The organism is Xanthomonas sp. 3075, assembly GCF_014197275.1.
Taxonomy (GTDB): Bacteria; Pseudomonadota; Gammaproteobacteria; order Xanthomonadales; family Xanthomonadaceae; genus Xanthomonas; species Xanthomonas campestris_B.
Window position 1 is genome coordinate 115,344 of the sequence record NZ_JACIFI010000009.1, and the last position, 57,671, is coordinate 173,014.

The following is a 57,671-nucleotide window of genomic DNA, read 5'->3' on the forward strand; positions in this document are numbered from 1 at the left end:
GCGCGGTGATCAGCGCGTGCAGCAGCGGCGCATCGTCGGGCGTGGCGGCGCGGATCCGCAGCGCGGGCGCACTCATCGCACCGCAGCCACCGCTGCACGCATCTGCGCGATCACCTGCGCATAGTCGGGCGCGTTGAAGATCGCCGACCCGGCAACGAAGGTGTCGGCGCCGGCTGCGGCAATCGCGCCGATGTTGTCGGCTTTGACCCCGCCATCGATCTCCAACCGGATCGGCTTGCCCAGGGCGTCGATCTTGCTGCGGATGGCGCGCAGCTTGTCTAGCGCCGAGGGAATGAAGGCCTGCCCGCCAAAACCGGGATTGACCGACATCACCAGCACCAGATCCAGCTCGGGCAGCACCCAGTCCAGGATGTCCACCGGCGTGGCCGGATTGAGCACCAGCCCGGCCTGGCAACCGTGCGACTTGATCAGCTGGATCGTGCGGTGCACGTGGCGGCTGGCTTCGGGATGGAAGCTGATGAGGGTGGCGCCTGCCTCGGCAAAATCCGGCACGATGCGGTCCACCGGCTCGACCATCAGGTGCACGTCGATCGGCGCGGTGATGCCGTGCTTGCGCAGCGCCTGGCACACCATCGGGCCGATGGTGAGGTTGGGCACGTAGTGGTTGTCCATCACGTCGAAATGCACCCAGTCGGCGCCGGCTTTCAGGACGTTGTTCACTTCTTCGCCCAGACGGGCGAAATCGGCGGACAGGATGGACGGGGCGATCGCCGTCGGTTGCATGGGTAGCTCGTCAAGGAACAGGAACCGCATTGTCGCAGGCACGCAAAGCCAGTGCATCCGTTGCGACCCGGCCTGCGTATGCACCTGACCGGCGCACAGCGCCCTTTTGCGAAGGACACTGCATGAAGACCACCCCGCTCGCCTCCGCTGCACTGGCTTTGCTGGCCCTTGCCCCGTCCGCCTGGGCGCAAACCGGCCCAGCCGACTGGTCCGGTGTCTCGATCGGTGCCACGGTCGGCGGCGCCGATGTCAGCGGCGTCTCCGGTGGGCGCTTCGGCTTCGACACCGATCTGGACGGCCGCGACGGCGACCAGGTCAGCACCGCCACCGGTGCCAACGCATTTTCGCCCGGGTTCTGCGGCGGCGCGGCGGCCGGAAGCAGGCCGGCCAGCGGCTGTAGCAAAGACAAGGGCGGCACCGAATACGGCGCGCGGCTGGGTTATGACTGGCAGGCCGGCAACTGGGTCTATGGCGTGGTGGCCGAGTACACCCGCAACGACCTGCGCGACAGCGTCAGCGCCTTCAGCACGACGCCGGCGTTCTATACCTTCACCCGCCAGCTCAACCGCACCGCCGCGCTGCGCGGCCGGATCGGCTATGCGTTCGGCGCGCAAGACGACTTCCTGGCTTATTTCACCGCCGGCGTGGCACGTGGCGAGTTCGACCACAGCTTCTCCAGCAGCAACACCGCCAACAGCTTCACCGGCAGCGGCGGCGACAGCGCCGACGGTTATCAGGCCGGCCTCGGTCTGCAGCGGCGTTTGAGCGACAACGTCTCGGTGGGCGTGGAATACCTGTTCACCCGCCTGCAGGACGAAGACACCCGCGTGCGCGTGGGGCCGGGCACCGCACCGGCGACCAACCCGTTCCTGCGCGTCAATCCGGCCGGCACCGATCTGCGTCGCACCGACACCGACTTTTCGTCGAATGCAGTGCGTCTGACTGCGACGTATCGCTTCTGAGGTCTTGATGCCTGAGTGACCAAGACGCCTGACCGGTGACCCGGCCAGGCGTCTTGGTGCTGGCGCCGACTCCGATCCTGCTGCAGATAGCCACCTCCCCTGGCGCCGCCACCGGATGCCCGGCACGCCATCAGCGTTTGCGCAAGCGCTGAATCCGGTCGTAGGCGGCGTTGATCTGGCTGGCTTTCTTCTCGGCCTGGCGACGCGCTTCCGGCTCGGCGTTGGCCACCTTGTCCGGGTGGTAGCGCGACATCAGCCGGCGATAGGCCAGGTCGATCTCGGCGGTGGTGGCGTCCGGCTCCAGCCCCAACGCTTCGTAAGGGTTCTCGGCGCGACGCTTGAACCAGCCGGCGTCCACCGCATGGCCGATCGCCAGGCCAATCAGCAGGCCCATCACCGGTGCCCCGCGAAACAGCAAGGCGCCGGCCAGTGCGCCGAGCAGTTTTCCGTACCAGGACATGGGCAATCGGGGCGGGAGGCGGGCTGGCGATCTTACCCGAACCTCCACCCGGCCTGGCTGACATGCCCTGCACGGCGCCCGCCCGGCGGCGGCCAATAAATCCTGCGGGCCGCAACGAAGCGCCGTACACTACGCGGCCCGCTGCCCACCCGCGGGCCCGCCGGGTCCCGGGGACAGCGTCATTGCGACGTCCTTAGGAGTGCCTGTGTCGACCACGCTGTTGCAATCCGATCTACCCGGCCTGCCGTTGCGTCACCGTGGCAAGGTGCGCGATGTCTTCGACATTCCCCGCGACCGCCTGCCCGCCGATGCGCCGCCCGGCGATTATCTGTTGATGGTGGCGACCGACCGCCTGTCCGCGTTCGACGTGGTGCTGCCCGACCCGATTCCCGGCAAGGGCGAGATGCTCTGCCAGGTCTCCAACTTCTGGTTCCACAAGACCGAACACCTGATGCCCAACCATCTGGTGAACATCACGGTGGAACAGGTGCTGCCCGAGGGCGTGGACCCGGCCTTGTACGCCAGGCGCGCAGTGGTCACCCGCAAGCTCAAGCCGGTACCGGTGGAAGCCATCGCACGTGGCTATCTGATCGGCAGCGGTTGGAAGGACTACCAGCGCACCGGCAAGGTCAGCGGCATCGAGTTGCCCGACGGCCTGCGCCAGGCCGAGAAACTACCCGAGCCGATCTTTACCCCCTCGACCAAGGCCGCCGTTGGCGACCATGACGAAAACATCGACTTCGACGCGATGGTCAAGACCGTCGGCGCGGAACTGGCCGAGCGCGTGCGCGATGCGACCTTGCGCATCTACCGCTTCGCCGCGGACTTTGCCGCCGAACGCGGCATTTTGCTGGCCGACACCAAGTTCGAATTCGGCACCGACGCCGATGGCCGGCTGTACATCATGGACGAGATGCTGACCCCGGACTCGTCGCGTTACTGGCCGGCCGACCAGTACGAGCTCGGCACCAGCCCGCCCAGCTACGACAAGCAGTTCGTGCGCGATTATCTGGAAACCCTGGAGTGGGGCAAGACCGCCCCCGGCCCGCAGCTGCCGGCCGAAGTGATCGACCGCACCCGCGCCAAATATGCCGAAGCGCTGCAGCGGCTGGCGGGCATTTCGGTTGATTGATCTTCAACGCCCCGGGCTCGGGGCTTTGCGGCTTCACTAAAGCAACAATCGCTGGCAGCGCTCTTTTTATTGAGCGCTGAAAGACGCACCGGGCGCGGTCCATTGCCCAACGAGGTCGCCATGGCTCTCTCACATTTTTCTTTCCGCAGATTACCCGCGTTTCGCAGCGCAATGCTTCCCGGCCTGCTTGCAGTAAGTGCCTGCAGTCCCGGCGGATCAGCACCACCTGCCGCGGCGCCAGCCACATCGACGGTATCGACGTCTGCAGCAACGCATGCACCGGCTTCTGCTACCGCTTCCATCGATGACGGGCTCGCGACATTGATACAGGCAAGCGGCGTGCAGTGTACCGATGCCAAGATGGCAACAGGCTGCACCGCAGGAAATGTGGATGCCGGCGATTTTTACGATGTGGAACTTTCGCCTGTGTGTGGCGATGCGGGCTTCTTTGCAGGCGTAGCGCAAGCAGACGGGGTGGATGTACTTGATGCCGTGCCAACCACTGGCAGCCGCGCATTCGCCAGAGCCAAGCTGGCCCAGGGCCAGCTCGTCTGTATTCAAGGTATCGGCCGCGCGGGACAGAACCCACTTTATTACTATGTCGTCGCGATTCCCGCAGACAGTGTTGCCAAATGCAAGAACGACCCGGCATGCGGAACGTATGGAGACAGGCGGATTCAACGCTCAACGCCCGCCGCCAGCAAGAGCTGCCATGCCGCCGCACCGGGCCACTATGTCGGTGACTGCGCACAGGGATGGGTGGGTGCGGATGCACTCGATGTTTTTTCGAACGGCATCTAGTCGTTCGCGAGAAACTGCATCAATCCCAGGAAAACGTGTCACCCGATTATTATGGTCCCGGTGAGTGATCGATTCGGGATAGCCCAGCGTGTATTGGCGGCAATCGCTGGCAGTGGAATCAACCGAACGCCGAGCACTGGGACCGCAGTCAGGCTGGCTTCCCTCCCAGGGTAATGGTCTGCGACATGCCGACCCGTTTTCGTCACCCTCGGCTCGGCAAGTCTTCACGCATTTGCACGTAACGCGCGTATAAGATTCCGGCCGCGCTCACGTCGCCCGCTACGATCAGGAGGATCCGTTGGCCTTTGTCCGAACTTCCCTGCACACGCTCGCACTCAGCCTGGCGCTGGTTGCCTGCAAACCGCAAGCAGAGCCGGCTGGCGCTGCGCCCCCTGCTGCAGATGCTGCACCTGCAGTCTCAACACCTGCTGACACATCGGGCGCACCTGCTTCGGCAGCACGTTGTCCCACCGCCGACTTCTCTGCATTTCTGAAAAGCTTCAGCGCCGACATTGCGGTACAGGAAAAGGCAACGGCCGATCCGCTGACGATGATCCAACTCGACCCGGACGCACAGCCCGAGCCCACCCCGGTCACCCGCGCCGTTCCGCTGGCCGAGGTCGAATGGCCCGTCATCCCGAACCTGGAGGCAGCCCGCAACGGCGGCCGCGAGGTCACAATTTCTGAAGAAGCCGATGGCCGCCAGGTGCTGGTCCGCACACCCGACACCGGCGATCAGCAGGTCTACCACTTCGCCCAGCGCCCCTGCTGGATGCTGGTCAAAGTGGACGACCAATCGTTGTAACGTCGGTGGGCAGCTGGAAGTAGGTTCTGCCGGCTTGGGTATCCGCACCTGCACCTTCAAACCGCCAAAGAGGCGACCTGATGCGACGCTTCATTCCTGTCCTAGCTGCTTTCGCTGTCACCCTGGTGCTTGCCGCATGTGGTGACAAGCCGGGTACCGCCAATGCCGCTACCAGCGCACCCGGTGCGCCACCCGCCAATACCCCATCCCCAGCTTCGACAGAAGCAGATAGACAAGGACGGAACGACATGATCAAGGAATGCTCCGGCATGCGCCTGCACCTGAGCGCGTTGCCATCCGGGACCGACGGCTCCACCAAAACCCACCTGGAAATGGAGCGCGATGGCCAGCGCCAGGAAGTGTCAGCGCCTCCAGAGATGGCCGACTACACGGCAGTGGGCCTGGGTTGCGCGGAAGACGCCAAAGGAAGCAGCTATTTCGTCGTCCAGTACGGCGAGCTTCCTTACGGCTGCGAATTTTGCGAATGGTTCTTCCTGTATGACATCAAGGGTCAGTTGCTGAATCACGCGACACCGCCGCTTCATACGCAGGATGGCCAGCAGAGCCCGAATAACGATGAATACGAACACAAGCTCGAAGCGTTGGGGCTGAAGCACCCGGAACTGTTGCCTTTCCAGCCCTGAGCAAAGGATGCCTATGCGCCGATGGCGGTGCATAGCCAAAGCAGTACGCAGTACATGGAGCGGTACCCGTTACAAGGAAGAATCTGTCTCATAGAAAGGAACGCACGACATGACCGACACGATTTATACCGACATGCTTCAGCCACGCGGTGCTGCATACAGCAGCGACCGGATCAAGCCCTGGAGCCATTATCGCGAGCCCATCGACAGCGGAGATGGCCGACTGCATGGCGACTCGCGTCGCTGGGGCGATGCCAGCCCACATACCCAATCACGGGTGATCGATAGCCTTATCGACGCCTCGCGGGATGCTGGGCTTTCATCGCGCGAGACCGCTTACGTTCTTGCCATCGCCCGAGTCGAATCGGGCTTCAATCCCGATGCAGCTGCGGGCACAACGTCCGCTTCGGGCCTGGGTCAATTCATTGACCGCACTGGTGCGCATTACGGCGTCAATACGTCCAACCGCTTCGACGTGCAAACGCAGTCGCAGGCATTGGTGCAACATTTCATCGATAACCGCGACCTCGCACGCAGCCGGGGCCAGGACGAGGATTACATCTACAAGTATCACCACGACGGTCCGACGAAAGACTATGGTGGCCTTGCTCTGTCGCGGCGCGAGATTGCCCCTCATCTGGACAACTACACCCAGTTTGTCGAACAGCGTCTTGCCCAGACGCAGGGGACTGCAGTGGACCGCCCTGCGCCAGCGGCGCACCCGGCCGAAACCAGCCATGGCACTCGCAGCAACTTCCAACAGACGATGGAGCGTATGCTGCCCGGCCAAGGTAGTGCCGATCCGCATATCACTGGTCACTATGGCGAGCACCGTGGCAGCCACGGGCCGCATGGCGGCACAGATTTCAATTATGAAGGTGGCCAGACAGGCCGCAACCTGCAGCATCCGACGGTGCATTCGCCGGTCTCAGGAACCGTGACGTTTGCGGGCGGCAACTACGGCACTGTCAAGATTCGCGATGCACAGGGTAACTCGCACGAGATCCTGCACCTGGACGCACTCAAGGTGAAAGAAGGTCAGACGCTGTCCGCGGGCGATGCGATCGGCACGATGGGTGGACGCGGCCCGAACGGTAACAGCCAGTACGCGCAGCATGTGCATTACCAACTGCGCGATGCCAACGGCAAGTTGACCAGTCCGGAGACGTTCTGGAATCAAGGCCATCAACAGGAGTCAGGCGCTCGCCAATCCCCGTCATCGACACCGGCCAGCCACGGCGCGCTGCGTCACGGCGATCAAAGCCCCGATGTCGGCAAGCTGCAGCAGGACCTCAACCGTCTCGGCGTGCGCGATGCACAGGGCAACCGGCTGGCCGAGGATGGCCGCTTCGGTGACAACACGCGCGAGGCAGTGCTTGCGTTCCAGAAGCAGCACGGGCTGCAGGCCGATGGCGTGGTGGGTCGCAATACGCAGGCGGCATTGTCCGCGCTTCCGGCACAGACCCAGAGCAGAGCAGGCGAAGCACCGGTCGCGGCGCCGAAGGGCCCGTCGCTGAACGATGCCTCGCATCCGGACCATGCGCTGCATAACGCGATCCGCAGCAAGCTGCCAAGCATGATTTCCAGCGATACCGCTGCCAACGTGACCTTGCAGGCAAAGCAGAACGGAATCGACAGCGCCGACAAGCTGCAGAGCGTCACCGTGCAGGACGGCAAGGCGTTCGTGATGGGGACCACGCCGGGTTTCCGCGCGGCGGTGGATCTGAATCAGCCTGCCCCGACGCTGGAACAGACCAGCGCGCAATTGCTGGCCGGCCAGTCGCAACAGCAACAGGTGCACGACGAGCAGCAGAAGGTCGCCATCGGCGGCCGCTGAGTTCAGCGACGCGCGACGCAGCCGGCCAGATTGTCTGGCCGGCTTTTTTGTACCCGCGCATCGCTAGGCAGATGGGGAGCACACGCGCAATGCGGTCTTCGTCGATCGGCGCGCGTGCACAATGAGCGCCTGCCACTCTACATACCGCAGTGCGGCGTATCGCGTGCCGATGCAACGTCTTGCGCGTGATAGCGGGTTGCGCAACGGCGGGGGCATGGTGTCCAGCGCGTAACGCAGCATCCGCATCTCTGCGATGCATTCCACAGCCCGAAGTGGCCGGGCGCACAGAATCAAACACATCCGTAAATTTTACTTATTGCACGACCACCGACTGTGCAAGCGTGTCTGCCGGGACTTCGGAACGGCCAACAAAACGTAGCGAGCAGTCGTCAGATGGGGGCGGACGGCACGCCCGGAATCGGAGTGCACCAGGGGCACATGCAGACTCCGCGCATCGGTCGCGCATGCCTGGCGGATGTGCAGTCGTTTGGTTAATCGCTCTGAAGTTGCCACTCGCGATCTGCTGCGACCTTCGTCGCCGCCGGTCTTTGCATTGCACGTTTTCTGGAGAGAGTCGTCATGCAATTCCACGTCTTGGGCGCGGCGATCTGCTGCGCGCTATCAGTCTGTGCTGTCGCCAATGCTGCGGATCTTTCCGCAGAGGCAGCCGTTTCGCGTGCGCAATCGTTGTTGGTAAATAACGCGTCAGCGATGGCCAATCGTGCGCCGGCCGATGCCTTCATCGCGCGCGACAGCATCGTCGATGCCGATGGCACCGAACATGTCCGTTTCGATCGTACCTATCAGGGCCTGCCGGTGATCGGCGGCGATGTGGTGGTGCATTCGCGGCGCGGGGTGATGCGGCAGCTGAGCCAGACCATGGACACCAGCGTGCGTCCGAACCTGCTGCCGGGCATCGATGCCGACACTGCACTGCGTGTGGCCGGTGCGCAGTTCGATGTGGCGCCCGATGCCGCGCCGCGTGCCAGCCTGGCACTGTATGCACGGCAGGGCGCACCGCGGCTGGTCTATGACGTGATCTACAGCGGCATCAAACCCGATCAAACGCCAACCGAGATGCATTACATCGTCGATGCGGTCAATCAACGCATTCTCGAATCCTGGGATACCGTGCATACGGTCTGCAGCGGCGGCACCAGCGCAGCCGGCAGCGGGCGTTCGCTTTATGCCGGCAACGTTGCCTTGTCCGCAACGCGCTGCAGCAGCGGCTATGAATTGACCGATATGAGCCGCGGCGGCGGTGCCACCTACACCATGCGCAACGGCACCTCCGGTAGCGGCACGCTGGTCACCGATGCCGACAATGCCTGGGGCAACGGTGCCAACAGCGATGCGGCCACCGTGGCGGTGGATGCGCATTACGGCGTGGCGTTGACCTGGGACTATTTCCGCACGACGCATGCGCGCAGCGGCATCGCCAACGACGGGGCGGGTGCGCGTAGCCGCGTGCATTACGGCAACGGCTACAACAATGCCTTCTGGCAGGACAGCTGCTTCTGCATGACGTTCGGCGATGGCGACGGCAGCATGTTCACGCCCTTGGTGCCGGTGGATGTGGCCGGGCATGAGATGACCCATGGCGTGACCAGCCGGACCGCACGCCTGGTGTACTCGGGCGAGTCCGGTGGTTTGAACGAAGCCACCTCCGACATCATGGGTGCGATGGTGGAGTACTCCGCCAACAACAGCGCGCAGCCGGGCAATTATCTGATCGGCGAGAAGATCGTGCCCGGCAACAGCACCGGTACGCTGGCGTTGCGCTACATGTTCAAGCCCAGCCTGGACGGCGATTCGCCGGACTGCTACAGCAGCAGCCTGGGCTCGCTCAACGTGCACTACAGCTCGGGCGTTGCCAACCATTTCTACTATCTGCTCGCCGAGGGTGCGGTGGTGCCGAGCGGTTTCGGTGCCGGCACCAGCTGGAACGTGACCCCGGCCGGGCTGGTGTGCAACGGCAATACCGCGTTGAGCGCGATCGGCCGGGCCGCAGCCAGCCGTATCTGGTACCGCGCCCTGACGGTCTACATGACGTCCTCGACCAACTACGCGGCCGCACGTCGGGCCACCTTGAGTGCTGCCACCGACCTGTATGGCAGTACCTCCACGCAGTACCGCGCGGTGGCTGCGGCGTGGAGCGCGGTGTCGGTCAACTAAGAGCGGCTAACAAAACGACTTCGCGTCAGCCTACTGCAGGCCGGCTATCTGCGGCTTGGCTGCAGGGCCCTTGCCCGCCCAGCGTCGCGGGACACGCTGCAAGTACGTCCTTGTAAGCTCTTACGCGGCATCCATGCCGCGTAAGGTCCCACGACGCTGGACGGGCAAGGACCAGTCGAGAGTGTCGGTGTGCATGGCTTTAAAAAAGCCACCGACTAACTCTCTGGTGCGGTGTCCTCGCCGCTGGCGGGACCGTGTGGCGGCATGGATGCCGCCACCGAGCCTCCAGGGATGGATTCACGGCGTGTCCCGCCAGCGGTGAGGGCACCGCGCATTCGACCCACTCAGTGTTTGATCTGGACTTCTGACTGCATCCACCAAGATACGACCGACAAACCACTGCACTCACTGACAGGCGCTCGCTCGCCAGGTTTTGTTAGCTGCTCTAAGGTGTTGCCGGCCCTTGCCGCGCGATCGACGCGTGGCAAGGGCCCGGCTGTCACTGCGGCCGTCCGCGCGCGTATGCTTGGGTCATTCCTGGGAGGGAACATGACCGACAGCATCACCACCGCGCGCCCGATCGAGCGCTATTTCGCCAGTTATTCCGACGATCATCAAAACGCCACCAACCAGCAGATCCATGTCCTGGCGGTGCCGGCGATCCTGTGGTCGGTGGTGGCCTTGCTGTGGTGCATTCCGGTCGGCGGCACCTGGTTCAATAGCGGGGTATGGGCGGCGCTGGCGATGTTCGCAGCGTGGTGCTACTACAACCGACTGTCGCGCCCACTGGGGCTGGGCATGTTGGCGATGTTCTTTTTCTTCGGCTGCCTGTGCCGGTTGATCGAGCACAAGGTCGGGCTGGGTGGCGTCTTCACGCTGGGGGCGGCGGTATTCGTGCTGGCGTGGATCGCACAATTCGTCGGCCACAAGATCGAGGGCCGCAAGCCGAGCTTTCTGACCGACCTGACCTACCTGTTGATCGGTCCGATCTGGGTGCTGGCCAAGCTGTATCGTCAGTTGGGTTGGCGCTACTGAGTGCAATTGGCCAGCAACGGTCAGTCAGGCAAGTCGCCTGGCACGTGGCACTGACAGGCTCCTTCCAAGCGTCGCTCGCATCCGGATCTCCCAATGCGCAGGGCCCTGGTTAAAACGGCGGCCAATCGACGTCGATCATCGAGCATTCGACGCCTGACGTTTCACCCTCGACAAACCGTAGGCGTGCTCACCGCGCCTCACTCACCGATGCCGAGTTCTTCCGGTAACGGACGGAACGCGCGCGGCGCATAACCAAAATCGCGGCGTGCAGGCTCCAGGTCGAACACCAGGTCATCGCGCATGCGCTGCAACGCGGCCGCATTCATCCCGCCCAGGCGCCCCAGCCGCTGCGCAGCGCTGACGGCAAGCCCAAACAGGCCTGGCGGCACCTGATACAACCGCGCCGGTCGTGGCAACGCCGCCAGCACGCGTTCCACCATCTGCGTATAGGCCAGCACTTCGCCACCGCCGACGGCGTAACTGCGCTGCTGCGTCGCCGGCTGGGCCAGCACCGCCAATGCGGCGCTGGCCAGATCGTCCACATGCACCGGCTGCCGCAGGCCAGTGGCGTTGGCCGGCAGCACGAAGGCGCCCGTGCGTTGGGCCAGCCCGGCGATCTGGGTGAGCGTGCGGTCGCGCCCGGCACCATAGACCAGGGTCGGACGCAGCACCGTCGCGGTCGCGCCACGCGCCTGGGCTGCGGAAAACAGCGTTTGTTCGGCATGTGCGAGCCGCTGGGCCACATCGCGCTCAGCTGCGTCGGTCGAATGTTCCTTGACGTCCACGCTGGTTGAACCGAACGCCACAATGCGCGGAGCGCGCACCGGATTTTCGGCGTACCAGCGGGCGAAGTGATCCAGCGGGCCGCAGCTGAAGATCACCTCGCATGCCTCGCCCGTTGCGGCTGGCGCGGTCAGATCGCCTTGCCGCCAGATCAACCCGGAACGCGCGGCACGCGGCTGGCGCGACCATGCCGTCACCTGCCAGCCGCGACTCAGCAGGCGCGTCAGCAGGCGTTCGCCGATCTGCCCACTGCCGCCGAAAACCAGGGCGCGTGGCGCAGATACAGCAGTGGACGGATCAGGATGGGGAACAGTCACGGGGCACGGATGCAGTCTGGATGGACGCAGCATACCGAGTGCGACGCCGGGGCGCGAAGCCGCCGCTGCAGCCATTTGCTCACGTCGGTAGCGGCGACGTTGACACGGACGTCAGTCAAGGGTTTGTTAAGCTCTCTGGCCTGCTCGCGAATCTTGTGTTCCCTGCATGCCTTTCTCGCTGGAAATCCTGCTCGCGCTGCCATTTGCAATGGCGGCCGCCATTGCGCTGCGCTGGCGCACAGCTCGTTCGATCACTGCGTGGTTGGCTGCGGCCGCGCCGTTGGCCGGCTTGGTCATTCTGGCGATGCTCACACCGGCAGTGATGCGCGGTGAGGTGATCCGCAGCGAGCATGCGTGGTTGCCGCAGATCGGCTTGATGTTCTCGCTGCGACTCGATGGCCTGGCGTGGATGTTTGCATTGCTGGTGCTGGGCATCGGTGCGTTGGTGGTGATGTATGCGCATTACTACCTGAGCGCACGCGACAGCGCCTCGCGCTTCTTTGCCTACCTCATGCTGTTCATGGGCGCGATGCTTGGCATGGTGCTGTCGGGCAATCTGCTGTTGCTGATGGTGTTCTGGGAGCTCACCAGCATCAGTTCGTTCCTGTTGATCGGCTTCTGGTCGCATCGCAAGGATGCGCGCGAAGGCGCCCGCATGGCGTTCGTGCTGACCGCTGGCGGCGGCCTGGCCTTGCTGGGCGGCGTGCTGATGATCGGCCGCATCGTGGGCAGCTTTCAGCTGGATGCGGTGCTGGCCGCCGGCGATCTCATCCGCGCCAGCCCGCTGTATCCGTATGCCCTGAGCCTGGTATTGCTGGGCATCTTTACCAAGAGCGCACAGTTTCCGTTCCATTTCTGGCTGCCGCACGCGATGGCTGCGCCCACGCCGGTGTCGGCATATCTGCATTCGGCCACGATGGTGAAGGCCGGCGTGTTCCTGCTGGCGCGCCTGCATCCGGCATTGGCCGGCACCGATTTCTTCTTCTACACCGTCACCAGCATCGGTGCGATCACCTTGTTGCTGGGCGCCTGGCACGCGATCTTCCAGCATGATCTCAAAGGCGTGCTGGCCTACTCCACCATCTCGCATCTAGGCCTGATCACGATGTTGTTCGGGCTGTCCACGCCGATGGCGGTGGTGGCCGGTGTGTTCCATATCCTCAACCACGCAGTGTTCAAGGCCTCGCTGTTCATGGCCGCCGGCATCATCGACCACGAGACCGGCACGCGCGACATGCGCAAGCTCGGCAACCTGCGTCGTTTGATGCCGATGACCAGTGCGTTGGCGATCATCGCCTCGCTGGCAATGGCCGGTATTCCGCTGCTCAACGGCTTCCTGTCCAAGGAAATGTTCTTCGCCGTGGCATTGGAAACCGACGCGCCGCAGACGATGCGGGTGCTGGCCAGCATTGCCGCGTTGCTGGCCGGCCTGCTCGGGGTGGCCTATAGCCTGCGTTTCGTGCACGACACCTTCTTCGGCGAGGGTCCGCGCGATCTGGACACCACTGCGCACGAACCACCGCGCTGGATGAAGATCCCGGTGGAAGTGCTGGTACTGATGTGCGTGGCAGTCGGCATCGTGCCGGCATGGACGATTGCGCCGGTGCTGCGTGCCGGTGCAAGCGCCATCCTCGGCGAGCGCTTGCCCGACTATAGCCTGGCGCTGTGGCATGGCTTCAACTGGCCGCTGGCCATGAGCATCGCCGGCATGGTGGGTGGCACGCTGTTGTACATGACGCTGCGCCGCACCTTGGATATGTACGCGATCCAGAACCGCTCGCCAGGCAAGGCGCTGTTCCACTGGAACCTGCGCGCGCTGTTCGCTGCAACCGCGCGCATGACCGATGCCGTCACCAACGGCAATCTGCAACGCATGCTGATGTTGCTGGTGCTCAGTGCCGTGGTCGTCGCACTGGTGCCGTTTGTGCAAGGCGGCGTCCTGCCGGCCTGGCCTGCGCCCACTCCGATGCCGCTGCTGGGCTGGATTGTGTGGTTGCTGATGATCGCCTGCGCACTGGGCAGCCTGTTTCTGTACAAGCAGCGTCTGCTGGCAGTGCTGGTGCTGGGCGGCACCGGCCTGGCGGTCAGCATGACCTTCGTGTTCCTGTCGGCGCCGGATCTTGCATTGACCCAGCTGTTGGTGGAGATGGTGACGTTGGTGCTGATGCTGCTGGCGATGAATTACCTGCCGGAGCGCTCGCTGCCCGAGCCTGCACGGCTGCGCAAGATGCGCGATGCCACCATCGCCGTGATTGGCGGCGCCGGGCTTGCCGCATTGACCTATACGTTGATGACCCAGCCCAGCCACACCGTGGCCGGCGAGCTGCTGCAACGTGCGCTGCCGGAAGCCTACGGGCGCAACGTGGTCAACGTGATCCTGGTGGATTTCCGCGGCTTCGATACCTTTGGCGAGATCACCGTGTTCGCGATCGCCGGGCTGGTGGTGCATGCACTGCTGCGACGCTCGCGCATGGCGCCGGAGCGCACCATGCCCGGCCCGCCGATCAAGTTGCCGGTGCCGGCCGATCTGGCGCAGATCATGTTCCCGCTGACGTTGACGGTGTCGTTGTTCCTCTTTTTGCGTGGCCACAACGCGCCCGGTGGCGGCTTCATCGCCGGCCTGGTGCTGGCGGTGCCGTTGCTGATGCAGTACGTGATCCAGGGCACCGCCTCGGTGGAATCGCGCTTCGGCTTCGACTACATCCGCCTGATCGGCATCGGCCTGCTGTGCGCGCTGGTCAGTGGCGCCGGGTCGCTGCTGTTCGGCCTGCCGTTCTTGACCAGCGGGCATCTGGAAATTCCGCTGCCGCTGCTGGGCGAGCTGGAACTGGCCAGCGCGCTGGGCTTCGATATCGGCGTGTATCTGGTGGTGTTCGGTGCGGCGATGCTGATGCTGTCGATGATGGGCACGATCAAACCCTCGCGTACGCGCAGCTCGCAGCGCGGCGAGATCGACCCCACCCAACGTTCGACACGCACTGCGGAGCAGTATTGATGGAATTGGCAGTGGCAAGCGCGGTCGGCGTCCTCACCGCATTGGCGATCTACCTGTTGCTGCGCGCACGCAGCTTCGATGTGATCCTGGGGATGACCTTCCTGTCCTACGCGACCAACCTGCTGATCTTCGCCGGCGGACGGCTGCGTAGCGGACAGGCGCCGGTGCTGCGCGAGGGCACACCGGTCGATCTGATGCACTACACCGACCCGTTACCGCAGGCGCTGGTGCTGACCGCGATCGTGATCGCCTTCGCGATGACCGCAGTGAGCCTGGTGCTGGCGATCCGCAGCCGCAGCGACAACGGCAGCGATCACGTGGATGCGCATGAAGATGCCGCGACCGGCGTGGACACGCGCGAGGCGCGGCGATGAATCATCTGCTGATCCTGCCGATCCTGATCCCGATGCTGGGCGCGTCGGCATCATTGTTCGTCGAACACCGCCGCTATGGCCCGCGCGTGCAGCGCAGCGTGGCGTGGGTGAGCATGCTGCTGCTGGCGGCGGCGGTGATTGCACTGTTTGCGCGTGCGGCCGAAGGCACGGTGCTGGTGTATCTGCTGGGCGACTGGCCGGCGCGCATCGGCATCGTGCTGATGGGAGACCGCCTGTCGGCGTGGATGCTGTTGACCACCTTGATCCTGGGCGCGGCCTGCCTGCTGCATGCGTGCGCGGGCTGGGACCGACGCGTACCCCACTTCCACGCCCTGTTCCAGTTCCAGTTGATGGGCTTGAACGGTGCATTTCTGACCGGCGACATCTTCAACCTGTTCGTGTTCTTCGAAGTGATGCTGATCGCCTCCTACGGCCTGCTGCTCAGCGGCGGGCGTGGGCTGCAGATGCGCGTGGGCCTGCATTACGTGGTGTTCAACGTGTGTGCGTCGACCTTGTTCTTGATCGCACTGGGCCTGCTGTTCGGCGTGTTCGGCACCTTGAACATGGCAGAGCTGTCGCAACGCATCGCCGCATTGCCGGCCCAGGACGTCCCGCTGGCCAAGGCCAGCCTGGGCCTGTTGCTGCTGGTGTTCTGCAGCAAGGCCGCGTTGCTGCCGCTGTATCTGTGGTTGCCGGAAACCTACTCGCGCGCGCCGGCAGCGGTGGCGGCGTTGTTTGCGATCATGACCAAGGTGGGGCTGTACGCGACACTGCGGGTGTCCGCGCTCTGGTTCGGCGCCGGTGCCGGCGCGCTGCAGGGCTTCGGTCGCCACGCGCTGCTGTGGCTGGGCATCGCCACGCTGTTGATGGCCGCGTTCGGGGTGATGGCCGCATCGCGGCTACGGGTGATGGTGTCGTATCTGGTGGTGTTTTCGGCGGCGACCTTGTTCATCGCCTTCTCGCTGGACGATGCCGGCGCGTTGGGCGCTGGCCTTTATTACCTGCCGCATAGCAGTTTCGTGGCCGCCGCCTTGTTCATGGTGTCGGACCTGATCCGGCGTCGGCGCGGCAGCGCCAGCGATCGCAAGGAAGTGGTCGCGCCATTGCCGCGCCGTGGGGTGCCTGGCGCGATGTTCATGGTCGCTGCGGTCGCCGTCGCCGGCCTGCCGCCGTTGTCCGGCTTCCTGGCCAAGGCCGCGTTGTTGCAGCACGTGCCCGAGGGGTTGGTCGGGCCGGTGTGGGGCGCCATCCTCGGCAGCAGCCTGCTGGTGGTGATCGGCCTGACCCGAGCCGGCGTGCGCTTGTTCTGGCGCGTGCCCGAGGCGGTGCAGGATGTCCCCGAGCTGCAACCGCAACGTCGTGGCCGCATGCGGCCGGTGGAAACCGCCGCAACGCTGCTGTTGCTCAGTGGCCTGGTGGCGATGACGGTGGGCGCAGGACCGTTGATGCACTACACCGATGCGGCCGGTGCCCAGCTGCGCGATCCCGCTGCGTATGTGGATCAGGTGCGCGCCACCACGCCGCAACGGAGGCAGCCATGAGCGCCCGCATGCCACTGCGACGCCGGCTATTGCCCTCGCCCTCGTTGAGCGTGACGGTGTTTATCTTCTGGCTGCTGCTCAGCGACAGCTTCGGGCCGCAGCAGTGGGTGCTGGGCGCGCTGCTGGGCGTGGTGGTGCCGATCTTCGCCGCACGGCTGGACCGCGAGTTCGCACGCATCGGCTCGCTGCGTTCGGTGCCGCGCATGTTGCTGGTGGCCGCCGGCGATATCGTGCGCTCCAACATCAAGGTGGCCGGCCAGGTGCTCGGCCCGGAGTCGCGCATCCATCCCGGTTTCATCTGGGTGCCGCTGGATATCGCCAACATCCACGGTATCGCCGCGCTGACCAGCATGATCACGCTCACGCCCGGCACGGTGTCGGCAGCGCTGTCCGATGACCGCAAATTTCTATTGGTGCACGTGCTGCACCTGGACGATCCGGATGCCCTGATCGCCGAAATCAAGGCCCGCTACGAGAAGCCCCTGATGGAGATCTTTCCATGACCGGCCACATGTTCATCGAATCGACCATCGTCCTCTGCATGCACGCGGTGGGCCTGGCGATGTTGCTGGCGCTGTGGCGCTTGCTGCGCGGCCCGACGGTGCCAGATCGCATCCTGGCGCTGGACACGCTGTCCATCACCGCCATCGCCGAACTGATGCTGCTGGGCATGTACCTGGATTCGCCGATCTACTTCGAGGCGGCACTGGTGATTGCGATGCTGGGCTTCGGCAGCACCGTGGTGCTCAGTAAATTCGTGTTGCGTCGGGACATCGTCGAATGATCGCCCTGACCGAGTATCTGCTCAGCGCGCTGCTGCTGGTCGGCACCTTCTTCATCCTGATCGGCGCGTTCGGGCTGGTGAAATTCTCCGATTTCTTCAAGCGCTTGCACGCACCGACCAAGGCCAGCACGTTGGGCGTGGGCTGCGTGCTGCTGGCCTCGGTCGGTTATCACCTGTTTCTCGGCGTGGACCCGCAGCCACGCGAATTGCTGATTACCGTGTTCCTGTTCATCACCGCGCCGATCAGTGCGCATTTGATGGCCAAGGCTGCCTTGTCGTTGATGATGGAAAACCGCCCGGAAGTCCCCAACCATGGCGAGATGAAGGAAGAAGGCTTGCCCACGCCGCAGACGCAAGGCGATGTCGGCGAAAACGAAGAAACCGCCAAGCAGCATGCCGAGCCGGATACCGATCGGCGTTGATGTGGTGCGCTGCGTGGAAGCCCGGCGCCATTCATCGGACGCTAGCGCGCTCCTGGGCGCGCCGCGGCTCCGGTCGAGAGGCTCTGCATGCAGCCCGCATCGCGGTGAGATGCCGCTTTCGGTGCCAGCGCTGCGGTGCATCGGAAGCCCCGAGGCATCAGCCGCAGCCTTCCACGTAGTCCACCTGCGGCGCTTGCCCGACCCGCCAGCTGCTCACCTTGCCGTCGGCATCGGTATCGAACACCAGGACAGATGGCGCCCTTGTATCGGCCACCCGCAAGGTGAGCGCGCCGGGCACGTACTTGTGCGGCTGCTCGGTCAACGCAGCGGTGTACAGCGCGCGCAGTTGCGCCACCGTCATGCCGACCTTGCCACCGCCAGGTGCGAGTTCCTTGGCCTCGCTGGTTTGATAACGCACGAAGCGATCGCCCTCGAACATGAAACCGAAGCGGCGCGCATCGTCGGCCCATTGCGGCCGTAGCAGATAGCAGCCGCCATCGGTCGCAGGCTCGCCGCGCAGGTCGCCCCCCCAGGCCGCCCGCGCCTGCCTGGCATCCATCCCAAAGCGCAGATCGCCGTAGCCGTCCAGACGCGCGAGCGGAGCCGGCTCCTGGCGTAGTTGCGGCGGGAACGCGCCAGCGGGTGCGGTGGCAGGCGGAACATCGCCCGCTGGCTGATCGGTGGCCGCCGCAGCGGGCACCTGCTCCGTGCTGTCGTGCACAGCCGTGGCAGTGGAGTCGCCGGCCCGGTGACAGCCGCTCAACAACAACAGTGCGCCCATCAAACTCAGCAATCTGGTGCTCATGCGTGCATTCCTTTCGAGTCCGCGACAGCCTACACAGCGCCCATCGCGGCGATGTGCAGAACGCGAAGAGGCAGTGCGTCGTGCCGATGTCATCGACGCTTCATTGGTAGCAGGCAACCTGGCGGCTTCGCAGGATCGCCGCCATGACCCCACGCAAGACCGAACTCGCCCTGACCGCGCTGCAATCGCACCGCAGTCCCCTCACATTGCTGCAGCGACGCGCCCTGATTCTGGCCGACGGCCAGCGCGACCTGGCGACCCTGTCCACGCTGCTGGGCGGCGATGCAGCCGAGCTGGTGCAGAGCTTGTGCACGATGGGCTATCTGCAGAGCGATACAGCGGGAACAGGTGCGCTCACCGGACCGCCAGCCACCGCGCAGCACGCACCAGCGCTGACCCGAGCACCGGATGCACTGCCAACCGAAGACGACCTGCAACGTCAACGCCGTCGCGCGACCACCAACGCGCGGCTGTATCTGCTCGATATCCTGCAACTGCAACGCAACCCGGCAGCGGCCGTGCTGTACCGCCACCTGCACGCCGCACGCACGGAAGCGCACATCGGCGTTGCCATCGCCGAGGCACTGCGCGAGCTGCCGCAGATCACCTCGGCCAGCTACGCCGAGCGCGTGCGTGCTCACGTTGGCGAGCTGCTACCGGATGGGTTGCAGCTGGCTTGAGCGCATATGGGGGCGACTAAGCTGCATGTTGGGGCAATGATTGGCCGGCAGTCGAGGGCGCTCGGCCATCGCGTAGATCGGTGACGTCACGCGGGCTTTTGCCGGAGTGGTGGCTCTGCGGACAATGCGTGACAAAAACGAAGAACCCGCTGCACGGCTGCCGAGTGCGCGGACAAGCATTGCGTCGGCGCATGTCACACCTCCAGCGCGGCTCCTGTGGCTCGCTCTGTCCAGACTCGCTCTGTCCAGAGAAGGATCCTGCGTTTACGGGCGATGCATCACTCCCGCGCCGCGCGCGTGCCAGCAGACAGGCAGCGCTCGCCTGCCTGCCGCGACGCCTGCCTGACGGCCGGACAGCACTATGACGCGTGCGGCGGTGCAAACCCCGCACGCAATCCAGACCAGCACTGCTGATAATCGCCTTGCCGGTGCGTTGCCTGCAGCGCCTGCTGGGTGGGGCGCAGCACTGCACGCGTTTCGAACATGAAGGCCATCGTTTCGGAAATGACGTCCGGGCGCGCCAGGTCGGCGTGCGAGGCTTTCTCGAAGGTCGCCGCATCCGGCCCGTGCCCACTCATGCAGTTGTGCAACGAGGCGCCGCCGGGCGCGAAGCCTTCGGCCTTGGCATCGTAGACGCCGTGCACCAGCCCCATGAATTCGCTGGCGACATTGCGATGGAACCACGGCGGCCGGAAGGTGTGCTGTGCCACCAGCCAGCGCGGCGGGAAGATCGCAAAATCCATGTTCGCGGTGCCATGTGTGTCGCTGGGCGAGGTCAGCACGGTGAAGATGCTCGGGTCCGGGTGATCGAAACTGATCGAGCCGATGGTGTTGAAGCGACGCAGATCGTAGCGGTACGGCGCGTAATTGCCGTGCCAGGCGACAACATCCAGTGGCGAGTGACCGATGTCGGCGCGCCACAGATGGCCCTGAAACTTGGCGACCAACGCGAATGCGCCTTCGCGCTGTTCGAAGGCGGCATGTGGCGTTTCGAAATCGCGTGCATTGGCCAACCCGTTCGAGCCGATCGGCCCCAGGTCGGGCAGTCGCAGCAGCCCGCCGAAGTTTTCGCAGACATAGCCGCGCGCCTGCCCATCCGGCAGTTCGACGCGGAAGCGCACGCCGCGCGGAATCACCCCAATCTGCTGTGGCTCCAGATCCAGCACACCCAGTTCGGTATGCACGCGCAGCCGCCCGAGTTGCGGCACCAGCAGCAGCTCGGCATCGGCATCGTAGAAGAAACGGTCGTGCATGGATGCGTTTGCTGCATACAGATGCACCGCAACACCGGACATCGCCTCCGGCCCGCCGTTGCCCGCCATGGTGTACAGACCATCGATAAAATCGGTGGGCGTGGACGGCAGCGGCAACGGGCTCCAACGCAGTTGATCCGGCGGCACCGGGGCGCGACCGAAGTCGTTGTGGAAGGTGGATTGCGCGATCAACGAGAACGCGCCATGCACGGCCGCCGGACGGATGCGATACAACCAACTCCGCCGATTCTCAGCGCGCGGCGCGGTGAATGCCGTGCCGGACAATTGTTCGGCATATAACCCGTGCGCCACACGCTGCGGCGAGTTCTGCCCGATGGGCAACGTATCGGCTACCGCCTCGCTGGCGAACTCGTTGCCGAAACCGGTCATGTAGTGCGGGTTGTTATGCATGGCATGCGTCCGGACTGGGCCCCAAGGGGCTGGGATTAAGCCCCTCCCCGCTCGGGGCACGGGTTGGGGTGAGGGTACGGTGTTGCGATCAGCTTGAAGATCGCCGCGACCACCGCATCCAGCGAAGGCAACACATCATTGCTCCAGAACCGCAGATCCGGCCCTCACAGCACCCCGCGCTTGATCTGATCGCGCTCGATACTCTCGAACAGCGCCTGGAAATTGCCTTCGCCAAACCCTTCGTTGCCCTTGCGCTGGATGATCTCGAAGAAGATCGGGCCGATGCAGTTGGTGGTGAAGATTTGCAGCAGCTTGCGCTGCTTGGTATCCACATCGGCGTCGATCAGGATTTTGTTGCGACGCAGGCGCTCGACGTCTTCGCCGTGGTCGGGAATACGCAGATCCACTACATCGAAATAGGTGTCCGGAGTCTCCAGAAAGCTCACGCCGGCCTCGCGCATCTTTTCCACCGAGGTGTAGATATCGTCGGTGAAACAGGCGATATGCTGGATGCCTTCGCCGTGGTAGGCATCCAGATATTCGTTGATCTGGCTCTTGGGGTCGGAGGACTCGTTGAGCGGGATGCGCACGACGCCGTCGGGGGCGGTCATCGCCTTGGACACCAGGCCGGTCTTGGCGCCCTTGATGTCGAAATAGCGGATCTCGCGGAAGTTGAACAGGCGCTCGTAATAGTCCGACCAGCGCTGCATGTTGCCGAAGTACAGGTTGTGGGTCAGGTGATCGATGAAGGTCAACCCGAAGCCCGCCGGATGCTGGTCGGCGCCTTCGATCGGCGCGTAGTCGGCGTCGTAGATGCTGCCCGCATCGCCGTAGCGGTCGACCAGATACAGCATGCAGTCGCCGATGCCCTTGACCACCGGGGCCGGCACCGCGCGCGTGTCGGCCTTGTCCTGCACCGCTTCGCCGCCGTTGCCCAGCACCGTCTGCAGCACGGTCTCGGCCGGGGTACGGAAGCGGATCGCAAAGCCGCAGGCGCAGGGGCCATGCGCGGCGGCGAAATCGGCCGCGAACGAATCGGGGTCTTCGTTGAGCAGGAAGTTGACCCCGCCCTGGCGATAGACGGTAATGGCGCGGCGACGATGACGCAGCACCGGGCTGAAACCCAGCTTGCGGAAATAGTCGTGCAGCTGCGCGGCCTGGCCGACGGGTGCGGCGAATTCGACGAATTCGAACCCGTCGATCCCCATCGGATTGTCGAACGTGGTGACCTGCATGCCCAGGTTCGGGCGGGTTGCGGTACTGCTCGGTTGTGCACTCATCGTCGTTTCTCCACGCTGGGCCGTCCGCAGGGCTATGCGGGGTGGCAGAAGACCCGCGAGAATGCGCAGGCCACCCACGGTTTGTAGTTGCAAATGAAACCAAAATCAAGACACAGTGCAGCATGAGCGATCTCGACGCCCCCATCCCGCCGCACCATCCCGTGCTGCTCAACCTTGAGCAGTTCCTGCCGTATCGCCTGAGCGTGCTGTCCAACCGTATCAGCAGCAACATCGCCAAGGTCTACGGCGATCGTTACGGCATGGCCATTCCCGAGTGGCGGGTGATCACCATCCTGGCGCTGTATCCGGGTTCCTCGGCCAGCGAGGTCTCCGATCGCACCGCGATGGACAAGGTTGCAGTGAGCCGCGCCGTGGCGCGCCTGCTGGAGCGCGGCTTCATCCGCCGCGAGACCCATGGCGACGACCGCCGCCGCTCGATGCTGGCGCTGTCGCCAGCCGGACGCCAGGTCTACGAGACGGTTGCGCCGCTGGTCAACGAAATGGAGCAACGGCTGATGTCGGTATTCAGTGCCGAGGAACAGCAGGCGCTGGAGCAACTGATCGATCGGCTGGCCAAGGACGGGCTGCCGCGCATGGCGGGGAAGGACTGACGTCTTGTCCAGGTGGGCAGGTGGCTATCTGCCGCGCTCGCCCCCTCCGCCCTGCGGGCACCTTCCCGCGCACGCAGGGGAAGGGCAAAGCCGAGTGGCGCCGTGCTCTGTCGCTACCGCAGGCGCTTGGCCTTCTTCCCGCAGCCGGGGCGTCCTTCACCGTAGCGAGAGTGTCCTTCCCTTAGCCAGCCCGTGGCCAGCATGCCCTTTCCTTCTCCCGCAAGCGGGAGAAGGTGGCGCGTAGCGCCGGATGAGGGCAGCATCCAGCCACCTGCCCGATCATCCCCTGGTGCGGCGTTCGCCCGTCAGACCCGCAGGCAATCCCACTCCCGGCTCACGCCTGTGGCGGCGCCCACTGCTTGAGGAAATCGAACAGTTTCTTGCGGTCGAAGCCTTCGCCCTTGCGCAACTCCGCGCCAGCCTGGGTGGTCAGCAGCTTGCCGTCGTTGTCCAGCACCAGCAGCGCCGGAAAATCAGTGAGCTGGGCGAACTGCGAGAGGAAGGCAGCGTTTTCGTTGGCCGCATCGCGGTTGACCTTGACCACCACGAAGTGCGCATCGCGGAAGCTGCGCAGCTCCGCATCGCCGCCCATCACCTCGTCCAGCGCCTTGCACGGCTCGCAGGCCGCGTTGCCGACATTGAGCACGATGCGCTTGCCGCCGCGCTTGGCCTCGACCTTGGCGGTCTCCAGATCGGCAGCCGGATCGCGCGAGGGGTCGTATTGCGCATTGAGCGCCGCCGCCGCCGCGATATCGGCGGCAGTGGGTGTATTGCCGGAGGCCACCGGCTGGCTGGGATCGGCACTGGGTGGCTTCTGCATCGAGGTGTCCAACGGCCGTGGCGCCTCCTGGTGCTCGGCAGACTGCCCGCAGGCGCTCAACAGACCGGCCAGCAGCAGGCCACAGACAGTGGATTTGATCGGCATTGCTGTTCTCCTCACTTCACACCATGCATCAGTTTGTTGATCAGCGGCGCGATCAGGAACAGCACCGCGCCAGCGCCCAGCAGCGCCCAAAACCCGAAGGTATACCCGCTCAGGGCCGAGGACACGCTCATCCCTTCGCTTCCGCTGACATGCCCGGCAAAAATGCCCGACAGGTTGTTACCGATGCCGGTGGACAAAAACCAGCCACCCATTCCGAAACCGACCAGACGCACCGGTGCCAGCTTGGTCACCATCGACAGGCCGATCGGCGACAGGCACAACTCGCCGACCGACTGGATCACGTAGACCATGAACAAGGTCCAGAACGGCACCTTACCAGCATCGTTGACCAGGCTGGACAGCGCGAACATCAGCAGCAGGAACGCCAGTCCGTTGAACAACAGGCCCAGGCCGAACTTGCGTGGAATGGAAGGATTGAAGCGGCCGGACTTGACCCAGATCCAGGCGATGATCGGCGCCAGCGCGATGATGGCGATCGAGTTCACCGACTGGAACCAGGCAGTCGGGAAGGTCCAGTCGCCGAAGCCACGGTCGACGATGTTGTCGGCCAGGAAGGTGAACGAGCTACCGGCCTGTTCGAAGAACATCCAGAACAGCACGTTGAAGGCGAAGATGATCAGCATCGCGATCACCTTGTCGCGCTGCACCTTGCCCTCGCGGATGCCTTCGATCAGCAGCATCACCGACAAGCCGATGAACAGCACGGTCAACACGATCTGCAACACGTCCGCGCCGACGGCGAGCAGGAAATACACCACCGGAACCGCCAGCACGCAGCCGACCAGCACCATCAGCACACGGCCGATGCCCTGCGCGTTCGGCGCCGGTGCACCGATGCCCTTGAGCTGGGCACGGCCAATCCAGAACCACACCAGGCTGATCAGCATGCCCACGCCGGAGGCCATGAACACCATCTTGTAAGACGGCATGGCTTCGGTGCCGAACACCTTTTCGGCCAGCAACTGGGTCAGCACCGGCGAGATCATCGCGCCGAGGTTGATGCCCATGTAGAAGATGGTGAAGCCGCTGTCGCGGCGTGGATCGACCACCGAATAGAGCTTGCCGACCATGGTGGAGATGTTCGGTTTGAACAGCCCGTTGCCCACCACCACGGTGGCCAGGCCGATCTCGAACATGGTGTGGTCGGGAATGGCGATCAGGAACAGGCCGGTGGCCATCACTGCTGCGCCAACCAGGATCGAGCGCTGGTAACCGAGCACCCGGTCGGCCACGTAACCGCCGAAGATCGCTGCTGCATACACCAGCGCCAGATAGGCGCCGTAGGTGCGTCCGGCCGGCGCCTGCCCGGTGGCATCGCCGCCGAAGAACTGCGCCACGATGTACAGCACCAGCGCCCAGCGAATGCCGTAGAACGCGAAGCGCTCCCAGAATTCGGTCATGAACAGCATCCACAACGGCCGGGGATGGCCGAGCAACGTGGGGAACTCGGGCGGCGCAGGCGGCTGCGGCGGAGTGGTAGCGGAAGTCGGCGCAGTAGCGTCAACGCTCATGAGGTGTCCCTTGCGTATTCAGTGATGGCTGGGTGCACCAGGGCGAGCCCTGGGCGACGCGCGAGGATCACTTAGACGTCATGTTCACGTCAAATTCGGCGGACTCGGCGACCTGATGACGACGGGTTGGATCGGTGCGATTTGGGCGGCGGATGAGAAGGGTCGGCGGGGATACGCTGGTCGACTAGGGATAAAGCGAGGTGGGTCGGGGGTGGCTTTTTGGGGGCTGGCACGTGCACGTGCTAGCAGCGCTGGTTGGGCCGATGAAGTCGTGTGGTAGCGCCAGTTGCGGTGTTGGTGTGCGGACGGACTGCGCAGCGGGCGGGCAGGAGCAACGGCAAGAGGCGGCTCTGCGAGGATGATGCCCGTCCCCTCACCCCAACCCCTCTCCCGCACGCGGGAGAGGGGCTTCAGACCGCTGGTGTCGGGATCAGACCTCTGGGGTCGGGAGAGGGCTAGCGCTGCGCCACCACCTGCAGGAGTCGGGCTATCCCCCCTTCCGCTGAAGGCGTTGACCTATCACCGCCTTTCCCTGAAGGAGTTGCGTTATCAGCGCCCTTCCCCCTGCGGGGGAAGCTGCCCGAAGGGCGAATGGGGGACGGTTTCTCCGCAGGGAACCAGGTGGCAGTTCCGGCTTCTGCTCCCTTCGGCTTCATGCCTTACCAGCTTCTGCTGTATCCCTCAGCGCTTCGTCGCCTCGCTGCGTCCATCCACCGGCTCGCGGTGTTCCACGCCGACCGAGGTCCGTACGTCGAACAGCTCGGGAAAGAACGTCAGCGCCAGCGCCTGCTGCAAAAACCCCACGCCGCTGGAACCGCCGGTGCCGCGCTTGAAGCCGATCACCCGCATCACGGTGCGCATGTGGCGGAAGCGCCACAGCTGGAATTGGGTTTCCACATCCACCAGGTCCTCGCACAAGGCGTATTCGCGCCAGTAGCGGTCGGTGTTTTCGTAGATGCGCTCGAATACCGGACGCAAGCTGTCGTCGGCCACATGCGCGGCCGTCCAATCGCGTGCTTGGTACTGCTGCGGAATCGCATGCCCGAAGCGCGCCAGATAGCGCAGGAATTCCTCGTACAGGCTGGGCGCTTCCAGCACCTCGCGCAGCCGCGCCTGTCCTTGCGGGTCGTAGGCGAACACCTGCAGCATCTGCGGATTCTTGTTGCCCAGCAAAAACTCGATGTAGCGGTATTGCAGCGACTGGAACCCCGACGAGGGGCCAAGCACATCGCGAAACCCCATGTACTCGCTGGGGGTCAGCGTCTCCAGCACCGACCATTGCTCGGTGAGCTGGCGCAGCACCTGCTTGCTGCGCGCCAGCACCTTGCGGCACTGCCAGACCTGATCGTTCTGCAGATGCACCATCGCCGCACGCAGCTCGTGCGCCAGCAGCTTCAGCCACAGCTCGGAGGTCTGGTGCTGGATGATGAACAGCATCTCGTCGTGATGCGCCGGCTCTGAGAGCGGCTGCTGCGCGGACAGCAGTTGGTCCAGACGCAGATAGCCGCCGTAGGTCAACCGCCCTTCCAGATCGGTGTGGATGCCGGGTTCCAAGTCACGCAGGTTCTTGTCGACGGGCATGGCGTAGCGCTGGCGATGGGGCCGGCCAGGGTAGCGCGCTGGCGACGGCTTGGCAGCCGGGAATGGGGAATGGGGAATGGGGAATGGGGAATGGGGAATCGGGATTTGGGATTTGGGATTTGGGATTCGCGGTTCGGGAGGCGGGGATTGGACATCAACGGGCTGGCGGCTGAGAGCGATGCTGGAGGCTGGGTCTCCGAAATACGCTTCCTACGCTTCGGTTGCCGTCCCACACCGCCGTGCAGACCTGCCTGGCTGGGACTGACGCCGGACGGGATTACCTGATCGTTGCAGCGCCGCGCAGCGTGCATGCCGCTGCATCGTGCCGCTACTGCAGCGTTCGGTTTACAGATGGCCTGGTTACTCCAGCGACCGGCAACGCCCTGGCGTGCGCGACCGGTCCTTTCCTCCTGGAGCATCCCGCCGCTTTCGAGCGCAGCCGCCGCAGTCGCTGCGCCGCTGTCACCGTATCGTCAACCTAGGTCTGCAAATTCATGCAGAATCGAACGGCGCTGCCGGCCAGGGACGTGGCCGGACCAGGGGAGCGTTTCACGTCTCAAGGATCAGGGGACCCTCATCTCATGCATGTGTTGCAGCGTCGTGCAGCCGTATTTCTCTGTGCGCTGGCAGTTGCCGGCCACGCCAATGCCCAGGTCGTCATCAGCCAGGTCTACGGCGGTGGCGGCAATAGCGGCGCCACCCTCCGCAGCGATTTCATCGAGCTGCACAACGTCGGCAGCACCACGGTCAGCCTGGACGGCTGGTCGGTGCAGTACGCCTCGGCCGCCGGCAGCAGCTGGCAGGTCACCCCGCTGGCGGGCGATGTGCCGGCCGGCGGCTATTACCTGGTCAAGCAGGCCGATGGCAGCGGCGGCAGCGTTGCGCTGCCCACTCCCGACGCCACCGGCACCCTTGCCATGAGCGGCACCGCCGGCAAGGTGGCGCTGAGCAACAGCGCCTCCGCGTTGAGCGGCATCTGCCCCACCGGCAATGCCGATCTGGTCGGCTATGGCAGCACCGCCAGCTGCGCCGAAGGCAATGCGCCCACACCGGCGCCCAGCAATACGCTGGCGGTACTGCGCGCAGGCGATGGCTGCACCGACACCGACAACAACGCAGCCGATTTCGCCACCGGCGCGCCGGCACCGCGCAATAGCGCCAGCGGCGCGCGGCTGTGCAGCGGCGGCGGCCAACCGATCGCCACGCTGGCCGATGTCAGCCAGGCCGAAGGCAACAGCGGCAGCCGCAGCGTCGTGTTCACGCTGAGCCTGAGCCAGCCGGCCGGTGCGGGCGGGGTGAGCTTCACCGCCGCCACGCGCGATGGCACCGCCACCGCCGGCAGCGACTACATCGCCCTGCCCGCCACCAGCGTGCGTATTGCCGCAGGCGAGCGCACGGCCACCATCGCGGTGGATGTGCTGGGCGACACCGTCTCCGAGCCGGACGAGCGTTTCAGCCTGCAGATCAGCGGCCTCACCGGCGCGCTGCCGGCCACGCTCAGTGCCACCGGCACCATCCTCAACGACGACTTCAACCTGCTGCCGATCCACAACATCCAGGGCAAGGCCGCACGCTCGCCGCTGGATGGCCAGGTGGTGGCCACCTCCGGCATCGTGACCGCACGCCGCAGCGCCGGGTTCTTCCTGCAGGCTCCGGATACCGAAGCCGACGGCGACCCGGCCACCTCCGAGGGCGTCTACGTCTATACCGGCAGCGCACCGCCGGACACCGCCGCCATCGGCAACCGGGTGCGCGTGCAAGGCACGGTGATCGAATACGTGCCCACCGCCGACCCGACCCAGCCGCCATTGACCGAGATCGGCGGCACCCTGACCGTGCTGCTGGATTCCACCGGCAACCCGCTTCCTGCGCCGGTGCTGTTGCGTCCGGACTTCCCCAACCCCAACGGCGCTTATGACCAGCTCGAAGCGCTGGAAGGCATGCGCGTGACCGCGCCCAGCCTCACCGTCAATGCGCCCACCGGTGGCAGCGTCAACGAGACCAATGCCACGGCCACCAGCAATGGCGTGTTCCATGCCGTGGTCACCGGGGTGCCGCGCGCCTTCCGCGAACCGGGCGTGCAACTGCCCGACCCGCTGCCGGCCGGCTCGCCGGCGGGCGTGCCGCGCTGGAATACCAACCCGGAAGTGATCGCGGTCGGCAGTGCCGGCGTGGGCGCCGAGCGGCTGGATCTGGCCTCCGGCTGCCAGGTGCTCAATGTGGTCGGCCCGCTGGACTACAGCTTCCGCCGCTACACGCTGTACCCGGAACGCACCCCGCAGGTGAACTGCAACGGTGCCGACCAACCACGCCCGGCGCCGATGCCGCAGGCCGACGACGTGGCCGTGGCGACCTACAACATGGAGCGCTTCTTCGACGACCAGAACGACCCGGCGATCGGCGAACCGGTGCTCACCCCGGCCGCGTTCCAGGCCCGCCTCAACAAGGCCTCGCTGGCGATCCGCCGCTATCTGCATCTGCCCGACATCCTGGGCACGGTGGAAGTGGAAAACCTCAGCGTGCTGCAGACCCTGGCCGCGCGCGTCAACGCCGATGCGGTGGCCGGCGGGCAGCCCAATCCGCAATACGTGGCGTATCTGCAGGAAGGCAACGACGTCGGCGGCATCGATGTCGGTTTCCTGGTCAAGACCGCCGACGTTGCCGCCGGCGTGCCACGCGTGGAAGTGCTTTCCATCGCGCAGGAAGGCAAGACCACCACGTGGACCGAACCGGCCGGCGGTGTCAGCCTGCTCAACGACCGCCCACCGTTGGTGCTCACTGCCAACGTGCATCAGGCCGATGGCCGCGTGCTGCCGCTGACCGCCATCGTGGTGCATCAGCGCTCGCTCAACGGTGCCGAAACCGACGACGCATCCGGCACCCGCATCCGCGCCAAACGTCAGGCGCAGGCCGCGTATCTGGCGCGTCTGCTGCAGACGCGTCAGCAAGTGAACCCTGACGAAAAAGTGCTGGTGATGGGCGACTTCAACGCTTTCGAATTCAACGACGGCTATGTGGACGCGATGGGCACGGTCACCGGCAAGCCGGCGCCGGATGCGCAGACCGTGGTGAGCGGCGATGGCGTGGATCTGGTCAACCCGGATTACACCGATCTGACCTGGTTCAACACGCCCGACCAGAGCTATTCGTATGCCTTCGACGGCAACGTGCAATCGCTGGATCACATCCTCGCCAACGAGGCGCTGATGCGCTCGCCGCAGATCGCCTCGTTGTCGGTGGGCCATGCCCGCATCAATGCCGATTTCCCCGGCACCGCGCGCAACGATGCCAACACGCCCACGCGCTTGTCCGATCACGATCCCACCGTGGTGCTATTGCGCATGACCAGGCAGGTGAACGCGGACTTGCGCGTGGCAGTCACTGCCGCACGCGACCAGGTCAGCGAAGGCGATCGCATCGACTACACCGTGGATGTAGAGAACCGTGGGCCGGCTCGTGCACCGTTCACTGCGCTGGCATTGGTGTTCGACCTGCCGGCACGGGCGCGTCTCACTGCCCCGACGGGCTGGGTCTGCCAGAACCAGACCAACGCCACGCAGACCACGTTCACCTGCAATATCCCCCTGCTTGCGGCTGGATCTGTGCAGAGCTTTGCAGTGCAACTGGATGCCGGCCCGGACCTGGCAGGACGCACCCTCACCCTGGCCGCCTCGGTCGCCTCGCAATCGCCCGACCCGCAGCCGGACAACAACACCGACACCGCCGCCGTCGTGGTGCAGGCACGGCCGCAGCCGCGTAGCGACCTGGCGGTGCGGTTCGATGGCCCGGCCAGCCTGCCGACCACAGCGTTCAGTGCCAGCTACCGCGTGCTGCTGGACAACGTCGGTGCCGCGCCGGCGCAGCGTCCCGGCCTGGTGATCGAAGGCAATACGGTGTCTGCGCTGTCGCAGCTGGTGCCGCCGCAGGGCTGGCGCTGCGACAAGCAGGTGCAATCGCTGCGTAGTGCCCGCTTCGTGTGCAGCAGTGCGGCCGTGGTGCTGCCGGGCGCGCAGCTGGCCTTCCAGTTGAACGTGGCAGCCAAGCCGATCCCGGCCGACGGTGCCATCCGCGTGCAGGCCAGCGCCACATCGGCATCGCCGGACGCGAACCCGGCAAACGATTCGGCGCTGATCGTCACCCCGATCGGTGGAGGTGATGGCCGCCGCTAATCGCAGTGCAGCACGTCGCAATTCTGTACTGCGACAAAGGGCGCGGCCTAGTCCGCGCCCTTTTTTTTGTGCAAGCCAGCATCATTGTGTGCTGCGGTGCAGGACAGCTTTTTGCTTGGCTGTCCTTAACATCACAACTCATATCATTTGAAACTTCTTGATGAAGGTGTCGCCGCAATGAGCGTAGCCGCGCAGTTCGAGATCCAATACCTGCAATACATGGACGCGGACGGCCAGATCGTCCGCGACGACCTGCCGGCCGACGCCGCCAACCCGCAACAGCTGCTCGCGCTGTTCAAGCGCATGCTGTTCGTGCGCACCTTCGACAGCAAGTCGGTCGCCTTGCAGCGCACCGGCAAGCTGGGCACCTACGCGGCCTGCATCGGCCACGAAGCCACCCACGTCGGCATCGGTGCCTCGATGCGCAGTGGCGATGTGTTCGCGCCCAGCTACCGCGAATACGGCACCATGTTCGAGCGCGGCGTGCGCCCGCGCGACGTGTTGCTGTACTGGGGCGGCGACGAGCGCGGCAGCGACTATCCGCGCGATGCCGACGCGGCCATCGACTTCCCGATCTGCGTGCCGATCTCCACCCAGTGTTTGCATGCCGCCGGTTCGGCGCTGTCGTTCAAGCTGCAGGGCAAGCAACAGGTCGCAGTGGCCTGCTGCGGCGATGGCGGCAGCTCCAAGACCGACTTCTACGCCGCGCTCAATTCGGCCGGCGCCTACAAGCTGCCGCTGATCCTGTGCGTGATCAACAACGGCTGGGCGATCTCGGTACCGCGCTCGGCGCAGACCGGCGCGCAGACGCTGGCGCAAAAGGGCCTGGCCGGCGGCCTGCATTGTCTGCAGGTGGACGGCAACGATCTCATCGCCGTGCTCGAAGCGATGCGCCAGGCGCGCGCGCGCGCATTGGCCGGCGACGGCGGCACGGTGATCGAGTTTTTGACCTATCGCCTGTCCGACCACACCACCGCCGACGATGCGCGGCGCTATCGCGGCGAAGAAGAGGTCAAGCAAGGCTGGGCGCGCGAACCGCTGCTGCGCCTGCGCCGCTATCTCACCGCGCAAGGCCTGTGGGACGAGGCGCAGGAGAAGGCATGGAAAGCCGAGTGCGGCGCGCGCGTGGACGAAGAGGTCAACGCCTACCTCAACACGCCGGTGCAGCCGATCGAAGCGATGTTCGATTATCTCTACGGCGACCCGCCGGCGGAGTTGCTGGCGCAGCGCGCCGAGGTGATGGCGCTGGAGACCCGTCATGGATGAGCTCAATCAGTCACACAGCGCTGCCACGCAGCTGGCCAGCGCCCCCTACAACGCCGCAGCCACGCGCGGAGAGATCGCCATGCGTTCACCCATCACCCTGATCGAAGCCATCACCCAGGCGCTGGCCTGGGAGTTGGAACACGACCCTGCGGTGCTGGTGCTGGGCGAGGATGTCGGCGTCAACGGCGGCGTGTTCCGCGCCACCGCCGGCCTGCAGCAGCGCTTCGGCAGCGAACGCGTGCTCGACACCCCGCTGGACGAAACCACCATCGCCGGCCTGAGCGTCGGCCTGGCCGCGCAAGGCATGAAGCCGGTGGCCGAAGCGCAGTTCGACGGCTTCGTCTATCCCATGGTCGATCACCTGATCTGCCATGCCGCCCGCCTGCGCAACCGTACCCGCGGCCGGCTGCATTGCCCGATGGTGTTACGCGTGCCGTGGGGCGGCGGCATCCGCGCGCCAGAACATCACAGCGAAGCCAACGAAGCCATCTTCACCAACGTGCCCGGTCTGCGCGTGGTGCTGCCGTCCTCGCCGCAGCGCGCGTATGGCCTGTTGCTGGCCGCGATCCGCGACCCGGATCCGGTGATCTACATGGAACCCAAGCGCATCTATCGCCAGTACAAGGAAGTGGTCGTCAACGATGGCGAAGCGCTGCCGCTGGACGTGTGCTTCGTGCTGCGCGACGGTACCGACGTCACCCTGGTCACCTGGGGCGCGCAGGTCAAGGAAGCGCTGGAAGCGGCCGACAAACTCGCCGGCGAAGGCATCAGTGCCGAAGTCATCGACGTGGCCACGCTGCGCCCGCTGGACTTCGACACCATCGCCGAATCGGTGGCCAAGACCGGCCGCTGCGTGATCGTGCAGGAAGCCCCGCGCACCGCCGGCTTCGGTGCGGAAATCGCCGCGCAGCTTGCCGAAAAATCCATGTACGACCTGCTCGCGCCGGTCGAACGCGTCACCGGTTACGACACCCATATCCCGCTGTTCCGGCTGGAGATGAAGTACCTGCCGAGCGTGGAACGCATCGTCACCGCTGCCCGTCGCGCGGTGGCCGCCGGCTGACATGCGCGCCCGTCTGCTTTGCGAACATCGCGCCGCCTACGCCAACCCGGTCCGCTTCGAGGCGGGCCGGCAGGTGAGCGTGGGCGTGCGCGATGAAGAATGGCCTGCGTTTGCCTGGGTCACCACCGACGACGGCCGTGCCGGCTGGGCGCCGCTGGCCTGGCTGCGCCCGCTCGGCGACGGCCTGGCCGAAGCCCTGCGCGATTACGACGCACGCGAACTCGATGCCCGCCAGGGCGAGGACGTGTTGCTGCATTACGAACACGGCGGTTGGTGGTGGTCCGAGCGTGCCGATGGCATGCAGGGCTGGCTACCGGCTTCCGATCTGGAACTCCTCGACGACACCATGCCGCAGCTAGCTGCGGCGCAAGAGAATCTGCCATGAGCGAAGCCAAGAATTTCCACCTGCCCGACCTGGGCGAAGGCCTGCCCGATGCCACCATCGTCGAGTGGTTCGTCAAGGAGGGCGACAACGTGCGCCTGGACGACCCGCTGGTGTCGATGGAAACCGCCAAGGCGGTGGTCGAGGTGCCTTCGCCGTTTTCCGGCACCGTGGTCAAGCTGGCCGGCGCAGCCGGCGATGTGATCGTGACCGGCGCGATGCTGGCGCAGTTCGCGCTGGACGCCTCGCAGCCGCAGCGCGCCGATGGCCAGGACACCGGCCACGCACATGGTCCTACGCACACACCCAGCACCGGCGACAACGCCGCCGGCCCGACGATGCGCGTGGTCGCCTCCGATAACGGTGGCGAGATTGCCGACGCCGAGAGTGGCAACGACGGCAATGGCGAGCGCGACGACGCCGGCACCGTGGTCGGCGCGATGCAGAGCTCCAACGCGGTGCAGAGCGAGCAGGCGATCGCCGTCGGCGGCGTGCGCGCCATGCCGGCAGTGCGTGCGCTGGCGCGCAAGCTGCGCGTGGATCTGACCCAGGTGCACGCCACCGGCCCCGACGGCACGGTCACCATGGCCGATGTGAAGCAGGCCGCCGCCGCTGGCACAGCGCGGCCCTCACCCGGTGCGCAGGGCGCACCGACCTCTCCCGCAGGCGGGAGAGGCGATAGTGTCGCGACAGGCGGCAGAGATCGCCCGGGAACCGCGTCCCTTCTCCCGCCTGCGGGAGAAGGTGCCCGCAGGGCGGATGAGGGCCAGGCGCGCTCCACGCTCTCCAGCAGCGGCAAACCCATGCGCACCCAGCCGCCAGGCGTGGTCGCCAAGGGCCAGCCCGAACAGCTCAAAGGCGTGCGTCGCAACATGGCACGGGTCATGGCCGACGCGCACAGCAAGGTGGTGCCAACCACGCTCAACGACGATGCCGATATCCACGCCTGGCAGCCCGGCAACGACGTCACCGTGCGGCTGGTACGCGGCATCGTGCGCGCCTGCCAGGCGGTGCCGGCACTCAATGCCTGGTTCGATGGCGACGCACTCAGCCGCACGCTGCACAACCAGGTCGATATCGGCATCGCGGTAGATACCGAAGAAGGCCTGTTCGTGCCGGCGTTGCGCAATGCCGACATGCTCGATGCGCACGGTATCCGCGAAAGCGTCAACCGCCTGCGCCAGCAGGTGGAAACCCGCAGCATCGCCGCGTCGGAACTGAGCGGCTACACCATCTCGCTGTCCAACTTCGGCATGTTCGCCGGCCGCTACGCCACGCCTGTGGTGGTGCCGCCGTGCGTGGCCATCGTCGCCGCCGGCCGCGCGCGCTACCAGCTCACCCCGGTGATGGGCGGGGTGGAAACCCACAAGATCATGCCGCTGTCGCTGACCTTCGATCACCGCGCCGCCACCGGTGGCGAAGCCGCACGCTTCCTGCGCGCGCTGCTCGACGATCTGGCGTTGGCCGTGTAACCGCTGCCGCCGCACGTCGGTCCTTGCGCCAACACCTGCCGCGCCGTCATGCGCGACATCGTTGCGGCCGCATCGGCCGGATCCACCTTCATGCCATGGGTCCTGCCGCGCCGTGGCAGCGCGGCCTGGCGCCAGGTCGCGCGCGCTCCGCGCTAGACTCAGGCGCCGGATATCAGGCGCCGCGATGCGGACATTTGTCACCCAGGGCGATGGCCTTCCCGTGTGGGATTCGCCGATCAGCCATGCCGTCGTCGTCAACGACATCTGCTACCTCAGCGGCCAGCTCTCCATCGACAGCGCCGGCCGCCATGTGCCCGGCAGCGCAAGGCAGGAAGCCGCGCGTGCCTTCGACAACCTGTTTGCAGCCCTGGCTGCGGCCGGCTTCGCACGCGAGGACCTGACCTTCATCGATATCGCCTTCATCGACCTGGCCGATCTGCCCGAGGTCAATGCGCTCTACATCGCGCTGTTTGCGCAGGGACGTCGTCCGGCACGCACCATCTACCAGGCGGCGGCGTTGCCGTATGGCGGACGGATCAAGGTCATGGGCGTGGCGATCCGCGATACCGCTGGCCAGGCCACCACGCAGGCCTGAGCAGCAGCGTCTCCGCTGGCATGCCCGGTCCTCGCTCAGCCAGACGCAACCCGCATTTCCCTGCGCCGACACCACCGCATGCGCGGCGGCGCATTCCATTCCCTCACGGAGGCCCGATGAACACAGCTGCGACCGACGCCGAGTGGCGTCCAGCCGACTGCCCGCCGCTGGCATGGCCGGACCTTGTCGACGACGATGCACGCCTGCAGTGGTACCGGCAGGTCTGCACCGCGTATGCCGCACTCCTCGGCGACGACGCTGCGGCGCAACCCGCCAGCCCGCAGGCCGTGCACGCGTGCGAGGCGCGCCTTGGCTGCGCGCTGCCGCCGCTGCTTGCGCGCTATCACTGCGAAGTCGGCAGCCTGGCGCTGGCCGAGACGCTGTGCGCGCCAGGCGACGCCGCACCCAGCATCGAACCGCTGCAGCAGGCGTATCCGAGCGTGGACGAGATCGAGGCGAGCGCTGACGAACACGCCTTGCTCCCCTCGCTGGTCGTATTCGGCGATTACCTGGGCAATGGCAACCTGTGGTGTTTTCATCGCCACAACGGGGCGGTGTATTACTTCGACCACGACGATGGCGCGATGCTGACGCGCCTGTTCGATACGGTCGCCGGCTATCTGGATGCGCTGATGCTGCTGTGCCTGGGCGAGATTCACGACGACGACGCGACAGCTCAAGCATTGCTGGAAGAAAGGCTGGGGCCACGGGCGGTACGCAAATGGCGGTACTGACGACACCGCGACAAACCATCGGCGCCGCTGCCGCATCGGCACGTCGCAGCCGCTGCACCAATCGCCCACAATGACGCACGTGTCCAGAGATTCCCCCATGTCGTTCGACCACCTCGACCTGTCGCCACAGCTGCTGCCGGCCTTCACCGCAGCGCTGACCCACGCCGGTCACCACAGGCCCACCCCGATCCAGCAGCAAGCCATCGGGCCGATGCTGCAGGGCCGCGACCTGATTGCGATGGCGCAGACCGGCTCGGGCAAGACCCTGGCCTATGCGCTGCCGTTGCTGCAGCAGCGCTGCCTTGCACCCGACACCGCTCCGCGCGTGCTCGGTGCGCTGGTGCTGGTGCCGACACGCGAACTCGCTGCGCAGGTCGAGGCCACGCTGCGCCAGCTGGCCGCCCATCTGCCGCGTCGGCTCAAGATCGTCGCGGCCACCGGCGGCAGTTCGATCAACCCGCAGCTGCTGGCGCTACGCGGTGGCGCCGACATCGTGGTGGCCACGCCCGGACGGCTGCTGGATCTGGTCGATCACAACGCGCTGCGCTTGGGCGAGGTGGCCACCTTGGTGCTGGACGAAGCCGACCGCCTGCTGGAACTGGGCTTCGGCGCCGAGCTCGATCGCATCCTGGCCTCGCTGCCGGCGCAACGGCAAAGCGTGCTGTTCTCGGCCACGTTTCCGGCCGCCATCGCCGTGCTGGCCAAACGCCGCCTGCGCGACCCGCTACGCATCACCGTTGCCGCCACGCCGGAACAAGCGCCTGCGATCGAACAACGCGCCATCGCTGTCGATACCGGCCAGCGCACGCAGCTGCTGCGCCATCTGTTGCTGGAATACGGTTGGCCGCAACTGCTGGTGTTCGTCGCCAGCCGACACACCGCAGAGAAGATCGCCGAAAAACTCACCAAGACCGGCGTCAACGCGCAGCCGCTGCATGGCGAATTGAGCCAGGGTCGCCGCGAGCGCACCTTGTCTGCCTTCAAGCAGCGCGACGTGCAGGTGCTGGTGGCTACCGATCTAGCCGGGCGCGGCATCGATATCGACGCGCTGCCGGCAGTGATCAATTACGATCTGCCGCGTTCGACGGTGGACTATACCCACCGCATCGGCCGCACCGCACGCGCAGGCGCCAGCGGCCTTGCGATCAGCTTCATCATTGCGGAGAGCCAGCCGCAATGGCGCCTGATCGAAAAACGCCAGGGCCTGCGCGTGCCGACCAGCGTGGTTGCCGGTTTCGAGCCGACCCTGGCGACAGATACGCCTGCGACGGAGCCCCCGAACACCGGTACGCACGCACCGGACGACAACGGCGGCATCAAGGGCAAGCGGCCGAGCAAGAAGGACAAGCTACGCGCGGCAGCCGCGACACAGGCAGGCAAGCCCGCCTGACGGCCGGGACTTACACGCAACGCTGCGTCGTCACACCGGGGTGGACGGTGCGGCGAAACCTCAGTCCTGCTCGAAATCCAGCTCGCCGCCCGGGGCGCTGTCGCCATCCGCACGTGGGGTGCGCTTGCCGGGCTTGCGCAGGATTTCCACGAAGAACTGGTCGCCGCCTTCGGCGGTGAGCGCATTGATCGAACGGATCAACTCGGCCGGCGGCAGCGGCGCGGCACTGGCTTCATCCACGCCAAAGCGCATGTCGAAGTCCCAATAGTCCGCGCCTTCCGGCAAGTCCTTGCGGCGCTCGCGGCGGATGTACTTGCGGATGTCGTTCTTGCTGGACTCCAGCAGACGATCGCGGTTCTTGCCTTCGAGGTTGAGCTGATAGGTCTTGCGCATGGCGACATCGGTTGGGAACTGGCCGCCTATTGTGAGGCTACACGACCGTTGTGGGTGAATCGCCGGCGCTGCGGGGGGACTTTAGTGCCGCATCGCCGGCCCGATCTGATCCCGGCCCGGCGCCGGTTACGCAGTCGCCGCGGCGCAGGCCACTCAATCGGCGTGGAAGCGAATGCCCTGGTTGATCGTGCATTGGTAGGCCAGTACCGGCCCGCGTTGCTGCAGGCCCGGCAGGTCGTACATGTAGGTGGTGAACCGCACAGTGCCATCCGGGCGCAGCTGATAGCGCATGAACTGCTGGATCGGCTTGCCGTCGTTGGCCACGGTGAAGTGTGAACCGGAGAACGCGGCGGTGCCGTCCTCGGTGATGCGGTACGCGTCGATATGGCGGCCGCCACGGGTCTTCGTGACCGGCGTGCCTTCTTCGGGTGTGCAGCTGCCAAGATCGGTGGTCAGACTGACGTCGTAACCGGCCTCCAGGGCCGCGAGCACCTCAGCACGGGTATTGAGCGATTCACTGGCCCAGGCGGGCAACGCGCAGGCACACAACGTGGCGAGCAAGGCGGCGGGAACGAGACGGGGCATGGCAAACTCCAGGCGGACGGGGGAATCAAACGACCTGGACTGTACTCAGTCCAGGGCGATCAACATGACCTAATCCTGTCTGCAACGGCGCGCTGCGCTACGCATCACGCTGCATGATTGCGCTGGTTGGCGAAGTCAGCGCACGATTGCCAGCTGCGGGCTATGCCTGCGCGCGCAGAGGTGTTTGTGGAGCGATCGGGCGTCTCCATCGCCGCCGACAATGACAACCGAAGTCGGTCGCTGACGGACGACAGACGATACGAGCATCAAGCGATGCGTCTGATGCCCGACCGACGCGCCGCAACTGGCGCGCGTCGACCGGAACCAACTTTTTCAAAGAGGAATCACCCAAGCCACGAGGTTGCGCGCGCCCCCTCATTCGGCGCCAGCGCGCCACCTTTTTCCGCCGGGAAACGGGTCCAGACCCCGCGCTCGTGGAGGCGTCAACGCAAGCCATCCATCGAGAAGGTGGAATGAACGCAGACCTCGCTACACACGCGCAGTGACCTCGCGCGGCAGCTGTTCCGGCTCCGGCTGTAACGCCGGCGTCGCCCCCAACAGCAAGCGCTCGGCCAACGCACGCGTGGCCACGCGTAACTCGGGCACGGCGGTGATTTCCCAGTAACGTCCGCGTAGCAGCGGGCCCACGCAGAACAACCCCGGCACGATCTGCCCGGTGCCATCGCGCACGCGCAGGTGCGCATCGGTGTCCACGCCCAGCCCCAGCGGGTCGGCGCGCAACAGGCCGGCGTCGCGCATGCCCGCGATCAGCGGGTCGCTGGTGCGGTCGATATCGGTATCCAAGCCGGTGGCGCGGATCACCGCATCGTAATGACCTGTCTGCGCATCGGCAGCGCCACGCGGGCGGATCACCGCTTCCACGCCGTCGGGCACCCAGCGCGCACGTAGCAGGCGCGCCGCGCTCACCTGCAATTGGCCCGAGGCCTGCAGCTGCGCCAGTTGATCCGCCGCGCCCGGCGCGACCCGATGCCGGGCCACTTCCCAATACGGCCGCAGGTGGCGCAGGAACCGCGCACGCTGTGGCAACGCCAGCCGCTGCCATAGCGGTTGCAGATGCGGGCGCAAGCCATCCACCACGCGCCGCCAGTCGTCGACCACCGCACTGAGCTGACGCACGCCGCGCAGCAGACCGCGCAGGTCGGCATCCTTGAGCGCGCGCTGCAGATGCGGCGGCAACTCCAGCGCCGCGCCGGGCTGGCGCAGATGCGCCTGCGGCGCCAGGCCGCGCCGCGAGATCGCCAGCAGCCGTCCACGATGGCCGCGCGCGTGCAGCGTCAATGCCACGTCCACCATGGTCAGCCCGGTGCCGACAATCAGCACGTCGTCGTCCGGCGACAGCCGCGCCAGCGCATCGCCCTGCCATGGCCAACCGATGTAGCGCGGATGCACGCTCAGGCGCGGGCCGATCCCGGCCAGCGCCTGCGGTTGCAATGCGCCCACCGCCAACACCACCCGGTCGCTATGGAACGCATCGCCATTGGCCAGAAACACGCGGAAGCCTTTACGCGCACGTTCCACTGCCACCGCTTCCTGCGACAGCCGCACGATCGACGCCTGCGCACCACTGACTGCCGCATCCAGCTCGCTACGCAGGTAATCGCCGTAGGCGAGGCGCGGCAGGAATTCCAATCGTCCGCTGTCGCCCAGGTGCAGGGTATCGGCGAAGGCGCCCGGCGCCTGTGCATCGATGCCGAGGTCCTTGGCGCGCACGTTGAGCAAATGCTCCGGTCGCGCGGCGCCATAGGCGATGCCACTGCCGAAGGTCTCGGCCACCCCGACCAGGGTGATGCGCACCTGCGCATCGGCCGTCTGTGCCAGCGCACGGACCAGCGCGGTGCCGCAGAAGCCGGCGCCGATGACGGTGATATGGGTTTCCATGTGCACATCCCACTGAATGACCCGCACCTTGTGCCTGCAGCACGGCATGCATGTGTAAACAAATGGTTAGTAGTCAGCGACTGAAAACGCATGAGCTGATTGTGGTTGGTGATGAGGCTTGCAACGCAAGCTGCGCGCGCACTGCATTGCACGCCCATGACAGCGCACGCGACCGCATCCGGATGGCCCTGGGCCTCTCGCCTGCGTGCTCGCAGCAGGGCAATGCGCAGCGGTTGCGCCAGGGTGTGGCATCTCGGTGGCGCAGCTGCTCGATAATGCGGGTTTCCACCTCGAGCGCTCACCATGTCCATTTCCGCAGCACGCCCGCAACGTGTCCTGATCGCCGGTGGCAGTCGCGGCATCGGCCTGGCCATTGCCGAGGCATTCGTACGTCACGGTGCGCATGTGTCACTTTGCGCACGCAATGCCGATGGCCTTGCGCAGGCCGCGCACGCGTTGGCCCCGCATGGCAGGCCGGTGCACACCGCCGCCTGCGACCTGTCGGATGCTGCGCAAATCGAAGCTTACGTGCAGGCCGCAGCGCAGGCATTGGACGGCCTGGACGTGGTGATCAACAACGCTTCCGGCTATGGGCACGGCAACGACGATGCAAGCTGGCAGGCCGGTCTGGACGTGGATCTGATGGCGGCAGTGCGCTGCAATCGCGCCGCGCTGCCACACTTACGCAACAGCGCGGCGCCAGTGATCCTCAATATCAGCTCGATCAACGCACAGCGCCCGACCCCACGTGCGATCGCCTATTCCACCGCCAAGGCCGCGCTCAATTACTACACCACCACGCTGGCCGCCGAACTCGCACGCGAGCGTATCCGCGTCAACGCGATTGCGCCCGGCTCGATCGAGTTTCCCGATGGCTTATGGGCACGCCGCCGCGACGAAGAACCGGACCTGTATGCACGCATCCGCGACAGCATCCCATTCGGTGGATTCGGGCAGGTGCAACACATTGCCGATGCGGCGTTATTTCTCGCCTCGCCGCAGGCGCGCTGGATCACCGGGCAAGTGCTGGCGGTGGATGGCGGGCAGTCGTTGGGAGTGTGAGCGATTGCCTATGCTGGCCGAGCACGCGTTGCCGGCGTGCACGCTGACATAGGACCGTGCTGGCATCGGATGCCTCTGCCCCGGCACTGTGTCATCGCGCGCCAGCATGACCAGGTAAGAACAGTACATCGGCACGCATGCAAAGATCGGTGCCGCCACCGCACGGGACGACAGGCGCTCATCCGTCGGCATGCCTGACCCGCATGCAACGACGCATTGCTAGCCAGCCAATTCTGCCGCTTCAACGTGATGCTCGCCACGCGCCGGCGCCAGCGCGGCGCTCACCAGCGCGGCAGCAATACGCTCTGCCGGATTGACACGGAAGCGACGCGGCAGGATCGGGCCGAGTGCGCCTAGCACCAGGCTGCCGACATGCTCGCCGGTGCGTCGCTCTTCGCGTTCGCCACCGATCAGACCGGGGCGTACGAAGGTGAGCGAGGGAAAGCCAACCGCGCGAAGATCGCGTTCCAGCTCGCCCTTGACGCGGTTGTAGAAGATGCGCGAGTGCGCATCGGCACCGGCGGCCGAATTCAGCACGAACACCGAGGTACCTTGCGCGCAAGCCGCGCGTGCCAGTGCCATCGGGTAGCCATGATCGATGCGATAGAACGCCTCGCGCGAGCCGGCCTGTTTCATCGTGCTGCCCAGGGCACAGATGGCCGCTTCCATGCGCGGAGCGGTCCAGTTGTCCAGGCGATCGAAATCGATCACCTGGTTGCGCAACTTGGGATGGATCTGCGTCAACGCACGCCGTGTCACCGCCACCACGCCGGTGCAGCGCACATCGGCCAGTAGTTGTTGCAAGACGTGCCTTCCGACCAGACCGGTCGCGCCTGCCAACAACACATCCATCAGATCGCCCCCAGCATCAGCGCGCACCCTCGGAGACGATGCGCGCACTGCTGGCGATGCGATCGCGCTCCACTGCCAGCAAGGTCAGCGAATGCGCCGGTGCCTTCCACTCGCTGCCGCCGGCCACCACGCGGCCGCCATGGCGCGCGGTGTCGACCAACACACGCCAATGCTCGTCATGCATCGCCGGCAGCGTGAACGCCACGCTGGTGGGGGCGGCATTGATCAGCATCAGCAAGGTCACGTTGGCGGCGATCTCGCGCAGACCGGTAGTCGGCGAGCGGCCATCCAGGCGCAGCATCAGCGCGCGCGCTTCCGGGTCGTGCCAGCTGGCTTCGTCCATTTCGTGGCCGTCCGGTGCCAGCCAGGTGAGATCCTTCAAGCCCAGCGCTTCGTCGAATTTACCGTCGAAGAAGCGCGCGCGGTGCAGCAACGGATAACGCTGGCGGATGCGGATCAAGCGACGCACGAAGGCGGCCTGATCGGCGGCGGCGGCCTTGGTGGCGGCAGTCCAGTCGATCCAGGTCAGTTCGTTGTCCTGGCAATACGCGTTGTTGTTACCGTTCTGGCTGTGGCCGAATTCATCGCCGGCCAGCAGCATCGGCGTGCCTTGCGACAGCAACAATGTCGCCAGCAGATTGCGCATCTGCTGACGCCGCAATTGCTTGATCGCGGGGTCGTTGGTGTCGCCTTCGACGCCGTAATTGGCCGAAATATTGTGGTCGCTGCCGTCCCGGCCATCCTCGCCGTTGGCAAGATTGTGCTTGCCTTCGTAACTGACCAGATCGCGCAGGGTGAAGCCATCGTGCGCGGTGACGAAATTGACCGATGCGGTCGGGCGACGGCCACTGTGATTGAACAGATCGGCCGAGCCGGTCAGGCGCGTGGCCAGTTCGGCCAGTTGCCCGCCATCGCCGCGCCAGAACGCACGCACGTTGTCGCGGAACTTGTCGTTCCATTCCACCCAGCCCGGCGGGAAATTGCCGACCTGGTAACCGCCCGGTCCGATGTCCCACGGCTCGGAGATCAGCTTGGTCTGGCTCAGCACCGGATCCTGGCGGACTGCATCGAGGAAGCTGCCCGACGGATCGAAGCCGTAACGCTCGCGCCCGAGGATGGTGGCCAGATCGAAACGGAATCCATCGACATGCATCTCCTGCACCCAGTAACGCAGCGAGTCCATCACCATGCGCAGCGCGCCGACATTGGTCAGATCGAAGGTGTTCCCGGTACCGGTGTCGTTGATGTAGAAGCGGCGATCGTCGGCCAGGCGGTAATAGCTGGCGTTGTCGATGCCCTTGAACGAGAGCGTCGGCCCCAGCTCATTGCCTTCGGCGGTGTGGTTGTAGACCACGTCCAGCAGCACTTCCAGCCCGGCGTGATGCAGCCGCGCCACCATCTGCTTGAACTCGGACACGGTGCGCGTGGACATGTAACGCGCCTGCGGTGCGAAGAACCCCAGTGTGTTGTAGCCCCAGTAGTTGCGCAGGCCTTTTTCCAGCAGGTATTGATCGTCGACGAAGGCATGCACCGGCAGCAGCTCCACCGCAGTGACGCCGAGCGAGCTGATATGGTCGATCAATTCGTCGGTCTTCAGCGCCGAGAACGTACCGCGATCTTCCTGCGGCACCGACGGGTGCAGCATGCTCAGCCCGCGCACGTGCGCTTCGTAGATCACCGTGCGGTTCCACGGGGTCTGCGGCGGGCGATCCTGGCCCCAGGTGAACGCCGGGTCGATCACTGCGGATTTGGGCATGAACGCGGCACTGTCGCGGCGGTCGAAGCTCAGATCCTTGTCGCGATGGCCGATGGTGTAGCCGAACAGATGCGGCGCCCATTTGAGCTCGCCGACGATCTGCTTGGCATACGGGTCCAGCAGCAGCTTGTTGTGGTTGAAGCGATGACCGGCATCGGGCGCGTAAGGCCCGTGCACACGATAGCCATACAGCTGGCCGGGACGTGCGTCGGGCAGATAGCCGTGCCAGACCTCGTCGGTGTATTCGGGTAACGCCAGGCGCTCCTGCTCGCGGCCACGCTCGTCGAACAGGCACAACTCCACGCGGGTGGCGTTGCGCGAGTACAGCGCGAAATTGACACCCAGACCATCCCAGGTGGCGCCGAGCGGGTTGGGACGGCCTTCGCGAATGCGCGAGCGCTGAGTGAACTTGCGGGTGGCCATCGGTAACTCCTGAGAACGGTGAACTTAGAACGGTGCGCGATTTGCGGGTGCCTGCGTGCCGATACACGGTCACCCATGCATGGCGCAGCGCGCAGAGTGAACCATGCACGATGACAGAGACACCGTTACTGGCGTGCAGTGACCGGTGGGTTGGCCTGTTCGGCGGCGCGCTCCTCGGCGTCCACCAGGCGCTCGGCCATGGCCCAATGCCGATCTGCATGACCGTCCGGGCGGCCCTCCGCTTCCCAGATTTCCCGTGCCAACTGGCGAAGCCGCGCTTGCCGTTCCGTGTCGTTCATTGCGTACGTTCTCTTAAAGGGTTAACAACACTGCCACTGGCGCACGTGCAAACAGCGTGGAGTTCGCCACGCGGCCGCCCTGCGGCTGCAGCGTGCTGCCGTCGAGCACATTACGGTATGTGCCAGGTGGCAATGCCAACGCCGCCTGACCCCAGCGTGCCGGCGGCACCAGCAACGGCAGATCGCCGTCGGTCTGGTCGCCGGCAGCCAGTCGCGTGACGGCCACCACCAGCGACTGACCGCGATGCTGACGGCGGAACGCCAGCACCTGCGCATCGCCGCTGGCCGCGACGGTGAGCGGCTGATAGTCGCCATGCGCAAACAACGCCGGATGGTCGGCACGCAGCTGCAACAGGATCGCGGTGAGACGCGCCTTGACCGCACCATCGCGCCAGCTGCGCAGCAGCGTGTTCCAGTCGCGCGCCTGGTCCAGCCACTGCTGGCGCTGCGCGTAGTCAACCGGGCGGCGGTTGTCCGGATCCACCAGTGACAGATCCCAGCCTTCGGTGCCTTGATACAGATCGGGCACGCCAGGCACGGTCAGGCGCAGGGTGGTTTGCACCAGCGCATTGCGTGCACCGGCGGCCGCGATATGGTTGCTGGCGCGCAGCAGCGCGCGCCGCAACGGCAGCCCGGCGCGGCTGCACAGCACCTGCTCCACCGTTGCTTGCACGGCCTGTTCGTAAGCGGGCGAGCCGTCGGTCCAGCTGGTGTGCAACTTGGCCTCGCGCACCGCCTTGAGCAGCCATTGCGCAATGCGCTCGGCGTAGTCGGCCAGCGGCTCGGCCTGGTCGGCGCCCAGGCCGATCGGCCAGGCGGCGACCAGGGTCTGCCAAAGCATCTGTTGATCGCCGCCGGCCAGGGCCGGTGCGTCAAGCGTTTCGGTCAGGGCGTCGAACTGGGCGCTCTGCTCGATCCACCAGCGCGGTTGCTCGGACAGCACCGCTAGCCGCATGCGCAGGTCTTCGCCACGCTTGTGGTCGTGCGTGGCGGTGGCCAGCAGCGCGCGCGGGAAGTGCTTGGCGCGCTGCTGATTCTGCGCATGGAACGCGGCCGCCTCGTTGGCGAAGTGGGTGGGGTGGCTGCCGACCTCGTTGCGCGACAACAGCACGCCATGCCGATAGAACGCGGTGTCTTCCACCGCCTTGGCGTTGAGCGGTGCAGACAATTGCTCCACGCGACGGCGCAGGATGCGACGCAAGGCGATCTGCGCGCGGTCGGCGCCGGCATCGTCGAGCAACCAGCGTTCGATCGCATCCACTGCTGCCACGATCGCCTCCGGCATGCCATCGCGGGCACGTGCAGCGGTGGCGCGCAGGCGCTCGGCCTCGCTGCCGGTCACGCCCTTGGCACCGGCATAGGTGCGATACACCGGGAACCAGCGCAGCAACACGCACAGCCCGCGCGCCAGCATCTGCGGGCTGAACTCGCGCGTCGGCGGATCCAGTCGCGCCAATGCCGACAACGCACCGACGGCGCGATTGAATTCGGTCTGCAGCGGGCCACGCAACATCTCATCGCGCGCGGCGCGTTCTTCCTGCGCGAAATCGCCGCTGCGTCCACTCACCTTCTGCCAGGCGCGCGCCAGCGGTTTGAAGCCGGCCGGGTCATGCAACACGCCGCCAACCTGGTCCATGAAGTCGTAACCGGTGGTGCCATCGCACGGCCAGTCGGCCGGCAGGGCTTCGCCGGGCGCGAGGATCTTTTCCAGATACAGACCCAGCGTGCCGGGCTTGAGCCCACGCGTGCGGCCGGCCGCATCCAGCCGGCTGCGCAGCTTGCGCACATAGCCGGTGGGGTCGGTGAGCCCGTCCACATGGTCGATGCGCAGCCCATCCAGATGCCCTTCGGCGACCAGCCGCAGCGGCAAGGCATGCACCGCGTCGAACACCGCCGGCAGCTCCACCCGCAACGCCACCAGCGAGGTGATATCGAAGAAGCGACGGTAGTTGAGCATGTCGTTGCCCACCCGCCACCAGTTCAAGCGATACGGTTGCCGTTCGATCAGCTTGTGCAGGCGGCCATCGCCACGCTTGGCGCCGTCGTTGTAGTCGCGCAACCACTGCGCACGCGCCGCTTTTTCCGGCATCTCCAGCGTCTGCGGACGAATCGGGTAACGCTGATCGTAATGCGCCAGCGCCGCGCTGCCATCGTCCTCGACCACCAGGGTGATCAGGCCTTCGGCCAACGCGGCGGCATACGGGCGATCCAGCACCGCCAGCCACAACTTGCCGTCGCGCCCCGGGGCGCGCCAATCGATATCGAACCAGTCGGCATGCTTGGCGCTGCGGCCGTTGCGCAGCACATCCCACCACCACGCGTTATTGGCATGCGTGGCCATGTGATTGGGCACGATATCGGCGATCAGGCCCATGCCGTGTTCGCGCGCAGCCTGCGACAACGCGATCAGCGCGGCTTCGCCACCGAGTTCGGGATTGACCACGGACGGGTCGATATTGTCGTAGCCGTGCGTGGAGCCGGGCACCGCCATGCCGATCGGCGACAGGTACAGATGGCTGATGCCAAGGCCCGCGTAATACGGCACCTGGGCACGCGCATCGTGCAGAGTGAAGCCAGCATGCAGCTGCAGGCGGGCGGTGGCGCGAAGGTCGATCATGGTTGCGGTTCCGAAACGGCCGCGACGCGACGCGCCTCGGCAACGCCCTGCAGCGCCGTACTCAGGCGCGCATGCGGCAAGGGGTCGGGCAGGCGTCGACGCCAATTGGGATGGACCTCGACGGTGCCCGGCAGATTGGGTTGTTCTTCCAGTGCCAGTGCGTCTTCCACCGGTAGCAAGGCCAGTGGCGACACGCTGCTGGCGGTGAAGCGCAGCGCGCCCAGCAGCGGGTCGTGCGCAGCGGTCAGGCCGGCGTGTTCGACCGCCGCATCCAGCCGCGCCAGATCCTCGGTGCGCGCTTCGGTATCGGCGACGGCTTGCGCCGGCTGGATCAGTTCCAGCTTGCGTCGCCACGCGATATCGCGGCCTTCGCGCCAGCCGGTCAGCGTCGGCAGATCGTGCGTGGTGGTGGTGGCCACCGCATCGGGCCGCCACAACGCCGGTGACACGAACGCACCGTTTTCGTCGCGGGTGAACATCAACACATCGATGCCCATCACCCCGCGCCGCGACAGTTCTTCGCGGATGCCCGGCGGCACCACGCCCAGGTCTTCGCCGATCACGATCGCGCGATGCCGCCACGATTCCAGCGCGAGCAGATTGAGCAGGTCGTGCAGCGGATAGGACAGATACGCGCCTTCGTTGGAGCTGGCGCCTTCGGGCACCACCCACAGCCGCAACAACCCCAGGATATGGTCGATGCGGATGCCGCCGCGATCGCGCAGCACCGCGCGTAGCAACGCGATATACGGCGCATAGCCGCTACGTCGCAATGCGGTGGGCGCATACGCACCGATGCCCCAATGCTGGCCATCGGCATTGAAGGCATCCGGCGGCGCGCCCAGTACCAGCCCATGCAGCACGGTATCTGCGGCAGCAGCGGCTTCGGCGCCATTCGGATCGAAGCCGACGGCCAGATCGGCAATCAAACCGATCTTCATGCCGCGCTCGTGCGCCTCGCGCTGTGCATCGGACCAGCTGCGCGCCGCCAGCCATTGCGTGAACACATGCAACTGCGGATCGCCATCGCCGAAGTCCTGCGCGGCAAACCGGGCAAAGCCCTCCAGCGCATCGCCGCCCTCGCTGCGAAACGCGAGCAGATCGGCGTGATCGGGCGCCACCCGCGTGTACAGGTGACGCAACAAGTGCCACTTGGCCTGCGCGGAGGCCGGCCAGTCGATCAAGGCGTTGGTGTGCAGCGTCTCGAAGCGTTCGCGCAGGCCGGGCACCTCGGCAATCGCGTCCAGCGCCAGTTCGCCCAGGATGCGCACCGGTGCGGCATGTAGCGGGTCCAGGAAACGTCGGTCGCTGGGCGAGTACGGACTGTAACCGCTGGTGATCGGGCGTGAGGCATGCACCGGACTCAATGCCAGGGCATCGGCGCTGGCCAGCGCCGCGTGTCGAACCCACTCGACGGTCCCGGCGGCGTCGCCGATGCCGGCATCATCGACACTGCGCGCCGAATACACCTGCAGCGCCATGCCCCAGGCGCGCGGCGCCGGCAGGCCGCAGGCATCGGCCACGCTGAAGCAGCGCTGCGGCGCCACTGCAACCTGCTGGGTCACGGTGCCGATCTGCAGCGTCCAATAGCCAAAGCGCTGCGGCGCGCGCAGCTGCCCTTGCGCATCCGCACGCGCCTCTTCGCTGGCGCCACTGTCGTCGGTCCAGCGTCCGCTGGCATTGGCGGCCACGCGCAGCGACAGGCATTGGCCCACTTGCACGGTGAGCAGCGGCGCCGGTTCGGCGGCGTGCGCCTTGCAACGACGCAGGCTGTCTTCGCGTTGTGCGGCGGTAGCGGCGGGTAGCTCCAGCGCGGTGAGCACCGCATGCAGCGATTGCTCGGACACCTGACGCGGCTGGTCGCTGGCGTCCACCCAATCGACCATCACGCCGGCCGCAGCGGCCAGGGCGTGCAAGCCCTCCCTGTCCAGGTCGCGCGTGCTCATGCGCGCGCCTCATGCCAGGCGATGAAACCATCGACCGGCAACTGCGTTGCATCGGCGGCGACGTTTTCGGCATGCGCCACGCGGCCACGCAGCGGCGGCATCGGCACCGCAGCGGTGCCGAGGTTGAAGGCGATATGCCACTGCCCGCTCGGCAATTCCCAACTGGCGGTCACTGCACCGTCGGCCAGCACGCTGGCGCCTGCGGCGCGCGCCTGTGCCAGCCCCGGCACCAGGCATTGGCGACGCACGCCCAGCAGCGCGGTGAACCATGCGGCCCACTGCGCGCCTTCGCCATGCGCTGCATCTTCGATCGGCGAACGCGATGCAGCGAAGGTGGCGTGGCTGTTCGGGTCGGGGATGGTGGCGCGCTGGGCCTCGTCGGCGAATGCGGCAAAGTGCGCGAATTCGCGGCGACGCCCTTCGCGCACCGCATCGTCCAGCGGCGGGCCGAAGTCGGTGAAAAACAGGAACGGCTGCGTGGCGCCCCACGGCTCGCCCATGAAAAACAGCGGAATCATCGGTGTCAGCGCAGTCAATGCCAGTGCAGCACGCAGGCGTTGTTGCGACACCAAGATCGTCAGGCGTTCGCCGCGCGCGCGGTTGCCGATCTGATCGTGGTTTTGCGCAAAGATCACGAACTTGTGCGGCGGCAGGTCGCCGCTCGGCTCACCGCGCACATGCCCACGCGGGTCCGGCTGGCCTTGATAGGCAAAGCCTTCGCCAAGCACGCGCGCCAGATGCTGTGTGGGTTGATCGGCAAAGGCGGCGTAATAGCCTTCTTCCTCGCCGGTCAGCACGACATGCAGCGCGTTGTGGAAGTCGTCGTCCCATTGCGCGGTATAACCACGTTGCAGCTGCGAGGCCTGGTTGAATTCGTTTTCCAGCACCAGATGCACCTGACGACCGGCCGGCAGACTGGTTTGCACGGTCTCGCGCAAGGTATCCAGGAAGGCGTTCGGGGTGATCGCATGCACCGCGTCCAGACGCAGGCCGTCGAAGCGGTATTCGTGCACCCACATCAATGCGTTATCGAGAAAGTAGCGCTGCACCGGCGGCTTGCGGAAGTCGATCGCTGCCCCCCAAGGCGTGGGCTTGTCTTCGTTGAAGAACGGGGCTGCATAGCTGCCCAGGTAATTGCCGTCCGGGCCGAAGTGGTTGTAGACCACGTCCAGCAGCACCATCAGGCCATGCCCGTGCGCGGCGTCGATCAGTGCCTTCAGTTCGTCCGGGGTGCCATAGGCTTCCACCGGTGCGTACGGCAGCACGCCGTCGTAGCCCCAGTTATGCGCACCCGGAAACGCGCTCAACGGCATCAGTTCGATCGCGGTGATGCCCATCGCCGCCAGCTGCGGCAACTGCGCCTGCACGCCGGCATAGCCGCCGCAGGTGCCGACATGCAATTCGTAGATCACCGCCTCGTCCCACGGCCGTCCCTGCCACTGCGCGTTCTTCCAGGCGTAACCGTCGGTAGGCTGCACGGCGCTGGGGCCGTGCACGCCCTCGGGCTGCCAGCGCGAGGCCGGGTCCGGCACCGGCTCGCCGCCGTCGATGCTGTAGCGATAGCGCGCATCCGCTGCGCAATCGATCAGCGCACTGAAGAATCCCTCCTGCCCTGGCTGCAGCGCAACCCGCGTCGCGTCGTCGAAGACCACGTCCACGCGATCGGCATCCGGTGCCCAGAGCGCAAAGCGCACCTGTCCCTCACCCGCCGGCCATGCACCCCAGGCCGGTGTGGTTACGTTGCGCTCGTTCATTGTTATTTCTCCGCTTGCAGGTAGATCGTGGCCAGCGGCGGTAGCGTCAGGCGCAGACTTTGCGCATGCCCGTGCATGCCGGTCGGCGCAGTCGGTAAGCGGCCGGCATTGCCGAGATTGCTGCCACCGTAATGGGCACTGTCGGTGTTGAGGATTTCGCGCCAGCCGCCGGCACGCGGCACACCGACGCGATACGCGTGAAGCGGCTGCGGGGTGAGGTTGCTCACCGCCAGCAGGGGTGGGCCGCCATCGGGATCGTGGCGAATGAAGGCCAGCACGCTGTTGCGTGCATCGTCGGCCACGCTCCAGTCGAAACCGTCGGCGCGGTGCGTGCCGCGAAACAGCGCCGGCACGCGACGCAATGTCGCGTTGAGATCGCCCACCAGTTGCTGCACGCCGCGATGCGGCGCGCCAGCGAGCAGATGCCAGTCCAACGACTGATCGTGGTTCCAGTCGGCCCATTGGCCGAATTCGGCGCCCATGAACAGCAGTTTGTCGCCCGGATGCGCCCACATCAGCGCCAGATAGGCGCGCAGGTTTGCAAAGCGGCGCCAGTCGTCGCCGGGCATCTGCCCGAGCAGGCCACCGGTGCCGTGCACCACTTCGTCATGCGAGATCGGCAACACGAAACGCTCGGAGAACGCGTACACCAGGCCGAAGGTGAGCTGGCTGTGGTGCTGCGCGCGCTCGGCCGGATCGCGCTGCATGTAGTGCAGCGTGTCGTGCATCCAGCCCATGTTCCATTTGTGCGTGAAGCCCAGGCCGCCCTCGCTGATCGGCGCGGTCACCCCCGGCCACGCGGTGGATTCTTCAGCGATTGTGAGCACGCCCGGAAAGCGCGCGGCGATCTCGCTGTTGAGCTGGCGCAGGAAGGCGACGGCTTCCAGATTCTCGCGGCCGCCGTGTGCGTTGGGCACCCACTCGCCTTCGGCGCGGCCATAGTCGCGATACAGCATCGAGGCCACCGCATCCACGCGCAGGCCGTCGAGATGGTAGTGGTCGATCCACTCCAGTGCGCTGCCCAGCAGGTAGGCGGTCACTTCGGGCCGGCCGTAGTTGTAGATCAGCGTATTCCAATCGCGGTGCATGCCCTCGCGCGGGTCCGCATGTTCGTACACCGCAGCGCCGTCGAACTGCGCCAGCCCGTGTGCGTCGTCGGGAAAGTGCGCGCTGACCCAGTCCAGGATCACGCCGATGCCGGCGCGGTGGCAGGCATCGACAAACTGCGCAAAGCCATCCGGGCTGCCATGGCGGGCAGTCGGCGCATACAGCCCCAGCGGTTGGTAGCCCCAGGAGCCGCCGAAGGGATGCTCGGTGATCGGCAGCAACTCGATATGGGTGAAGCCGAGCTGCTGCACGTACGGAATCAATTGTGCGGCCAGGGTCGGCCAGTCCAGCGGTTGGTTATGCCCATCGCGTCGCCAGGAAGCGGCGTGCACTTCATAGATCGACAGCGGTGCCGGCGCGGCACTGGCATCGCGTGCAGCCATCCAGGCAGCGTCGGTCCAGCCGAACGACGCAGCGCCCGGCACCACCGAGGCGGTGGCCGGCGGCAATTCGCTTTGGCGCGCCACCGGGTCGGCCTTGAGCAGTACCCGGCCATCGGCAGCGGTGATGGCGTACTTGTAGCGGGTGCCGGCTTCCACGCGCGGCAGGAACAGTTCCCAGAAGCCGCCCGTGCGCTGGCGCAGCGGATGCCGGCGCACATCCCATCCATTGAAGTCGCCGACCACCGCGACACGTTGCGCATGCGGTGCCCACACGGCAAAGCGCACACCCGGCACGCCGTCGCACTGCAGGTGCTGCGCGCCCAACGCACTGCGCAGCGCCTGGCCATCGCCGGCGGCGATGTGCAGCAGTGCGGTCTCGTCCAACGTGGCAGCAAATGCGTAGGGGTCTTCGATCTCCTGCACCACATCCGGCCAGACGATGCGCAGCCGGTAAGGGCCGTGGGTGGCCAGTTCCCCTTCGAACACGCCCTCGATCGGGCCGGGCTGCATGCGCGCCAGCAACTTGCCACGCGGATCGATCAGGCCCATCGCTTCGGCGCCCGGTGCCAAGACGCGAACGCGGCGACGCCCATCGGTGCTGGGATGCGGGCCGAGGACGGCAAAGGCATCGGCGGGCAGGCCATCGGCCAGCGCCTGCAAGATCTGCAACATATCGGTCCTGCCCTCCGTGGTCACCCCGCCTGCTTCCGTGCCCAGCCCCGTCACGCCCAACCGTTCGCTCATGACACCGTCGCAAGCGCTGGCGCGGTCGCGGCGGTGTGTTCGTAGAGGGACATGTACTTCTTGCCGGCCACGTCCCAGCCACTGGGACGCAGCATCGCCGCGCGACGCATCGCCGACAGCAGGCTGGGCAAGCGGAAGGTACGGAACGCCCGTTCCAGGCAGCGGCGCAGGGCTTCCACGCTGGCGTGCTGGAACAGGAAGCCGGTCACGCCATCGTCCACGGTGTCGATCAGACCACCGGTGGCATGCGCGATCGGCAGGCAGCCGAAGCGCTGCGCGTACATCTGGCTCAACCCGCACGGTTCGAAGCGCGAGGGCATCAGCAGGAAGTCGGCGCCTGCGAACATGCGCCGCGCCAGGCCCTCCTCAAAGCCGATGAAGGCACCGACCTGTCCCGGATAACGCCGGGTCAGCTCGGCCACCTGTTGTTCGATCTCCGGCTCGCCGCCGCCGATCACCGCGATCTGGCCGCCAGCGGCCACGATCTGCGGGGCGACTTCGCAGATCAGGTCCAGGCCCTTCTGATGCACCAGCCGCGACACCACTGCAAACAGCGGCCCGCTGCTGTCGCGCAAGCCGAACGCCTTGCGCACCTGCGCCGCGTTGGCGTGACGGCCCTGCCACTGGTTCACGCTGAAATGCGCGTCCAGATGGTGATCGGTGCGCGGGTCCCAGCTGGCGTCGATGCCGTTGACGATGCCGGTCAGCGCGCCCTTGGCGGCGCGACCGGCCAGCAGCCGATCCAGCCCGCAGCCCTGGGCCGGGCCAGTGATCTGCTGGGCATAGCTGATGCTGACGGTATTGACGTGGTCGGCATGCACGATACCGCCGCGCAGGAACGACATCTGCCCATAGAACTCCAGCTCGGCCACGCGCTCGGCCGGGATACCCAACGCGGCGGCCATCGAATATGGCACCAGGCCCTGGTAAGCCAGATTGTGGATGGTCAGCAGGCAAGGCGTGGTGCCGCCGGACCAGCGCACATACGCCGCCGCCATCGCGCACGGCCAGTCGTTGAGGTGCAGCAGGCGCGGCTTCCAGCCTAATCCGGCATGGCCGGCGGCAATCTGCGCGGCGGCATGCGACAAGGTCGCGAAGCGGATGGCGTTGTCTTCGAATTCCGAACCGCTGGCGCTGACATATGGCGAGCCGTCGCGTTCGAACAGTTCCCTGGACAACAGGATGTAGATCGGCAAGCCGTCGGACTGCACGATGCGGCCGATGTCGCAGGCCGGTAACGCGGCATGCGCCAAGACCCGGCCCACGATCTCCACCTTGCCGGCACGCTCGAGCACCGCGCGATAACCGGGGATCAACACCCGCACGTCGTACCGATGACGCAACGCGCGTGGCAATGCGGCCGCGACATCGCCCAGACCGCCGGCCTTGATGAAGTCCGCCATCTCCGACACCACGAACAACGCACCCCGGGTGTCGGCCAACGCCACCGGCAATCGCTCGTGGTGCGGAATGAAGCGTCCGCGCGCGTCACGCGGCCGCCCGCCCTTCTTCGGAAGAGTGAGCACGGTACTGCGCTCGAAGCGTGCGGAGGTAGCGTGAAGCGGCATCATGGCAACCATCTAAACGTCCGTCGTGAAGTGGGTGGAGACGGAAAACAGCGAAGCGAAAACCATCGTCTGCCAATTCAGCCAGACAACTTGCCACGAGTCGAGGAGCGGACGACGCGCGTACTCCACGCTGTCCATGTGGTCGAATCTACACCCCGGGCAAATAAAATATGCGTGAACACGTGTTTACTTTTACGCGACAAGCCGCCTTCGACGACGTGACATGGCGCACGCAGTCAGGCCGCTATCGCACATTGCAGTGCGATGACATCCCCAGACAGGTGCATTGGCATTGAAACGCACCGAAAGCGGGAGCTTGCAGTGGCGCTCGACGTCACCGATCTAAATGATTCAGCTACATACTTCCCGCTGCGTGTCCGACCCTGCGCCTGCGCGACCAACATCACTGCATGCTCCTGCCCGCTTAAGCGACCGGGATGCGCGCCGATAACCAGCTATTGCATCACGCCTTTTCGAGACCCTGGCGCATGGCAGACCAGCCTGAACTTCCAAGCCGTCCGCGCGGTGGACTGCGCCGCCTGTTGCCCTGGGGCGGTGCGGACAGCATGCGCCCGGCGGCCGCCATGCCGGCGGTGATCGGCAGCGAGCGCGGCCGGAACGGTCTGGCTGCCCACCACCTGGTGCCGGCCAAGACCAAGTCCGGCGCGCACGATCCGGCTGCCGCCACCGCCCTGTTGATGCGCCTGTTCTCGCATGCCGCGCACCCCGAGGCGCTGCTGCTGGCCTTTGCCGAAGGCATCGCCAGCCTGCATGGCGAACTCGGCGACATGGGCGGGCGTCTGAGCGCGGCCTATGCGGCCGGCGACTGGCCCGGCTATGGCCGCGTCCTGCGGCAGTTGATCGACAAATACATCCGTACCGTCGATACCGGCGATTCGCTGGCCGAAGGACGCACCGAGGCCGAGCAGCTGCGCGACCTGCTGCGTCACGCGCTGGGCAACGCATTGGCCACGCTGCTGCAGCGCAGCCCGGAACTGGCCGAAGAGGCCCAGACCCTGGCCTCGGCGCTGCGCCATTGGCGCCCCGGCCACGAGCTGATCACGCTGGAGCAGCGGCTGCGCGAGCTGAGCCACCAGATCGGCCTGCGCGCCGAGGATGCCAGCGAACAACAGAACCTGCTGCTCGGCCTGTTCGACCTGTTGTTGGAGAACGTCGGCGAACTGCTCGACGACCGCAGCTGGTTGCAGGGTCAGATCTCGGTGGTGCGGCAGCTGATCTCCGGGCCGCTGGACGTCAGCTCGATCGAGCAGGCACGCGGCACCCTGCGCGAGGTCATCTACAAACAAGGGCTGCTCAAGCAGGGCATCGCCGAGTCCAAGACCGCCATGCGCGAGATGATGGTGTCCTTCGTCGACCGCCTCGACGGCATGGCCACCAGCACCGGCGAGTACCACGACCGGGTGGCCGGCTACTCGCAGGCCATCGGCGACGCACGCGGCATCCCGGACCTCAATCGCCTGCTGCAGGAGCTGCTGCAGGACACCGCCGGTGTGCAGGCGCAGGCATTGGCCGCGCGCGACGAACTGCTGGCGGCCCGTCGCCAGGTCGAGGATGCCGAGCAGCGCATCGCCTCGCTCGAACAGGAACTCAAGGACGTGGCCGGCCTGGTGCGCGAAGACCAGCTCACCGGCGCGCTCAACCGACGCGGCTTCGAAGAGCTGTTTCAACGCGAAGCCGCACGCACCCAGCGCAGCGGCCAGCCGCTGTGCGTGGCGATGCTGGATCTGGACGACTTCCGCCATCTCAACGAAACCCACGGGCATGCCGGCGGCGATGCGGCGCTGCGCCACACCGTGGAAGTGGCCAAGGCGGTGCTGCGCACCACCGACGCCATCGCCCGCTTCGGCGGCGAGGAATTCGTGCTGCTGTTGCCGGACTCCACCATCTTCGAAGCCAGCGCAGCGGTGATCCGTCTGCAGCGCGCCCTGGCGCAGCGCTCCTTGCTGCACGACGACGTGCGGGTCTTCATCAGCTTCAGCGGCGGCGTGGCGTTGCGCCATCTGGACGAAGCCCAGGACGATGTCATCCGCCGTGCCGACCGCGCCATGTACGACGCCAAGTCGGCCGGCAAGAACCGGGTGATCAGCGCCGATTAGCGGCAAACCTCGGACTGCCGCGCCGATCAGTCGGGCTGGGTACGCGGCGCACCACGCAGATGCGCCGGAGGTTCTTCGATTGCCTGCGGGCCTCAACGACCACCGCCGGTCTCAGTGCGGCAGCCGGGTGGTCTTCCACCATGCCGCAATGAAGCGTCAGTGCGCCGCCGGCTTGCCGCGCAGCTTCTGGAACAGCGTCACTGCGC

General features: G+C 65.9%; 48 protein-coding genes and 1 other RNA gene (2 of these 49 cut by a window edge). 26 read left to right on the plus strand and 23 right to left on the minus strand.

Annotated elements, in window-relative coordinates:
* Both GGR62_RS10525 and rpe read right to left on the minus strand, forming a co-directional pair.
* A protein-coding gene (locus GGR62_RS10525) for a GNAT family N-acetyltransferase (RefSeq protein WP_184407848.1) crosses the window boundary here: on the minus strand, nt 1-76 show its 5' end (the start). The gene continues 416 nt to the left of window position 1, outside the view; 76 of the gene's 492 nt are visible here — the first part of the coding sequence; it begins with the start codon at nt 74-76; the stop codon falls past the left edge of the window.
* Nucleotides 73-744 carry a ribulose-phosphate 3-epimerase gene (gene rpe / locus GGR62_RS10530; RefSeq protein ID WP_184407849.1) on the minus strand — a complete coding sequence of 224 codons (672 nt, stop codon included), beginning with the start codon at nt 742-744 and terminating at the stop codon, nt 73-75. The genes GGR62_RS10525 and rpe overlap by 4 nt, the downstream gene beginning before the upstream one ends.
* Before the next feature lie 122 nt (nt 745-866).
* Here rpe and GGR62_RS10535 point away from each other — a divergent pair, with 122 nt between their 5' ends.
* Entirely contained in the window at nt 867-1,706 is an 840-nt protein-coding gene (locus GGR62_RS10535; protein ID WP_184407850.1) for an outer membrane beta-barrel protein, read from the plus strand.
* Nucleotides 1,707-1,836: 130 nt separating this feature from the next.
* Here GGR62_RS10535 and GGR62_RS10540 read toward each other — a convergent pair whose 3' ends face one another.
* Nucleotides 1,837-2,166 (minus strand): DnaJ domain-containing protein, encoded by a 330-nt coding sequence (locus GGR62_RS10540; protein WP_184407851.1) that lies wholly within the window; start codon nt 2,164-2,166, stop codon nt 1,837-1,839.
* A gap of 205 nt (nt 2,167-2,371) precedes the next feature.
* Between GGR62_RS10540 and GGR62_RS10545 the strand changes: the two genes are divergently transcribed.
* From GGR62_RS10545 to GGR62_RS10565, 5 genes are all read left to right on the plus strand, one after another.
* On the plus strand, nt 2,372-3,298 hold the full coding sequence (locus GGR62_RS10545) for a phosphoribosylaminoimidazolesuccinocarboxamide synthase (protein ID WP_184407852.1): 927 nt from the start codon (nt 2,372-2,374) through the stop codon (nt 3,296-3,298).
* Nucleotides 3,299-3,418: 120 nt separating this feature from the next.
* Entirely contained in the window at nt 3,419-4,099 is a 681-nt protein-coding gene (locus tag GGR62_RS10550) for a hypothetical protein (protein WP_184407853.1), read from the plus strand.
* A gap of 298 nt (nt 4,100-4,397) precedes the next feature.
* Entirely contained in the window at nt 4,398-4,904 is a 507-nt protein-coding gene (locus tag GGR62_RS10555; RefSeq protein WP_184407854.1) for a hypothetical protein, read from the plus strand.
* Between the two features lie 80 nt (nt 4,905-4,984).
* Entirely contained in the window at nt 4,985-5,548 is a 564-nt protein-coding gene (locus GGR62_RS10560; protein WP_260305800.1) for a hypothetical protein, read from the plus strand.
* Nucleotides 5,549-5,657: 109 nt separating this feature from the next.
* On the plus strand, nt 5,658-7,385 hold the full coding sequence (locus tag GGR62_RS10565; protein WP_184407855.1) for a peptidoglycan-binding protein: 1,728 nt from the start codon (nt 5,658-5,660) through the stop codon (nt 7,383-7,385).
* Between the two features lie 363 nt (nt 7,386-7,748).
* Here the strand turns inward: GGR62_RS10565 and GGR62_RS10570 are convergent.
* A non-coding RNA gene (locus GGR62_RS10570) (sX9 sRNA) lies at nt 7,749-7,825 on the minus strand.
* A 139-nt stretch (nt 7,826-7,964) separates the two neighbouring features.
* Between GGR62_RS10570 and GGR62_RS10575 the strand changes: the two genes are divergently transcribed.
* Complete coding sequence (locus GGR62_RS10575; RefSeq protein WP_184407856.1) at nt 7,965-9,560, plus strand: M4 family metallopeptidase; 1,596 nt, start codon at nt 7,965-7,967, stop codon at nt 9,558-9,560.
* Nucleotides 9,561-10,109: 549 nt separating this feature from the next.
* Complete coding sequence (locus GGR62_RS10580; RefSeq protein WP_184407857.1) at nt 10,110-10,595, plus strand: Mpo1-like protein; 486 nt, start codon at nt 10,110-10,112, stop codon at nt 10,593-10,595.
* A 197-nt stretch (nt 10,596-10,792) separates the two neighbouring features.
* Here the strand turns inward: GGR62_RS10580 and GGR62_RS10585 are convergent, their stop codons facing one another.
* On the minus strand, nt 10,793-11,695 hold the full coding sequence (locus tag GGR62_RS10585) for an NAD-dependent epimerase/dehydratase family protein (RefSeq protein WP_184407858.1): 903 nt from the start codon (nt 11,693-11,695) through the stop codon (nt 10,793-10,795).
* Nucleotides 11,696-11,861: 166 nt separating this feature from the next.
* Here GGR62_RS10585 and GGR62_RS10590 point away from each other — a divergent pair, with 166 nt between their 5' ends.
* From GGR62_RS10590 to GGR62_RS10615, 6 genes are read left to right on the plus strand one after another with little or no spacing between them, the layout of a single operon-like run.
* Nucleotides 11,862-14,690, plus strand: a complete 2,829-nt coding sequence (locus GGR62_RS10590; protein ID WP_184407859.1) for a monovalent cation/H+ antiporter subunit A — start codon at nt 11,862-11,864, stop codon at nt 14,688-14,690.
* Nucleotides 14,690-15,064 (plus strand): Na+/H+ antiporter subunit C, encoded by a 375-nt coding sequence (locus GGR62_RS10595; protein ID WP_184407860.1) that lies wholly within the window; start codon nt 14,690-14,692, stop codon nt 15,062-15,064. Before GGR62_RS10590 ends, GGR62_RS10595 begins: the two co-directional genes overlap by 1 nt.
* Nucleotides 15,061-16,605 carry a monovalent cation/H+ antiporter subunit D gene (locus GGR62_RS10600; RefSeq protein WP_184407861.1) on the plus strand — a complete coding sequence of 515 codons (1,545 nt, stop codon included), beginning with the start codon at nt 15,061-15,063 and terminating at the stop codon, nt 16,603-16,605. Before GGR62_RS10595 ends, GGR62_RS10600 begins: the two co-directional genes overlap by 4 nt.
* A complete protein-coding gene (locus GGR62_RS10605) occupies nt 16,602-17,108 on the plus strand; it encodes a Na+/H+ antiporter subunit E (RefSeq protein ID WP_184407862.1) in 507 nt (168 codons plus the stop codon). Before GGR62_RS10600 ends, GGR62_RS10605 begins: the two co-directional genes overlap by 4 nt.
* A complete protein-coding gene (locus GGR62_RS10610) occupies nt 17,105-17,389 on the plus strand; it encodes a K+/H+ antiporter subunit F (RefSeq protein WP_184407863.1) in 285 nt (94 codons plus the stop codon). Before GGR62_RS10605 ends, GGR62_RS10610 begins: the two co-directional genes overlap by 4 nt.
* Nucleotides 17,386-17,811, plus strand: coding sequence for a Na+/H+ antiporter subunit G (locus GGR62_RS10615; protein WP_184407864.1), 426 nt, complete (start codon nt 17,386-17,388; stop codon nt 17,809-17,811). The genes GGR62_RS10610 and GGR62_RS10615 overlap by 4 nt, the downstream gene beginning before the upstream one ends.
* A gap of 157 nt (nt 17,812-17,968) precedes the next feature.
* On the opposite strand, the gene GGR62_RS10620 is transcribed toward GGR62_RS10615, so the two are convergent.
* Nucleotides 17,969-18,592: a lectin gene (locus GGR62_RS10620; protein ID WP_184407916.1), complete on the minus strand. Its 624-nt coding sequence runs from the start codon at nt 18,590-18,592 to the stop codon at nt 17,969-17,971.
* Between the two features lie 167 nt (nt 18,593-18,759).
* Between GGR62_RS10620 and GGR62_RS10625 the strand changes: the two genes are divergently transcribed.
* The gene (locus GGR62_RS10625) at nt 18,760-19,296 is read left to right on the plus strand and encodes a hypothetical protein (protein WP_184407865.1); all 537 of its coding nucleotides are present in this window, start codon (nt 18,760-18,762) and stop codon (nt 19,294-19,296) included.
* Between the two features lie 359 nt (nt 19,297-19,655).
* Here GGR62_RS10625 and hmgA read toward each other — a convergent pair whose 3' ends face one another.
* Together hmgA and hppD are read right to left on the minus strand one after the other, a co-directional pair.
* On the minus strand, nt 19,656-20,960 hold the full coding sequence (hmgA, locus tag GGR62_RS10630; protein WP_184407866.1) for a homogentisate 1,2-dioxygenase: 1,305 nt from the start codon (nt 20,958-20,960) through the stop codon (nt 19,656-19,658).
* Between the two features lie 164 nt (nt 20,961-21,124).
* Nucleotides 21,125-22,240 (minus strand): 4-hydroxyphenylpyruvate dioxygenase, encoded by a 1,116-nt coding sequence (gene hppD, locus GGR62_RS10635; protein ID WP_184407867.1) that lies wholly within the window; start codon nt 22,238-22,240, stop codon nt 21,125-21,127.
* Between the two features lie 122 nt (nt 22,241-22,362).
* Here hppD and GGR62_RS10640 point away from each other — a divergent pair, with 122 nt between their 5' ends.
* Complete coding sequence (locus GGR62_RS10640; protein WP_184407868.1) at nt 22,363-22,851, plus strand: MarR family transcriptional regulator; 489 nt, start codon at nt 22,363-22,365, stop codon at nt 22,849-22,851.
* 334 nt (nt 22,852-23,185) lie between these two features.
* On the opposite strand, the gene GGR62_RS10645 is transcribed toward GGR62_RS10640, so the two are convergent.
* The 3 genes from GGR62_RS10645 to GGR62_RS10655 form a co-directional block, all read right to left on the minus strand.
* Nucleotides 23,186-23,776 carry a thioredoxin family protein gene (locus GGR62_RS10645; protein WP_184407869.1) on the minus strand — a complete coding sequence of 197 codons (591 nt, stop codon included), beginning with the start codon at nt 23,774-23,776 and terminating at the stop codon, nt 23,186-23,188.
* 11 nt (nt 23,777-23,787) lie between these two features.
* Nucleotides 23,788-25,308 (minus strand): oligopeptide:H+ symporter, encoded by a 1,521-nt coding sequence (locus GGR62_RS10650; protein WP_184407870.1) that lies wholly within the window; start codon nt 25,306-25,308, stop codon nt 23,788-23,790.
* 681 nt (nt 25,309-25,989) lie between these two features.
* Nucleotides 25,990-26,889 (minus strand): tryptophan 2,3-dioxygenase family protein, encoded by a 900-nt coding sequence (locus GGR62_RS10655; protein ID WP_184407871.1) that lies wholly within the window; start codon nt 26,887-26,889, stop codon nt 25,990-25,992.
* 581 nt (nt 26,890-27,470) lie between these two features.
* On the opposite strand from GGR62_RS10655, the gene GGR62_RS10660 reads away from it, so the two are divergent.
* From GGR62_RS10660 to GGR62_RS10695, 8 genes are all read left to right on the plus strand, one after another.
* The gene (locus GGR62_RS10660) at nt 27,471-31,058 is read left to right on the plus strand and encodes a lamin tail domain-containing protein (RefSeq protein ID WP_184407872.1); all 3,588 of its coding nucleotides are present in this window, start codon (nt 27,471-27,473) and stop codon (nt 31,056-31,058) included.
* Between the two features lie 177 nt (nt 31,059-31,235).
* Nucleotides 31,236-32,324 carry a pyruvate dehydrogenase (acetyl-transferring) E1 component subunit alpha gene (gene pdhA / locus GGR62_RS10665; protein WP_184407873.1) on the plus strand — a complete coding sequence of 363 codons (1,089 nt, stop codon included), beginning with the start codon at nt 31,236-31,238 and terminating at the stop codon, nt 32,322-32,324.
* Nucleotides 32,317-33,387, plus strand: coding sequence for an alpha-ketoacid dehydrogenase subunit beta (locus tag GGR62_RS10670; RefSeq protein WP_184407874.1), 1,071 nt, complete (start codon nt 32,317-32,319; stop codon nt 33,385-33,387). The genes pdhA and GGR62_RS10670 overlap by 8 nt, the downstream gene beginning before the upstream one ends.
* Before the next feature lies 1 nt (nt 33,388).
* The gene (locus GGR62_RS10675) at nt 33,389-33,772 is read left to right on the plus strand and encodes an SH3 domain-containing protein (protein WP_184407875.1); all 384 of its coding nucleotides are present in this window, start codon (nt 33,389-33,391) and stop codon (nt 33,770-33,772) included.
* The gene (locus GGR62_RS10680) at nt 33,769-35,241 is read left to right on the plus strand and encodes a dihydrolipoamide acetyltransferase family protein (RefSeq protein ID WP_184407876.1); all 1,473 of its coding nucleotides are present in this window, start codon (nt 33,769-33,771) and stop codon (nt 35,239-35,241) included. Before GGR62_RS10675 ends, GGR62_RS10680 begins: the two co-directional genes overlap by 4 nt.
* A 184-nt stretch (nt 35,242-35,425) precedes the next feature.
* Nucleotides 35,426-35,836, plus strand: coding sequence for a RidA family protein (locus GGR62_RS10685; RefSeq protein ID WP_184407877.1), 411 nt, complete (start codon nt 35,426-35,428; stop codon nt 35,834-35,836).
* Nucleotides 35,837-35,952: 116 nt separating this feature from the next.
* Entirely contained in the window at nt 35,953-36,570 is a 618-nt protein-coding gene (locus GGR62_RS10690) for an SMI1/KNR4 family protein (protein ID WP_184407878.1), read from the plus strand.
* A 97-nt stretch (nt 36,571-36,667) separates the two neighbouring features.
* Nucleotides 36,668-37,960 (plus strand): DEAD/DEAH box helicase, encoded by a 1,293-nt coding sequence (locus GGR62_RS10695; protein ID WP_184407879.1) that lies wholly within the window; start codon nt 36,668-36,670, stop codon nt 37,958-37,960.
* A 60-nt stretch (nt 37,961-38,020) separates the two neighbouring features.
* Here GGR62_RS10695 and GGR62_RS10700 read toward each other — a convergent pair whose 3' ends face one another.
* The 3 genes from GGR62_RS10700 to GGR62_RS10710 form a co-directional block, all read right to left on the minus strand.
* Complete coding sequence (locus GGR62_RS10700) at nt 38,021-38,353, minus strand: DUF6172 family protein (RefSeq protein WP_184407880.1); 333 nt, start codon at nt 38,351-38,353, stop codon at nt 38,021-38,023.
* Nucleotides 38,354-38,506: 153 nt separating this feature from the next.
* Entirely contained in the window at nt 38,507-38,938 is a 432-nt protein-coding gene (locus GGR62_RS10705) for a VirK family protein (RefSeq protein ID WP_184407881.1), read from the minus strand.
* A 489-nt stretch (nt 38,939-39,427) separates the two neighbouring features.
* On the minus strand, nt 39,428-40,837 hold the full coding sequence (locus GGR62_RS10710; protein ID WP_184407882.1) for an FAD/NAD(P)-binding protein: 1,410 nt from the start codon (nt 40,835-40,837) through the stop codon (nt 39,428-39,430).
* Between the two features lie 303 nt (nt 40,838-41,140).
* Between GGR62_RS10710 and GGR62_RS10715 the strand changes: the two genes are divergently transcribed.
* Complete coding sequence (locus GGR62_RS10715; RefSeq protein WP_184407883.1) at nt 41,141-41,899, plus strand: SDR family NAD(P)-dependent oxidoreductase; 759 nt, start codon at nt 41,141-41,143, stop codon at nt 41,897-41,899.
* A gap of 219 nt (nt 41,900-42,118) precedes the next feature.
* On the opposite strand, the gene GGR62_RS10720 is transcribed toward GGR62_RS10715, so the two are convergent.
* The 8 genes from GGR62_RS10720 to glgA all read right to left on the minus strand — a co-directional run bounded on the left by GGR62_RS10720 (nt 42,119) and on the right by glgA (nt 55,360).
* On the minus strand, nt 42,119-42,751 hold the full coding sequence (locus GGR62_RS10720; protein WP_184407884.1) for an NAD(P)H-binding protein: 633 nt from the start codon (nt 42,749-42,751) through the stop codon (nt 42,119-42,121).
* 16 nt (nt 42,752-42,767) lie between these two features.
* Nucleotides 42,768-44,930: a glycogen debranching protein GlgX gene (gene glgX / locus GGR62_RS10725; protein WP_184407885.1), complete on the minus strand. Its 2,163-nt coding sequence runs from the start codon at nt 44,928-44,930 to the stop codon at nt 42,768-42,770.
* 125 nt (nt 44,931-45,055) lie between these two features.
* Nucleotides 45,056-45,229, minus strand: coding sequence for a DUF2934 domain-containing protein (locus tag GGR62_RS10730; RefSeq protein ID WP_184407886.1), 174 nt, complete (start codon nt 45,227-45,229; stop codon nt 45,056-45,058).
* A gap of 13 nt (nt 45,230-45,242) precedes the next feature.
* Nucleotides 45,243-47,846, minus strand: a complete 2,604-nt coding sequence (gene treY / locus GGR62_RS10735; protein ID WP_184407887.1) for a malto-oligosyltrehalose synthase — start codon at nt 47,844-47,846, stop codon at nt 45,243-45,245.
* On the minus strand, nt 47,843-49,792 hold the full coding sequence (gene malQ / locus GGR62_RS10740) for a 4-alpha-glucanotransferase (protein WP_184407888.1): 1,950 nt from the start codon (nt 49,790-49,792) through the stop codon (nt 47,843-47,845). The genes treY and malQ overlap by 4 nt, the downstream gene beginning before the upstream one ends.
* Complete coding sequence (treZ, locus tag GGR62_RS10745) at nt 49,789-51,546, minus strand: malto-oligosyltrehalose trehalohydrolase (RefSeq protein WP_184407889.1); 1,758 nt, start codon at nt 51,544-51,546, stop codon at nt 49,789-49,791. Before treZ ends, malQ begins: the two co-directional genes overlap by 4 nt.
* Before the next feature lie 2 nt (nt 51,547-51,548).
* The gene (locus tag GGR62_RS10750; RefSeq protein WP_184407890.1) at nt 51,549-53,780 is read right to left on the minus strand and encodes a 1,4-alpha-glucan branching enzyme; all 2,232 of its coding nucleotides are present in this window, start codon (nt 53,778-53,780) and stop codon (nt 51,549-51,551) included.
* A complete protein-coding gene (glgA, locus tag GGR62_RS10755; protein ID WP_184407891.1) occupies nt 53,777-55,360 on the minus strand; it encodes a glycogen synthase GlgA in 1,584 nt (527 codons plus the stop codon). The genes GGR62_RS10750 and glgA overlap by 4 nt, the downstream gene beginning before the upstream one ends.
* A gap of 476 nt (nt 55,361-55,836) precedes the next feature.
* Here glgA and GGR62_RS10760 point away from each other — a divergent pair, with 476 nt between their 5' ends.
* A complete protein-coding gene (locus GGR62_RS10760) occupies nt 55,837-57,465 on the plus strand; it encodes a GGDEF domain-containing protein (protein ID WP_184407892.1) in 1,629 nt (542 codons plus the stop codon).
* A 156-nt stretch (nt 57,466-57,621) separates the two neighbouring features.
* Here the strand turns inward: GGR62_RS10760 and GGR62_RS10765 are convergent, their stop codons facing one another.
* Nucleotides 57,622-57,671, minus strand: the final stretch of a protein-coding gene (locus tag GGR62_RS10765; protein ID WP_184407893.1) for a DUF808 domain-containing protein. It continues 892 nt past the right edge of the window; only the last 50 of its 942 coding nucleotides appear in the window; its start codon lies off the right edge, out of view; the stop codon is at nt 57,622-57,624.

Bases quoted from the DNA above. Each gene is read 5' to 3' on its own strand.
- treY (WP_184407887.1), bottom strand. From the start codon at position 47,846: ATGATCGACCTTCGCGCCACCGCCCGCCTGCAGCTGCATGCTGGCTTC.
- GGR62_RS10710 (WP_184407882.1), bottom strand. From the start codon at position 40,837: ATGGAAACCCATATCACCGTCATCGGCGCCGGCTTCTGCGGCACCGCG.
- GGR62_RS10705 (WP_184407881.1), bottom strand. From the start codon at position 38,938: ATGCCCCGTCTCGTTCCCGCCGCCTTGCTCGCCACGTTGTGTGCCTGC.
- GGR62_RS10600 (WP_184407861.1), top strand. From the start codon at position 15,061: ATGAATCATCTGCTGATCCTGCCGATCCTGATCCCGATGCTGGGCGCG.
- GGR62_RS10730 (WP_184407886.1), bottom strand. From the start codon at position 45,229: ATGAACGACACGGAACGGCAAGCGCGGCTTCGCCAGTTGGCACGGGAA.
- GGR62_RS10760 (WP_184407892.1), top strand. From the start codon at position 55,837: ATGGCAGACCAGCCTGAACTTCCAAGCCGTCCGCGCGGTGGACTGCGC.
- GGR62_RS10695 (WP_184407879.1), top strand. From the start codon at position 36,668: ATGTCGTTCGACCACCTCGACCTGTCGCCACAGCTGCTGCCGGCCTTC.
- hppD (WP_184407867.1), bottom strand. From the start codon at position 22,240: ATGAGTGCACAACCGAGCAGTACCGCAACCCGCCCGAACCTGGGCATG.
- GGR62_RS10560 (WP_260305800.1), top strand. From the start codon at position 4,985: ATGCGACGCTTCATTCCTGTCCTAGCTGCTTTCGCTGTCACCCTGGTG.
- GGR62_RS10680 (WP_184407876.1), top strand. From the start codon at position 33,769: ATGAGCGAAGCCAAGAATTTCCACCTGCCCGACCTGGGCGAAGGCCTG.
- GGR62_RS10720 (WP_184407884.1), bottom strand. From the start codon at position 42,751: ATGGATGTGTTGTTGGCAGGCGCGACCGGTCTGGTCGGAAGGCACGTC.
- GGR62_RS10565 (WP_184407855.1), top strand. From the start codon at position 5,658: ATGACCGACACGATTTATACCGACATGCTTCAGCCACGCGGTGCTGCA.
- GGR62_RS10640 (WP_184407868.1), top strand. From the start codon at position 22,363: ATGAGCGATCTCGACGCCCCCATCCCGCCGCACCATCCCGTGCTGCTC.
- GGR62_RS10605 (WP_184407862.1), top strand. From the start codon at position 16,602: ATGAGCGCCCGCATGCCACTGCGACGCCGGCTATTGCCCTCGCCCTCG.
- GGR62_RS10655 (WP_184407871.1), bottom strand. From the start codon at position 26,889: ATGCCCGTCGACAAGAACCTGCGTGACTTGGAACCCGGCATCCACACC.
- GGR62_RS10590 (WP_184407859.1), top strand. From the start codon at position 11,862: ATGCCTTTCTCGCTGGAAATCCTGCTCGCGCTGCCATTTGCAATGGCG.
- hmgA (WP_184407866.1), bottom strand. From the start codon at position 20,960: ATGCATAACAACCCGCACTACATGACCGGTTTCGGCAACGAGTTCGCC.
- glgA (WP_184407891.1), bottom strand. From the start codon at position 55,360: ATGGTTGCCATGATGCCGCTTCACGCTACCTCCGCACGCTTCGAGCGC.
- GGR62_RS10685 (WP_184407877.1), top strand. From the start codon at position 35,426: ATGCGGACATTTGTCACCCAGGGCGATGGCCTTCCCGTGTGGGATTCG.
- GGR62_RS10700 (WP_184407880.1), bottom strand. From the start codon at position 38,353: ATGCGCAAGACCTATCAGCTCAACCTCGAAGGCAAGAACCGCGATCGT.
- GGR62_RS10535 (WP_184407850.1), top strand. From the start codon at position 867: ATGAAGACCACCCCGCTCGCCTCCGCTGCACTGGCTTTGCTGGCCCTT.
- GGR62_RS10580 (WP_184407857.1), top strand. From the start codon at position 10,110: ATGACCGACAGCATCACCACCGCGCGCCCGATCGAGCGCTATTTCGCC.
- GGR62_RS10675 (WP_184407875.1), top strand. From the start codon at position 33,389: ATGCGCGCCCGTCTGCTTTGCGAACATCGCGCCGCCTACGCCAACCCG.
- GGR62_RS10715 (WP_184407883.1), top strand. From the start codon at position 41,141: ATGTCCATTTCCGCAGCACGCCCGCAACGTGTCCTGATCGCCGGTGGC.
- pdhA (WP_184407873.1), top strand. From the start codon at position 31,236: ATGAGCGTAGCCGCGCAGTTCGAGATCCAATACCTGCAATACATGGAC.
- GGR62_RS10750 (WP_184407890.1), bottom strand. From the start codon at position 53,780: ATGAGCGAACGGTTGGGCGTGACGGGGCTGGGCACGGAAGCAGGCGGG.
- GGR62_RS10550 (WP_184407853.1), top strand. From the start codon at position 3,419: ATGGCTCTCTCACATTTTTCTTTCCGCAGATTACCCGCGTTTCGCAGC.
- GGR62_RS10595 (WP_184407860.1), top strand. From the start codon at position 14,690: ATGGAATTGGCAGTGGCAAGCGCGGTCGGCGTCCTCACCGCATTGGCG.
- GGR62_RS10615 (WP_184407864.1), top strand. From the start codon at position 17,386: ATGATCGCCCTGACCGAGTATCTGCTCAGCGCGCTGCTGCTGGTCGGC.
- GGR62_RS10645 (WP_184407869.1), bottom strand. From the start codon at position 23,776: ATGCCGATCAAATCCACTGTCTGTGGCCTGCTGCTGGCCGGTCTGTTG.
- GGR62_RS10670 (WP_184407874.1), top strand. From the start codon at position 32,317: ATGGATGAGCTCAATCAGTCACACAGCGCTGCCACGCAGCTGGCCAGC.
- GGR62_RS10625 (WP_184407865.1), top strand. From the start codon at position 18,760: ATGACCCCACGCAAGACCGAACTCGCCCTGACCGCGCTGCAATCGCAC.
- GGR62_RS10660 (WP_184407872.1), top strand. From the start codon at position 27,471: ATGCATGTGTTGCAGCGTCGTGCAGCCGTATTTCTCTGTGCGCTGGCA.
- GGR62_RS10620 (WP_184407916.1), bottom strand. From the start codon at position 18,592: ATGGGCGCACTGTTGTTGTTGAGCGGCTGTCACCGGGCCGGCGACTCC.
- GGR62_RS10610 (WP_184407863.1), top strand. From the start codon at position 17,105: ATGACCGGCCACATGTTCATCGAATCGACCATCGTCCTCTGCATGCAC.
- glgX (WP_184407885.1), bottom strand. From the start codon at position 44,930: ATGGCCACCCGCAAGTTCACTCAGCGCTCGCGCATTCGCGAAGGCCGT.
- GGR62_RS10650 (WP_184407870.1), bottom strand. From the start codon at position 25,308: ATGAGCGTTGACGCTACTGCGCCGACTTCCGCTACCACTCCGCCGCAG.
- treZ (WP_184407889.1), bottom strand. From the start codon at position 51,546: ATGAACGAGCGCAACGTAACCACACCGGCCTGGGGTGCATGGCCGGCG.
- rpe (WP_184407849.1), bottom strand. From the start codon at position 744: ATGCAACCGACGGCGATCGCCCCGTCCATCCTGTCCGCCGATTTCGCC.
- malQ (WP_184407888.1), bottom strand. From the start codon at position 49,792: ATGAGCACGCGCGACCTGGACAGGGAGGGCTTGCACGCCCTGGCCGCT.
- GGR62_RS10575 (WP_184407856.1), top strand. From the start codon at position 7,965: ATGCAATTCCACGTCTTGGGCGCGGCGATCTGCTGCGCGCTATCAGTC.
- GGR62_RS10690 (WP_184407878.1), top strand. From the start codon at position 35,953: ATGAACACAGCTGCGACCGACGCCGAGTGGCGTCCAGCCGACTGCCCG.
- GGR62_RS10540 (WP_184407851.1), bottom strand. From the start codon at position 2,166: ATGTCCTGGTACGGAAAACTGCTCGGCGCACTGGCCGGCGCCTTGCTG.